The sequence below is a fragment of the Pseudomonas sp. LBUM1648 genome (assembly GCF_059716145.1).
Genome location: NZ_CP166808.1, coordinates 761,678 through 819,348, shown reverse-complemented (window position 1 = coordinate 819,348; position 57,671 = coordinate 761,678). Strand labels below are relative to the sequence as shown.

Annotated in this window: 45 protein-coding genes, 2 tRNA genes and 3 rRNA genes (2 of these 50 running past the window's edge); 22 read left to right on the top strand and 28 right to left on the bottom strand. The window is 59.4% G+C overall.

Going from position 1 to position 57,671, the window contains the following annotated elements; genetic code table 11:
* The 9 genes from recB to aptA all read right to left on the bottom strand — a co-directional run.
* Positions 1 to 1,733, bottom strand: the beginning of a protein-coding gene (gene recB / locus ACA043_RS03520) for an exodeoxyribonuclease V subunit beta (RefSeq protein ID WP_497658627.1). The gene continues 1,957 nt to the left of window position 1, outside the view; 1,733 of the gene's 3,690 nt are visible here — the first part of the coding sequence; the start codon lies at positions 1,731 to 1,733; its stop codon lies beyond the left edge, outside the window.
* The gene (gene recC / locus ACA043_RS03515; protein WP_497658626.1) at positions 1,730 to 5,182 is read right to left on the bottom strand and encodes an exodeoxyribonuclease V subunit gamma; all 3,453 of its coding nucleotides are present in this window, start codon (positions 5,180 to 5,182) and stop codon (positions 1,730 to 1,732) included. The genes recB and recC overlap by 4 nt, the downstream gene beginning before the upstream one ends.
* Positions 5,183 to 5,337: 155 nt before the next feature.
* Positions 5,338 to 5,453 (bottom strand): 5S ribosomal RNA (gene rrf / locus ACA043_RS03510).
* A gap of 151 nt (positions 5,454 to 5,604) precedes the next feature.
* Positions 5,605 to 8,498, bottom strand: a 23S ribosomal RNA gene (locus tag ACA043_RS03505).
* 250 nt (positions 8,499 to 8,748) lie between these two features.
* A tRNA-Ala gene (locus tag ACA043_RS03500) sits at positions 8,749 to 8,824 on the bottom strand.
* 31 nt (positions 8,825 to 8,855) lie between these two features.
* Positions 8,856 to 8,932, bottom strand: a tRNA-Ile gene (locus ACA043_RS03495).
* A gap of 82 nt (positions 8,933 to 9,014) precedes the next feature.
* Positions 9,015 to 10,551, bottom strand: a 16S ribosomal RNA gene (locus ACA043_RS03490).
* The 16S, 23S and 5S rRNA genes sit together here with 2 tRNA genes alongside, the layout of an rRNA operon.
* A gap of 626 nt (positions 10,552 to 11,177) precedes the next feature.
* On the bottom strand, positions 11,178 to 12,671 hold the full coding sequence (locus ACA043_RS03485; RefSeq protein ID WP_497658625.1) for a CoA-acylating methylmalonate-semialdehyde dehydrogenase: 1,494 nt from the start codon (positions 12,669 to 12,671) through the stop codon (positions 11,178 to 11,180).
* A gap of 75 nt (positions 12,672 to 12,746) precedes the next feature.
* Complete coding sequence (gene aptA / locus ACA043_RS03480; protein ID WP_497658624.1) at positions 12,747 to 14,096, bottom strand: omega-aminotransferase AptA; 1,350 nt, start codon at positions 14,094 to 14,096, stop codon at positions 12,747 to 12,749.
* A gap of 138 nt (positions 14,097 to 14,234) precedes the next feature.
* Between aptA and ACA043_RS03475 the strand changes: the two genes are divergently transcribed.
* From ACA043_RS03475 to ACA043_RS03445, 7 genes are all read left to right on the top strand, one after another.
* Positions 14,235 to 15,155, top strand: a complete 921-nt coding sequence (locus tag ACA043_RS03475) for a LysR family transcriptional regulator (protein WP_187681304.1) — start codon at positions 14,235 to 14,237, stop codon at positions 15,153 to 15,155.
* Between the two features lie 123 nt (positions 15,156 to 15,278).
* Positions 15,279 to 16,667: a uracil-xanthine permease family protein gene (locus ACA043_RS03470; protein WP_497658623.1), complete on the top strand. Its 1,389-nt coding sequence runs from the start codon at positions 15,279 to 15,281 to the stop codon at positions 16,665 to 16,667.
* Between the two features lie 89 nt (positions 16,668 to 16,756).
* Positions 16,757 to 17,407, top strand: a complete 651-nt coding sequence (locus ACA043_RS03465; protein WP_489880621.1) for a TetR/AcrR family transcriptional regulator — start codon at positions 16,757 to 16,759, stop codon at positions 17,405 to 17,407.
* Positions 17,408 to 17,414: 7 nt separating this feature from the next.
* Positions 17,415 to 17,996, top strand: coding sequence for an IMPACT family protein (locus ACA043_RS03460; RefSeq protein ID WP_401268713.1), 582 nt, complete (start codon positions 17,415 to 17,417; stop codon positions 17,994 to 17,996).
* A 537-nt stretch (positions 17,997 to 18,533) separates the two neighbouring features.
* Positions 18,534 to 20,081 (top strand): ABC transporter ATP-binding protein, encoded by a 1,548-nt coding sequence (locus ACA043_RS03455; protein WP_497658622.1) that lies wholly within the window; start codon positions 18,534 to 18,536, stop codon positions 20,079 to 20,081.
* 13 nt (positions 20,082 to 20,094) lie between these two features.
* Positions 20,095 to 21,201 (top strand): ABC transporter permease, encoded by a 1,107-nt coding sequence (locus ACA043_RS03450; protein ID WP_187681309.1) that lies wholly within the window; start codon positions 20,095 to 20,097, stop codon positions 21,199 to 21,201.
* Positions 21,201 to 22,127, top strand: a complete 927-nt coding sequence (locus ACA043_RS03445; protein WP_187681310.1) for an ABC transporter permease — start codon at positions 21,201 to 21,203, stop codon at positions 22,125 to 22,127. The genes ACA043_RS03450 and ACA043_RS03445 overlap by 1 nt, the downstream gene beginning before the upstream one ends.
* Positions 22,128 to 22,144: 17 nt before the next feature.
* Here ACA043_RS03445 and ACA043_RS03440 read toward each other — a convergent pair whose 3' ends face one another.
* Entirely contained in the window at positions 22,145 to 22,594 is a 450-nt protein-coding gene (locus ACA043_RS03440) for a hypothetical protein (protein WP_497658621.1), read from the bottom strand.
* Positions 22,595 to 22,677: 83 nt separating this feature from the next.
* Between ACA043_RS03440 and ACA043_RS03435 the strand changes: the two genes are divergently transcribed.
* The 3 genes from ACA043_RS03435 to ACA043_RS03425 all read left to right on the top strand — a co-directional run bounded on the left by ACA043_RS03435 (position 22,678) and on the right by ACA043_RS03425 (position 25,341).
* Positions 22,678 to 23,034: a MerR family transcriptional regulator gene (locus ACA043_RS03435; protein ID WP_187681311.1), complete on the top strand. Its 357-nt coding sequence runs from the start codon at positions 22,678 to 22,680 to the stop codon at positions 23,032 to 23,034.
* A gap of 17 nt (positions 23,035 to 23,051) precedes the next feature.
* Positions 23,052 to 23,738 (top strand): SDR family oxidoreductase, encoded by a 687-nt coding sequence (locus ACA043_RS03430; RefSeq protein ID WP_497616341.1) that lies wholly within the window; start codon positions 23,052 to 23,054, stop codon positions 23,736 to 23,738.
* A gap of 244 nt (positions 23,739 to 23,982) precedes the next feature.
* On the top strand, positions 23,983 to 25,341 hold the full coding sequence (locus ACA043_RS03425) for an 8-oxoguanine deaminase (protein ID WP_187681134.1): 1,359 nt from the start codon (positions 23,983 to 23,985) through the stop codon (positions 25,339 to 25,341).
* Positions 25,342 to 25,393: 52 nt separating this feature from the next.
* Here ACA043_RS03425 and ACA043_RS03420 read toward each other — a convergent pair whose 3' ends face one another.
* Positions 25,394 to 26,485: a calcium:cation antiporter gene (locus ACA043_RS03420; protein ID WP_497616339.1), complete on the bottom strand. Its 1,092-nt coding sequence runs from the start codon at positions 26,483 to 26,485 to the stop codon at positions 25,394 to 25,396.
* Positions 26,486 to 26,716: 231 nt separating this feature from the next.
* Here ACA043_RS03420 and ACA043_RS03415 point away from each other — a divergent pair, with 231 nt between their 5' ends.
* From ACA043_RS03415 to ACA043_RS03405, 3 genes are all read left to right on the top strand, one after another.
* On the top strand, positions 26,717 to 27,790 hold the full coding sequence (locus ACA043_RS03415) for a BMP family ABC transporter substrate-binding protein (protein WP_497658620.1): 1,074 nt from the start codon (positions 26,717 to 26,719) through the stop codon (positions 27,788 to 27,790).
* Between the two features lie 142 nt (positions 27,791 to 27,932).
* Positions 27,933 to 28,898 (top strand): 2-oxoglutarate and iron-dependent oxygenase domain-containing protein, encoded by a 966-nt coding sequence (locus ACA043_RS03410; protein ID WP_497658619.1) that lies wholly within the window; start codon positions 27,933 to 27,935, stop codon positions 28,896 to 28,898.
* An 80-nt stretch (positions 28,899 to 28,978) separates the two neighbouring features.
* Complete coding sequence (locus ACA043_RS03405; RefSeq protein WP_497658618.1) at positions 28,979 to 29,932, top strand: adenosine deaminase; 954 nt, start codon at positions 28,979 to 28,981, stop codon at positions 29,930 to 29,932.
* A 46-nt stretch (positions 29,933 to 29,978) separates the two neighbouring features.
* On the opposite strand, the gene ACA043_RS03400 is transcribed toward ACA043_RS03405, so the two are convergent.
* From ACA043_RS03400 to vimR, 3 genes are all read right to left on the bottom strand, one after another.
* Positions 29,979 to 31,358 (bottom strand): MFS transporter, encoded by a 1,380-nt coding sequence (locus ACA043_RS03400; protein WP_401268737.1) that lies wholly within the window; start codon positions 31,356 to 31,358, stop codon positions 29,979 to 29,981.
* Positions 31,359 to 31,484: 126 nt separating this feature from the next.
* Positions 31,485 to 32,219 carry an ArsR/SmtB family transcription factor gene (locus tag ACA043_RS03395; RefSeq protein ID WP_187681140.1) on the bottom strand — a complete coding sequence of 245 codons (735 nt, stop codon included), beginning with the start codon at positions 32,217 to 32,219 and terminating at the stop codon, positions 31,485 to 31,487.
* A gap of 317 nt (positions 32,220 to 32,536) precedes the next feature.
* Positions 32,537 to 33,466, bottom strand: coding sequence for a transcription regulator VimR (gene vimR, locus ACA043_RS03390; RefSeq protein ID WP_497658617.1), 930 nt, complete (start codon positions 33,464 to 33,466; stop codon positions 32,537 to 32,539).
* Positions 33,467 to 33,594: 128 nt separating this feature from the next.
* Here vimR and ACA043_RS03385 point away from each other — a divergent pair, with 128 nt between their 5' ends.
* Positions 33,595 to 34,608: a zinc-binding alcohol dehydrogenase family protein gene (locus ACA043_RS03385; RefSeq protein ID WP_497658616.1), complete on the top strand. Its 1,014-nt coding sequence runs from the start codon at positions 33,595 to 33,597 to the stop codon at positions 34,606 to 34,608.
* Positions 34,609 to 34,761: 153 nt separating this feature from the next.
* Entirely contained in the window at positions 34,762 to 34,935 is a 174-nt protein-coding gene (locus ACA043_RS03380) for a hypothetical protein (protein ID WP_163024159.1), read from the top strand.
* Positions 34,936 to 34,941: 6 nt separating this feature from the next.
* On the opposite strand, the gene ACA043_RS03375 is transcribed toward ACA043_RS03380, so the two are convergent.
* Both ACA043_RS03375 and ACA043_RS03370 read right to left on the bottom strand, forming a co-directional pair.
* The gene (locus tag ACA043_RS03375; RefSeq protein ID WP_497616329.1) at positions 34,942 to 36,138 is read right to left on the bottom strand and encodes a multidrug effflux MFS transporter; all 1,197 of its coding nucleotides are present in this window, start codon (positions 36,136 to 36,138) and stop codon (positions 34,942 to 34,944) included.
* 90 nt (positions 36,139 to 36,228) lie between these two features.
* Entirely contained in the window at positions 36,229 to 36,426 is a 198-nt protein-coding gene (locus ACA043_RS03370) for a heavy-metal-associated domain-containing protein (protein WP_401268749.1), read from the bottom strand.
* A 148-nt stretch (positions 36,427 to 36,574) separates the two neighbouring features.
* On the opposite strand from ACA043_RS03370, the gene ACA043_RS03365 reads away from it, so the two are divergent.
* The 3 genes from ACA043_RS03365 (at position 36,575) to cueR (ending at position 39,885) form a co-directional block, all read left to right on the top strand.
* Positions 36,575 to 36,958 carry a hypothetical protein gene (locus ACA043_RS03365; protein ID WP_401268751.1) on the top strand — a complete coding sequence of 128 codons (384 nt, stop codon included), beginning with the start codon at positions 36,575 to 36,577 and terminating at the stop codon, positions 36,956 to 36,958.
* Positions 36,959 to 37,081: 123 nt separating this feature from the next.
* Entirely contained in the window at positions 37,082 to 39,475 is a 2,394-nt protein-coding gene (gene cueA, locus ACA043_RS03360; RefSeq protein WP_497658615.1) for a copper resistance metal-translocating P1-type ATPase CueA, read from the top strand.
* Positions 39,472 to 39,885 carry a Cu(I)-responsive transcriptional regulator gene (gene cueR / locus ACA043_RS03355; RefSeq protein ID WP_401268755.1) on the top strand — a complete coding sequence of 138 codons (414 nt, stop codon included), beginning with the start codon at positions 39,472 to 39,474 and terminating at the stop codon, positions 39,883 to 39,885. The genes cueA and cueR overlap by 4 nt, the downstream gene beginning before the upstream one ends.
* On the opposite strand, the gene ACA043_RS03350 is transcribed toward cueR, so the two are convergent.
* The 3 genes from ACA043_RS03350 to ACA043_RS03340 all read right to left on the bottom strand — a co-directional run bounded on the left by ACA043_RS03350 (position 39,839) and on the right by ACA043_RS03340 (position 43,603).
* Positions 39,839 to 41,053, bottom strand: coding sequence for an MFS transporter (locus tag ACA043_RS03350; RefSeq protein WP_489880635.1), 1,215 nt, complete (start codon positions 41,051 to 41,053; stop codon positions 39,839 to 39,841). The genes cueR and ACA043_RS03350 overlap by 47 nt on opposite strands.
* Positions 41,054 to 41,197: 144 nt before the next feature.
* Positions 41,198 to 42,094 (bottom strand): PA4780 family RIO1-like protein kinase, encoded by an 897-nt coding sequence (locus ACA043_RS03345; protein WP_187681148.1) that lies wholly within the window; start codon positions 42,092 to 42,094, stop codon positions 41,198 to 41,200.
* Between the two features lie 231 nt (positions 42,095 to 42,325).
* Positions 42,326 to 43,603 (bottom strand): acetyl-CoA C-acetyltransferase, encoded by a 1,278-nt coding sequence (locus ACA043_RS03340; protein ID WP_497658614.1) that lies wholly within the window; start codon positions 43,601 to 43,603, stop codon positions 42,326 to 42,328.
* Between the two features lie 332 nt (positions 43,604 to 43,935).
* Between ACA043_RS03340 and ACA043_RS03335 the strand changes: the two genes are divergently transcribed.
* The 4 genes from ACA043_RS03335 (at position 43,936) to ACA043_RS03320 (ending at position 50,003) form a co-directional block, all read left to right on the top strand.
* On the top strand, positions 43,936 to 45,288 hold the full coding sequence (locus ACA043_RS03335; protein WP_497658613.1) for a 3-oxoacyl-ACP reductase: 1,353 nt from the start codon (positions 43,936 to 43,938) through the stop codon (positions 45,286 to 45,288).
* A 2-nt stretch (positions 45,289 to 45,290) separates the two neighbouring features.
* The gene (locus ACA043_RS03330; RefSeq protein ID WP_497616320.1) at positions 45,291 to 46,145 is read left to right on the top strand and encodes a MaoC family dehydratase; all 855 of its coding nucleotides are present in this window, start codon (positions 45,291 to 45,293) and stop codon (positions 46,143 to 46,145) included.
* Positions 46,146 to 46,651: 506 nt separating this feature from the next.
* Positions 46,652 to 48,199: a collagen-like triple helix repeat-containing protein gene (locus tag ACA043_RS03325; RefSeq protein WP_497658612.1), complete on the top strand. Its 1,548-nt coding sequence runs from the start codon at positions 46,652 to 46,654 to the stop codon at positions 48,197 to 48,199.
* Positions 48,200 to 48,332: 133 nt separating this feature from the next.
* A complete protein-coding gene (locus ACA043_RS03320; protein ID WP_497658611.1) occupies positions 48,333 to 50,003 on the top strand; it encodes a ShlB/FhaC/HecB family hemolysin secretion/activation protein in 1,671 nt (556 codons plus the stop codon).
* Positions 50,004 to 50,120: 117 nt separating this feature from the next.
* Here the strand turns inward: ACA043_RS03320 and ACA043_RS03315 are convergent, their stop codons facing one another.
* From ACA043_RS03315 to cpaB, 9 genes are all read right to left on the bottom strand, one after another.
* Entirely contained in the window at positions 50,121 to 50,480 is a 360-nt protein-coding gene (locus tag ACA043_RS03315; protein ID WP_187681155.1) for a DUF6124 family protein, read from the bottom strand.
* 515 nt (positions 50,481 to 50,995) lie between these two features.
* A complete protein-coding gene (locus ACA043_RS03310; RefSeq protein ID WP_187678492.1) occupies positions 50,996 to 51,268 on the bottom strand; it encodes a DUF3613 domain-containing protein in 273 nt (90 codons plus the stop codon).
* A gap of 11 nt (positions 51,269 to 51,279) precedes the next feature.
* Positions 51,280 to 51,969 carry a hypothetical protein gene (locus tag ACA043_RS03305; protein ID WP_497658610.1) on the bottom strand — a complete coding sequence of 230 codons (690 nt, stop codon included), beginning with the start codon at positions 51,967 to 51,969 and terminating at the stop codon, positions 51,280 to 51,282.
* Positions 51,970 to 51,979: 10 nt separating this feature from the next.
* A complete protein-coding gene (locus tag ACA043_RS03300; protein ID WP_187678494.1) occupies positions 51,980 to 52,870 on the bottom strand; it encodes a type II secretion system F family protein in 891 nt (296 codons plus the stop codon).
* Positions 52,867 to 53,751, bottom strand: coding sequence for a type II secretion system F family protein (locus ACA043_RS03295; RefSeq protein ID WP_187678495.1), 885 nt, complete (start codon positions 53,749 to 53,751; stop codon positions 52,867 to 52,869). Before ACA043_RS03295 ends, ACA043_RS03300 begins: the two co-directional genes overlap by 4 nt.
* A gap of 10 nt (positions 53,752 to 53,761) precedes the next feature.
* The gene (locus ACA043_RS03290; protein WP_187678496.1) at positions 53,762 to 55,033 is read right to left on the bottom strand and encodes a TadA family conjugal transfer-associated ATPase; all 1,272 of its coding nucleotides are present in this window, start codon (positions 55,031 to 55,033) and stop codon (positions 53,762 to 53,764) included.
* Positions 55,030 to 56,220, bottom strand: a complete 1,191-nt coding sequence (locus ACA043_RS03285) for a CpaE/TadZ family protein (protein ID WP_187678497.1) — start codon at positions 56,218 to 56,220, stop codon at positions 55,030 to 55,032. The genes ACA043_RS03290 and ACA043_RS03285 overlap by 4 nt, the downstream gene beginning before the upstream one ends.
* Complete coding sequence (locus ACA043_RS03280) at positions 56,217 to 57,488, bottom strand: type II and III secretion system protein family protein (RefSeq protein ID WP_489880641.1); 1,272 nt, start codon at positions 57,486 to 57,488, stop codon at positions 56,217 to 56,219. Before ACA043_RS03280 ends, ACA043_RS03285 begins: the two co-directional genes overlap by 4 nt.
* A gap of 21 nt (positions 57,489 to 57,509) precedes the next feature.
* A protein-coding gene (gene cpaB / locus ACA043_RS03275) for a Flp pilus assembly protein CpaB (RefSeq protein WP_497658609.1) crosses the window boundary here: on the bottom strand, positions 57,510 to 57,671 show its end. 786 nt of this gene lie beyond the right edge of the window; 162 of the gene's 948 nt are visible here — the last part of the coding sequence; the start codon falls outside the window, past its right edge; its stop codon occupies positions 57,510 to 57,512.

The following is a 57,671-nucleotide window of genomic DNA, read 5'->3' as shown; positions in this document are numbered from 1 at the left end:
GCAATGTCGGACGGTCGCAGGCCTCTGAAGGATTTGCCATCCTGAATGAACCCTGCGCTACCGGTTTGCCCGCCATTGAGCAGAGCGGTGATTTCGCTCGCGCAGGAAGCTGCCAACTGTTGACGGTAGACCGCGCCTGACAGGGGTTGATCGGTGGACAAGTGCCAGACATTCAGCGCCGCGACGTCCTGTCCGGCGATCTGCAGTTTTTCTTTACGACCCTGAGATTCCACCGGTTGAAACGGTACAGGGTTTTCACCACTTTTTTCCCGGAACAAAAACGCACCGCGTCCCTGCTCTCGGGACTCAGCGCGCTCGAATAGATGGTTGACCGCTGTCACCATGCCATGGCTGGAACGGAAGTTGGTGCCCAGCGTATGCAGACGACCGGTAGTGGCTTGGCGAGCGCGTAAATAGGTGTAGATGTCTGCGCCACGAAAAGCGTAAATCGCCTGCTTGGGATCGCCGATCAGAAACAGACCAGTATCGGGATTGTTTTCTTCGATGCGGTAGATGCTTTCGAAGATTCGGTATTGCACCGGGTCGGTGTCCTGAAACTCGTCGATCAGCGCGACCGGGAATTGCTCGCGGATCAGCGTTGCGAGACGTTCGCCGCCCTCCGATTGCAGCGCCGCATCCAGGCGCAGCAGCATGTCGTCGAAGCCCATCTCGGCGCGGCGACGTTTCTCTTCTTCGAAGCGCGCCCCTACCCATTTGGCGGCGTGCTGCAACACCGCCGCATCGGGGGTTGGCAAAGAATCGAGGCTAGACTTTAGCCCCGGCATCGCGTCGAGTCCCGGATGACTCGGGGCTTGGCCTTTCCAGGCTTCGGCCATCCCGTCGGGCGTCAGTCGCGTGAATCCGGTGCCAATGTCCAGTTGCTCCAATGACTCGTCTTCGGCCCAGGTCCTGAGCTTTTCGAACCACGGTTCAAAGTACCGTGCTTGCATCTTGCGACCGTCGACGGTTTTACTGGCAACGCCCTGATGACAGATCGCGAGCAACTCATCGGCCCATTGCCGCCATGGCATTTTCAGTTCGATCAAAGCTGCGCGGCGCTCTTGCAAGCACTCTTCGATCAACTCTGCCGGAGCTTTGCCTTCATCGCTGTCGCGCTCACTGGCGAACAAACCGCGCACCCGAGGTAACAACGCCGCAGGCCCACCCCAATTGCTGCGAACCCAATTCAAGGCGTCACCTTGCATCGGGTAACAGAACAGGCGCCAGTAGTCGCGCAGCACTTCGCCGAGCAAATCGCTGTGGTCGGTTTCCAGGGATTGGGTGAACAAGCTGCCGCTATCGAAAGCATGCTCGCGCAGCATGCGCTGACACCAACTGTGAATGGTGGAGACGGCTGCTTCGTCCATCCATTGCGCAGCGATATCCAGACGATTGGCGCAACCGGGCCATTGCTGAGGGTCGAATTGATCGCGTAGTTCGGCGATCAGTGCATCAGGGGCTGGCGTTTCGTCACGGAAGAATCGCGCGGCCTCGGCAAGGCGTGTGCGAATCCGCTCACGCAGTTCTTTGGTCGCTGCATCGGTGAACGTCACCACTAGAATCTGAGGCGGCAACAGTTCGCGGGCGAAGCCGTTTGACTCGCCACCATGGCCAAGGATCAGCCGCAGGTAGAGCGCAGAAATAGTGAAGGTTTTGCCAGTGCCGGCACTGGCTTCGATCAACTGGCTGCCCCGCAGAGGGAATGCCAGCGCAAGCGGTGTCTTCGTGCTCATGAGCGCGCCCCTTCACTGGGCAATGACTGCCAGGGCGCTTCAAACAGAGGACGATACAAGGCGTCGCACCAACCTGAAAAGGTCTCGTCCGAGAGTAATGCAACGAAGTCGGTGAATTGTCGGGACAGTGCAGGACTTTCGCGGCGCTCGCCTTCACTGGTCTGTCCATCGCCTTCGTAGGTTTTACGGGCAGCGGCCTCGGCCTTGACTGGGTCGGTCTGGGACAGCCAGGCAAAAGCGGTCTTCACTGCGATCGGCAGAGGCTGGCGCATGCCCGCTTGCCAGGCGAGTAGAAGATCCCCGAGGAAACGAATGGCTCTCCCCTGCTCCATGGGTTCAAGCAGCAACGTGTCGTCACTGGCCACCAACGCCGTGGTCAGCGAGAGACCGCTGGCGCAGGCCGCAAGGTGATTGACCCAGGGCTTTGTGAGTCGATGCCATTTGCGGCTTTTGATCGAGCCGATGCTGTTGGGAATGGTCGTGACCGACAACAGACCTCCGTCAGCGCGCTGATGCAAAGCCGAGAGCCAGCCTTCAAGACGCACGCCCTGCAACTCGAGGCTGATCGGGGTCGCACTGGTCAACGGCGTCGGCCACAGGGTCAGGAGTTGCTGATAGCGTTGCAGCAGGTCGGGTAACGGTTCGATCAGCTCCCGTTGAAGGCACTCGCCAAACCCTGCCATTGGCAATAACCCACTGTTTTGCAGACGTCGGGCCTGGGCTTCCAGTGCCTGATCAACATTGTCCGGTTGCCTGAGCGCCGCTTCGAGCAAGCTGTCGCTGAGCGTATATCGTTGCAGAGCGTCCAGTACAAAAGGCTCTTCATCGGCCTGCGGCGCTTGCGCGGCTTCAAAGTACACTTTGAGTCTCTGAGTGAAAAAGTGCCGAACCGGGTTACGCAAGAAGTCCTGCAACAGGGTGAGACTCAATGGCTCCTCCTGGACGTGGGGCGCGAGCAATTCCGCCTCGTTTTGTTTCTCGTGGCTTTGATGCAAAACCTGCCATTCGCTGGCATAGCTGAACAACTGATCGCCTTCGTGGAAATAGCGCGCACTGAAGGGCTGCAGCGGGTGTTCTTCCGTCATGGCGCTTAACAGATCCTGGCTTTCGTCGATTGATCGCCAGCCGCTGGCGAGATGATCGCGTAACTGGCCGATCAGCACCGAAGCAGGTCGCTCGCTATTGTCACGAATGCTGCGGCCAACCCAACTGATGTAGAGCTGGTTACGTGCAGACAGGAGGGCTTCGAGCAAAAGATAGCGATCATCCTCGCGCCGTGAACGATCCCCCGGCCGGTAGTCGCTGCCCATCAGATCGAAGTCGAGTGGTGGTTGCGCGCGGGGATAATCGCCATCATTCATCCCCAGCAAACAGACAAGCTTGAATGGAATGGCACGCATGGGCATCAGCGTACAAAAGTTCACCGCGCCGGCAAGAAAGCGCTGAGACAAACGGCCCTGATCCAGTCCGGCGAGCCAGGCTTCACGAACGACGGTAAGCGGAAGATCATCTTCAAGCCCTACAGCCTCACAGGTCTCCAGCCAGGTTTCGCGAAGCTCTTCAAGCTGAGTGAGCAAGTAATCGTCGTGCTCGTTGCTGGCTTTGAAGAACAGCTGCATCAACGCCTGCAAGCGATGCCCCCACTCTTTGGGTTGAGCCGGTTGTGTGAGTTCCTGATGGGCGAGTTCCAGCGCATCGAGCAAAGCTACCAAGGGCCCAATCAACGCGGCATCCAGCCCCCCGATTTCATCGTAGGGCTCGATACCCGCGCAGTCTGTTGAGCTACCGACCGCGTAACCAAGGAGCATTCGACGCAGGCCGAAGTGCCAGCTGTTCTGCTCCAACTCGTCCGGCAAACCTAGCCCGGCACGTTGCTGGGCGTTCATGCCCCAGCGCACACCGGCGCCTTCAATCCAGCGGTGTAGCGTCGGCAAGTCGCGCTCTTCCACTCCAAAACGGGCGCGCAATGCGGGAACGTCAAGCAGGTCGAGGATTTCACTGACGGGGAAACGACTGTCCGGCAGTTTGAGCAAGTGCTCGACCGCAATCAGTAATGGATCACGCCCGCGCTGTCCCTGATCCGCCAAGGTGAATGGGATGAAGCGTGGGTCATAGCGATCAAGTTGACCAAAAACCGCACGGATATGAGGTGCATAGCTGTCGATGTCCGGCACCATCACAATCACGTCGCGAGGGCGTAGATCCGGATTGGCACTGAACCGCGCCAGTAGTTGGTCGTGAAGGATTTCCACCTCGCGTTGAGCGCTGTGGGCAATATGAAAACGGATCGACTTGTCGTGTGCCAGATCCACCGCAGGCCAATGCTCGCGAGTCTCATCGAGTGGGCGCAGTTCCAGGATGTCGTCCTGAAGTTGATTGAGCAGATTATGTGGCTGGGTTTCGCTGAACAGGTCGATGCGTCCGTCGCGAAATGCCGATCGATAGCTGTTGGGATCGTCATAGCTGTCGAGCAGGTTGATGTAATCGCGACCTTGTTTTCCCCATGCCGCAAGGAGAGGGTGAGCATGTTGATGCAGGGTCTCGGGATCAAGTACTACGGGCATACCGCTCTTGCGCGATTGGCGCTTGTACTGGTGACGCAGCAAATCCTTGTCAGCGACGATGTCGGCCCAGTGATGGCGGCATGGGTTATGGACACACAGCAGAACCTGACTGAAACGCGCGAGTCCGGCCAACGCTTCAAGCACTTGGGCCGGCAATGAGGAAATCCCGAAAACGATCACTCGTGAAGGCAGCCCCGCTGGCGCTTCTGCGAGGTTACCGATGCGCTCGATAAAACGCTGATGAACACCGGCGCGGCTCTGAGCCATACCTTGGGCACCCACATCTTCCAACAACGCACGCCAGAGCTCAGCCTGCCAGCAACTGGTGGGCGATAGTGGCTTTACTTCGCCTCTGACGTTACGCAGTTGATGTCGACCTTCAGCCCAATCTTCAAGCCAGTCAGCTCTATACACCTGGTATTGGTCGAACAGATCCGCCAGGCGCTCGGATAATTGATATCGCTTGCGCAGGTCAGTGTCGTGAGTCAGGAAACGTTGCAAAGGTTCGAAATGCGCGCGGTCGATAACCTGAGGTAGCAGCCTCATGAGGCGCCAGGTCAGCGGGGCTTTATCGAGCAGGGATTTGGCCGGAATTTCATCTCGGCCCAAAACCATGCGGTAGAGCTGCCACATGAAACTACCGGGCAATTGCACATCAATCGCCGCAGCGATACCGCAACCCCCAAGGTCGTCTTCTTCAGGGTCCTCGGCCAAGGCCAATTTAAGCCACTGGGCGATGCCGTTACTCTGTACCAGGGCAATTTCATTCTCCAAGGGAGCCAGTGGATAGCGCCGCATGATGCTGACCACCAGGCTGCGCAGTTCGTCCAGGCTATTGCTCTGAACCACCATGAATGCAGCGTTGAGGGACTGGGCGTCCGGCATAAGACTTCCTTGGAGAAAAGTACAAAAGCTAGGTCAGAACCTTAGCATTGTCGGCAGATGATGACAGCCGGACGGCGTCTGTGATTGCTGTACGAACTTTCCTGCGGGCAAAACAAAACCCCAACTGCTTTCGCAATTGGGGTTTCGGAATTTAATCTTGACGATGACCTACTCTCACATGGGGAAACCCCACACTACCATCGGCGATGCATCGTTTCACTGCTGAGTTCGGGATGGGATCAGGTGGTTCCAACGCTCTATGGTCGTCAAGAAATTCGGGTACTGAGTCGTGACCTGTTGGCCTCGCTTCAGCAAATTGGGTATGTGACAGCTTTCGGTGTTTTGTGAACATCGAACTTTCGGTTCGTTTCGTCTTCACACACCGCAACTTGGCCTTTCGACGCAAATTGCTTGGGTGTTATATGGTCAAGCCTCACGGGCAATTAGTATTGGTTAGCTCAACGCCTCACAGCGCTTACACACCCAACCTATCAACGTCGTAGTCTTCGACGGCCCTTCAGGGAACTCAAGGTTCCAGTGAGATCTCATCTTGAGGCAAGTTTCCCGCTTAGATGCTTTCAGCGGTTATCTTTCCCGAACATAGCTACCCGGCAATGCCACTGGCGTGACAACCGGAACACCAGAGGTTCGTCCACTCCGGTCCTCTCGTACTAGGAGCAGCCCCTCTCAAATCTCAAACGTCCACGGCAGATAGGGACCGAACTGTCTCACGACGTTCTAAACCCAGCTCGCGTACCACTTTAAATGGCGAACAGCCATACCCTTGGGACCGGCTTCAGCCCCAGGATGTGATGAGCCGACATCGAGGTGCCAAACACCGCCGTCGATATGAACTCTTGGGCGGTATCAGCCTGTTATCCCCGGAGTACCTTTTATCCGTTGAGCGATGGCCCTTCCATACAGAACCACCGGATCACTAAGACCTACTTTCGTACCTGCTCGACGTGTCTGTCTCGCAGTCAAGCGCGCTTTTGCCTTTATACTCTACGACCGATTTCCGACCGGTCTGAGCGCACCTTCGTACTCCTCCGTTACTCTTTAGGAGGAGACCGCCCCAGTCAAACTACCCACCATACACTGTCCTCGATCCGGATAACGGACCTGAGTTAGAACCTCAAAGTTGCCAGGGTGGTATTTCAAGGTTGGCTCCACGCGAACTGGCGTCCACGCTTCAAAGCCTCCCACCTATCCTACACAAGCAAATTCAAAGTCCAGTGCAAAGCTATAGTAAAGGTTCACGGGGTCTTTCCGTCTAGCCGCGGATACACTGCATCTTCACAGCGATTTCAATTTCACTGAGTCTCGGGTGGAGACAGCGCCGCCATCGTTACGCCATTCGTGCAGGTCGGAACTTACCCGACAAGGAATTTCGCTACCTTAGGACCGTTATAGTTACGGCCGCCGTTTACCGGGGCTTCGATCAAGAGCTTCGCGTTAGCTAACCCCATCAATTAACCTTCCGGCACCGGGCAGGCGTCACACCCTATACGTCCACTTTCGTGTTTGCAGAGTGCTGTGTTTTTAATAAACAGTCGCAGCGGCCTGGTATCTTCGACCGGCATGAGCTTACGGAGCAAGTCCTTCACCCTCACCGGCGCACCTTCTCCCGAAGTTACGGTGCCATTTTGCCTAGTTCCTTCACCCGAGTTCTCTCAAGCGCCTTGGTATTCTCTACCCAACCACCTGTGTCGGTTTGGGGTACGGTTCCTGGTTACCTGAAGCTTAGAAGCTTTTCTTGGAAGCATGGCATCAACCACTTCGTCATCTAAAAGATGACTCGTCATCAGCTCTCGGCCTTAGAATCCCGGATTTACCTAAGATTCCAGCCTACCACCTTAAACTTGGACAACCAACGCCAAGCTGGCCTAGCCTTCTCCGTCCCTCCATCGCAATAACCAGAAGTACAGGAATATTAACCTGTTTTCCATCGACTACGCTTTTCAGCCTCGCCTTAGGGACCGACTAACCCTGCGTCGATTAACGTTGCGCAGGAAACCTTGGTCTTTCGGCGTGGGTGTTTTTCACACCCATTGTCGTTACTCATGTCAGCATTCGCACTTCTGATACCTCCAGCAAGCTTCTCAACTCACCTTCACAGGCTTACAGAACGCTCCTCTACCGCATCATCCTAAGATGATACCCGTAGCTTCGGTGTATGGTTTGAGCCCCGTTACATCTTCCGCGCAGGCCGACTCGACTAGTGAGCTATTACGCTTTCTTTAAAGGGTGGCTGCTTCTAAGCCAACCTCCTAGCTGTCTAAGCCTTCCCACATCGTTTCCCACTTAACCATAACTTTGGGACCTTAGCTGACGGTCTGGGTTGTTTCCCTTTTCACGACGGACGTTAGCACCCGCCGTGTGTCTCCCATGCTCGGCACTTGTAGGTATTCGGAGTTTGCATCGGTTTGGTAAGTCGGGATGACCCCCTAGCCGAAACAGTGCTCTACCCCCTACAGTGATACATGAGGCGCTACCTAAATAGCTTTCGAGGAGAACCAGCTATCTCCGAGCTTGATTAGCCTTTCACTCCGATCCACAGGTCATCCGCTAACTTTTCAACGGTAGTCGGTTCGGTCCTCCAGTTAGTGTTACCCAACCTTCAACCTGCCCATGGATAGATCGCCCGGTTTCGGGTCTATTCCCAGCGACTAGACGCCCTATTAAGACTCGCTTTCGCTACGCCTCCCCTATTCGGTTAAGCTCGCCACTGAAAATAAGTCGCTGACCCATTATACAAAAGGTACGCAGTCACCCAACAAAGTGGGCTCCCACTGCTTGTACGCATACGGTTTCAGGATCTATTTCACTCCCCTCTCCGGGGTTCTTTTCGCCTTTCCCTCACGGTACTAGTTCACTATCGGTCAGTCAGTAGTATTTAGCCTTGGAGGATGGTCCCCCCATATTCAGACAAAGTTTCTCGTGCTCCGTCCTACTCGATTTCATGACTAAGAGATTTTCGCGTACAGGGCTATCACCCACTATGGCCGCACTTTCCAGAGCGTTCCGCTAATCTCAAAGCCACTTAAGGGCTAGTCCCCGTTCGCTCGCCACTACTAAGGGAATCTCGGTTGATTTCTTTTCCTCAGGGTACTTAGATGTTTCAGTTCCCCTGGTTCGCCTCTTGCACCTATGTATTCAGTACAAGATAACCATCTTATGATGGCTGGGTTCCCCCATTCAGACATCTCCGGATCAAAGTCTGTTTGCCGACTCCCCGAAGCTTTTCGCAGGCTACCACGTCTTTCATCGCCTCTGACTGCCAAGGCATCCACCGTATGCGCTTCTTCACTTGACCATATAACCCCAAGCAATCTGGTTATACTGTGAAGACGACATTCGCCGAAAATTCGATAATACTCAATTCAGAGTAACTCACAAATTTTACCTTAGCCTGATCCGTTACCAGTGAAAGTAACGTTCAGTCTATCTTTCTATCACATACCCAAATTTTTAAAGAACGATCTAATCAAAGACTAGAAATCAACATTCATCATCACATCGATGGAATGCTCATTTCTAAGCTTTCAAAACTTCAGAAGCAGTAGTGGTGGAGCCAAGCGGGATCGAACCGCTGACCTCCTGCGTGCAAGGCAGGCGCTCTCCCAGCTGAGCTATGGCCCCGTATTCTCTACAGGCGTTTCCCACACAAAATTGGTGGGTCTGGGCAGATTCGAACTGCCGACCTCACCCTTATCAGGGGTGCGCTCTAACCAACTGAGCTACAGACCCAATTTCGGGCTGCTTCTTATCGTCTTCTTCAATGAATCAAGCAATTCGTGTGGGAACTTATGGAGCAGCTGATGTCGTCGATTAAGGAGGTGATCCAGCCGCAGGTTCCCCTACGGCTACCTTGTTACGACTTCACCCCAGTCATGAATCACACCGTGGTAACCGTCCTCCCGAAGGTTAGACTAGCTACTTCTGGTGCAACCCACTCCCATGGTGTGACGGGCGGTGTGTACAAGGCCCGGGAACGTATTCACCGTGACATTCTGATTCACGATTACTAGCGATTCCGACTTCACGCAGTCGAGTTGCAGACTGCGATCCGGACTACGATCGGTTTTATGGGATTAGCTCCACCTCGCGGCTTGGCAACCCTTTGTACCGACCATTGTAGCACGTGTGTAGCCCAGGCCGTAAGGGCCATGATGACTTGACGTCATCCCCACCTTCCTCCGGTTTGTCACCGGCAGTCTCCTTAGAGTGCCCACCATTACGTGCTGGTAACTAAGGACAAGGGTTGCGCTCGTTACGGGACTTAACCCAACATCTCACGACACGAGCTGACGACAGCCATGCAGCACCTGTCTCAATGTTCCCGAAGGCACCAATCCATCTCTGGAAAGTTCATTGGATGTCAAGGCCTGGTAAGGTTCTTCGCGTTGCTTCGAATTAAACCACATGCTCCACCGCTTGTGCGGGCCCCCGTCAATTCATTTGAGTTTTAACCTTGCGGCCGTACTCCCCAGGCGGTCAACTTAATGCGTTAGCTGCGCCACTAAGAGCTCAAGGCTCCCAACGGCTAGTTGACATCGTTTACGGCGTGGACTACCAGGGTATCTAATCCTGTTTGCTCCCCACGCTTTCGCACCTCAGTGTCAGTATCAGTCCAGGTGGTCGCCTTCGCCACTGGTGTTCCTTCCTATATCTACGCATTTCACCGCTACACAGGAAATTCCACCACCCTCTACCATACTCTAGCTTGTCAGTTTTGAATGCAGTTCCCAGGTTGAGCCCGGGGATTTCACATCCAACTTAACAAACCACCTACGCGCGCTTTACGCCCAGTAATTCCGATTAACGCTTGCACCCTCTGTATTACCGCGGCTGCTGGCACAGAGTTAGCCGGTGCTTATTCTGTCGGTAACGTCAAAACACTAACGTATTAGGTTAATGCCCTTCCTCCCAACTTAAAGTGCTTTACAATCCGAAGACCTTCTTCACACACGCGGCATGGCTGGATCAGGCTTTCGCCCATTGTCCAATATTCCCCACTGCTGCCTCCCGTAGGAGTCTGGACCGTGTCTCAGTTCCAGTGTGACTGATCATCCTCTCAGACCAGTTACGGATCGTCGCCTTGGTGAGCCATTACCTCACCAACTAGCTAATCCGACCTAGGCTCATCTGATAGCGCAAGGCCCGAAGGTCCCCTGCTTTCTCCCGTAGGACGTATGCGGTATTAGCGTTCCTTTCGAAACGTTGTCCCCCACTACCAGGCAGATTCCTAGGCATTACTCACCCGTCCGCCGCTGAATCCAGGAGCAAGCTCCTCTCATCCGCTCGACTTGCATGTGTTAGGCCTGCCGCCAGCGTTCAATCTGAGCCATGATCAAACTCTTCAGTTCAAACATCTTTGGGTTTTTAAGAAACCCTAAACTTGGCTCAGCAATCGTTGGTTACATCTTTGATTTCTCGCGGAGTAACTTGTGATGCTGATAATCTTGTTGACTATCAGTCTGACTCCACAAGCACCCACACGAATTGCTTGATTCAGTTGTTAAAGAGCGGTTGGTTAAGATCTTTCGTCTCAACCGAGGCGCGCATTCTACAGCAGCCTCATTTGCTGTCAAGTGATTATTTTCAGAAGTTTTCGAAGAATTCTTCAACAACTTCAACCACTTGCGCTTCCGATCTCTCGTTAGCGGGAGGCGAATTCTACAGCGTTACTCGCTGTTGTCAACACCTCTTTTTCTCCGCTTTCGACCGAGAAGATCGAACCGTTAAAAGAGCCAAACATCACCGCCCTTTCAACTCCTTCCAGGCTTCGATGAACTGAAGCAACCCGCTGTCGAAAACCGTATAACTCATTGAATCTCAAGGAGTTTTCCGTTTCGACTGCGCCGGAAGTGGGGCGAATTATAGACTTCCAGAATCTGCCGTCAACACCTATTTTCATAATTCTGTCATATCGGTCAAAAAAGCCCGAAAACACGAAGGCCGACCCTGAGGTCGGCCTTCTCATCCCCTCTACTTACAAGCTAGGGAAGGCGAATTGCGATGCTTCATGGCTTGCACGCTGCGGCCAGCGCTGGGTGATGGCCTTGCGAAGGGTATAGAAGCGCACGCCATCCGGACCATAAGCATGAAGGTCGCCGAACAGCGAACGCTTCCAGCCGCCGAAGCTGTGATAAGCCACCGGTACCGGCAGCGGCACGTTGACGCCAACCATGCCGACTTCGATCTCGTCACAGAACAGACGTGCCGCTTCACCGTCACGGGTGAAGATGCAGGTGCCATTACCGTATTCGTGATCGTTGATCAGTTGCATCGCCTCTTCCAGGCTGTTGACGCGAACAACACACAACACCGGCCCGAAGATCTCTTCTTTATAGATGCGCATCTCAGGGGTGACGTTGTCGAACAGGCAGCCACCGAGGAAGAAGCCTTCTTCATGACCGGCGACGCTCAGACCACGACCGTCAACCACCAGGGTCGCGCCCGCCGCCACGCCGTCATCGACATAACCGCTGACCTTGTCACGCGCCTGACCGGTGACCAGCGGCCCCATATCCAGACCACACGAAGTACCGGCACCGATTTTCAGCGCCTTGATCTGCGGCACCAGTTTGGCCACCAACGCATCCGCCACCTGGTCACCGACGCACACCGCCACCGAGATCGCCATGCAACGCTCGCCGCAGGAACCGTAAGCCGCGCCCATCAGTGCGCTGACCGCGTTGTCCAGATCGGCATCTGGCATCAGCACCGCGTGGTTCTTCGCCCCGCCCAAGGCCTGAACGCGTTTGCCGCGCTTGGTGCCTTCGGCGTAGATGTATTCGGCAATCGGCGTCGAACCGACGAAGCTCAGTGCTTTGACTTCCGGTGCTTCGATCAGCGCGTCGACCGCAGTCTTGTCGCCATGCACCACGTTCATCACGCCTTTCGGCAGACCGGCTTCCAGCAGCAACTGAGCAATCAGCAGCGTGGAGCTTGGATCACGCTCGGACGGCTTGAGGATGAAGCAGTTGCCGCAGACGATCGCCAGTGGATACATCCACAGCGGCACCATGGCCGGGAAGTTGAATGGCGTAATACCAGCCACCACGCCCAGCGGCTGGAAGTCCGACCAGGCATCGATATTCGGGCCGACGTTGCGGCTGTACTCGCCCTTGAGGATTTCCGGGGCGGCGCAGGCGAACTCGACGTTCTCGATACCGCGCTTCAGCTCACCAGCTGCGTCTTCGAGCGTCTTGCCGTGCTCTTCGCTGATCAATTGCGAGATGCGCGCTTCGTTCTGCTCCAGCAGTTGCTTGAAGCGGAACATCACTTGGGCACGTTTGGCCGGCGGTGTGTTGCGCCACGCTGGAAAAGCAGCCTTGGCGGCATCGATGGCTTTCTGAATGGTTGCCTGGCTGGCCAGTGGCAACTTGTGGATCGCCTGACCCGTGGACGGGTTGAACACATCTACCGCGCGACCGTTCTCGGTCACCAGTTCGCCATTGATCAAATGCGGGATAACGCTCATCGAAAACTCCTGAATTCTTGTCAACGGATGCCCACCGGGGGCACCCGCAATTTGTAGGTATATATAGAAGGAAAATCAGTCGAGCTTGTTCAGCACTTCGCCGACCGCGTCGAACAGACGATCAAGGTCTTGCGGCTTGCTGTTGAAAGTTGGGCCGAACTGCAGGGTGTCGCCGCCGAAGCGCACGTAGAACCCGGCTTTCCAAAGGGCCATGCCCGCTTCGAACGGACGCACGATCGCGTCGCCGTCACGATGGGCAATCTGGATCGCACCGGCCAGACCGTAGTTACGAATGTCGACGACGTTCTTCGAACCTTTCAAGCCATGCAGCGCGTTCTCAAAGTGCGGCGCGACTTCGGCCACGCTCTGCACCAGATTTTCCTTTTGCAGCAGGTCGAGTGCCGCCAGGCCAGCGGCGCAAGCCACCGGGTGCGCCGAATAGGTGTAACCGTGGGGGAATTCCACAGCGTATTCCGGGGTCGGCTGATTCATGAAGGTCTGGTAGATCTCGGAGCTGGCAATCACCGCGCCCATCGGGATCGCACCGTTGGTGATTTGCTTGGCGATGCACATCAGGTCCGGGGTGACGCCAAAGCTGTCGGCGCCGAACATCGAACCGGTGCGGCCAAAGCCGGTGATCACTTCGTCGAACACCAGCAGGATGTTGTGCTGATCGCAGATTTCGCGCAGACGCTTCAGATACCCCTGAGGCGGAACCAACACGCCAGCGGAACCGGCCATTGGTTCAACGAACACGGCTGCGATGTTCGACGCATCATGCAGTTCGATCAGCTTCAACAGCTCATCAGCCAAAACAATGCCACCCTGCTCCGGCATGCCACGGGAGAACGCATTGCTCGCCAGCAAAGTGTGCGGCAGGTGATCGACGTCCATCATCGCCTGACCGAACATTTTGCGGTTGCCGTTAACGCCACCGAGGCTGGTGCCGGCGATGTTCACACCGTGGTAGCCACGGGCACGGCCGATCATTTTGGTTTTGGTCGCCTGACCTTTCAGGCGCCAGTAGGCACGCACCATTTTCACCGCAGTATCGGCGCACTCGGAGCCGGAGTCGGTGAAGAACACGTGGTTCAGGTTACCCGGGGTCAGGTCGGTGATTTTCTCGGCCAGCTGGAACGATAGCGGATGGCCGTACTGGAAGCCCGGCGAATAGTCGAGAGTACCCAGTTGTTTGGAGACTGCTTCCTGGATTTCCTTGCGGGTGTGCCCGGCGCCGCAGGTCCACAGACCGGACAGCGAATCGTAGATCTTGCGGCCCTTGTCATCGAACAGCCAGCTGCCTTCGGCCCCAACAATCAAACGCGGATCGCGCTGGAAGTTGCGGTTGGCGGTGTACGGCATCCAGTGCGCGTCCAGCTTCAGTTGGCTGGCCAGTGGCGACGGAGCGGTTTCAGGCATGTTCATCGGGCAAAACCTCGCAGGGCATAAGCGTCAGGGAGATAGAAAGCGTTGTTGCAGCTAAATTGCCACGCGGATAAAGTCGGTGAAATCCAACACTTCTAACCTTCAGTTAGAACATCACTAAACTTTGAGCGATCAAGCATGAGCAGCCGCCGTCCCGATCCGCTGGCCCAGGTCAGTGACTTTGATATTCGCCTGCTGCGGATTTTTCGCAGCGTTGTGGAATGTGGGGGGTTTTCAGCGGCGGAAACCGTGCTCGGCATTGGTCGATCGGCAATCAGCCAGCAGATGAGCGATCTGGAACAACGCCTCGGCCTGCGCCTGTGCCAACGCGGCCGCGCCGGATTCTCGCTGACCGAAGAAGGTCGCGAGGTCTACCAGTCAGCCCTACAGCTATTGAGTGCGCTGGAAAGTTTCCGCACTGAGGTCAACGGTCTGCACCAGCACTTGCGCGGTGAGTTGATCATCGGTCTGACCGACAACCTCGTCACCCTGCCCCACATGCGCATCACCCACGCCCTCGCCCAGTTGAAGGAACGCGGGCCGGACGTGCAGATTCAAATCCGCATGATCGCCCCCAATGAAGTCGAACAAGGCGTGCTCGATGGTCGGTTACATGTCGGTGTGGTGCCGCAGGCCAGTGCGCTTTCCGGCCTGGAATACCAACCGCTGTACAGCGAACGCTCGCTGCTTTACTGCGCGGTCGGTCATCCGCTGTTTTATGTCGATGACAAGCAACTGGATGACGAGCGCCTGAATAGTCAGGATGCGATTGCCCCGACGTTCCGGTTGCCGGCGGACATTCAGGCGCATTACCAGGCGCTCAATTGCACCGCCAGCGCCTCCGACCGCGAAGGCATGGCGTTTCTGATTCTGACCGGGCGCTACATCGGTTACCTGCCGGATCACTACGCCAGCCTTTGGGTGCAACAGGGCCGCTTGCGTGCACTCAAGGCGCAGACGCGTTTTTATGACTTGAGCCTCGCATCGGTCACGCGCAAGGGCCGGCGCCCCCATTTGGTGCTGGAAAGCTTTCTGGAGAGTCTGGCGGCGACGCGTTGAAAATCCTGCAAGGCCCAGCCACGTTGGGCCTCACAGATTAATCAGGCGAATAACCTGAGCAAGTGGACAGCTTTTTGCAAAGCAGGATCAACCTCGATCCTCCAAACAAGAAGCGCCCCACCCATGCAGCCAGATACCGAACCGAACAGCGATCTGATCTACGGCCTCAACGACCGTCCGAAACCACCCGGCGCGATCCTCGCCGCCCTGCAACATGTGCTCGCCAGTTTCGTCGGCATCATCACCCCGCCACTGGTGATCGGCTCGGCACTCGGGCTGACCGCACATTTGCCTTATCTGATCAGCATGGCGCTGATGGTTTCCGGTGTCGGCACGTTTATTCAGGCGCGTCGGCCGTTCGGCATCGGTGCCGGGATGATCTGTTTACAAGGCACCAGTTTCGCCTTTCTCGGCGCGGTGCTGTCGGCGGGTTTTCTGGTCAAACAGCGTGGCGGCAGCCCGGAGGACATTCTGGCGATGATCTTCGGCGTGTGCTTTTTCGGCGCGATTGTGCAGATCGTCCTCAGCCGCTTCATTGGCCAGTTGCGCCGCGTCGTTACGCCTCTGGTGACGGGGATTGTCATTACGCTGATCGGTATCAGCCTGATCAAGGTCGGCATCACCGATCTGGGCGGCGGCTTCAATGCGCCGGACTTTGGCGCGCCGGGTAATCTGGCGCTGGGTGTATTTGTTTTATTGACGATCATTCTGCTCAACCGCTCAAACACACCTTGGGTGCGGCTTTCGGCGATCATCATCGGCCTGGTGCTCGGCAGTCTGGCGGCGTGGTTCAGTGGGAAACTGGTGCCGCAGCCATTGCCTGACCTGCCACTGGTGAGTTTTCCCACACCATTCAAGTTCGGATTCAGCTTCGACTGGACGGCTTTCCTGCCGGTCGCGCTGATTTATCTGATCAGCACCATCGAAACCGTCGGCGACCTCACCGCCAATTGCATGCTCGCTCGCCAGCCAATCAGCGGTCCTTCTTATATAAGCCGCTTGCGTGGCGGCGTGCTCGGTGATGGCGTGAGCTGCATGATCGCCGCGACATTCAGCGCATTCCCCAACACCACGTTTGCGCAGAACAATGGCGTGATCCAGTTGACCGGGGTTGCCAGTCGCTATGTCGGGTTGTACATCGGCGCCATTCTGTTTTGCCTCGGTCTGTTTCCAATGATCGGCGCGGTACTGCAACAGATTCCGAAACCGGTGCTCGGCGGTGCGACGCTGGTGATGTTCGGTGCGGTCGCCGCTGCTGGCGTGCGCATCCTCGCGCAGTCGCCGCTGGATCGGCGCAGCATGTTGATCATCGCCACCTCGTTCGGCGTCGGCCTGGGCATCGCCGCGCAACCGAACCTTTTGCACCTGCTGCCGAAACTGGTGCAAAACCTGTTCGACTCGGCGATCACCAGCGGTGGGCTGACAGCGATCATCCTTTGCCTGCTGCTCCCGGAAGCCAAACCGGAGGCCGCAGAAGCGCATGCACCGCTGAACAAGATCGAACAGGCGTAACGGTTTTATCGCTTGAGGACTTGTCGGATGCCTGTGGGTGCGCTATCAACGCAACTGGTTGCACCCACAGACAAATCCCGGAAGTGCCTATGACCTTTGAAGTCCCAGCTCACGGCGGCAAGCCCGCCAGCCGCATTCGTCAGAAGAACGAAGAGACCATCCTCAAAGCCGCCGAAGACGAGTTCGCCCGTCACGGGTACAAAGGCACCAGCATGAACACCATCGCCCAGAATGCCGGGTTGCCCAAGGCGAATCTGCATTACTACTTCACCAACAAACTCGGTTTGTATGTGGCGGTGCTGAGCAACATCATCGAGCTGTGGGACAGCACCTTCAACACCCTCACGGCCGAGGACGATCCGGCCGAAGCGCTGACCCGTTATATCCGCGCCAAGATGGAATTCTCCCGCCGTCAGCCGCAAGCCTCGCGCATTTTCGCGATGGAAGTGATCAGTGGTGGCGAATGCCTGACTGAATATTTCAATCAGGACTACCGCGCCTGGTTCACCGGACGGGCCGCCGTGTTCCAGGCGTGGATCGATGCCGGCAAGATGGACCCGGTGGACCCCGTACACCTGATCTTCCTGCTGTGGGGCAGCACCCAGCATTACGCCGACTTCGCCACGCAGATCTGCCGGGTCAGCGGTCGCAGCAAGTTGACCAGGCAGGACATGGAAGACGCCGGTAACAACCTGATCCGTATCATCCTCAAAGGCTGCGGCCTCACTCCTTCTATATAAGACGTTTATGCCTTTCACCCTCAGCGGTCTTTGCGAGTACCGCGAAGAGATTCGCAAAAGCCGCTTCATCACCTTCGCCGCACCGATCGGCAGCCCCGCCGACGCGCAGGCATTCTTCGAACAACACAGCGACTTGAACGCCTCGCACAATTGTTGGGCGTGGAAACTCGGCGATCAGTACCGCAGCAATGACGACGGCGAACCCGGCGGCACGGCCGGGCGACCGATTCTGGCGGCGATCGAAGCGCAGGATTGCGATCAGGTCGCGGTGCTGGTGATCCGTTGGTATGGCGGCATTCAACTGGGTACTGGTGGGTTGGCCCGGGCCTATGGCGGCGGCGCGAACAAGTGCCTGCAAACGGCGGCGAAGGTCGAGTTGATCAGTCGCGTGCCGTTGAGTTGCGCCTGTGGGTTTGCCGAGTTGGCGTTGGTGAAGTTGCGGGTGGCGGATCTCGGCGGGTTGGTGGTGGAAGAGAATTTCACCGCCAATGGCGTTGAATTGCAGTTGGCGGTAGGTGAGGCGCAGATCGACATCCTGCAAACCCAGCTCGCCGATTTGAGCCGTGGGCGAATTCTGCTCCAGCGTTAGAAGGCTGCGATCTTTTAGGGCATCCACCCAATCTGTTATTCCAATGAGTTGCCCACACCTGCTGTGCACCCGACTGTGGATAACCTGAGCACATAACGCTGTAACCCTTCTGTCACGTGGCTTTGCGCGGTTTGTTCACTTTTCGCTCAATTCGTCCGACCAAGTATAAATTTCAAACAGAAACAATCAGTTAGCGTGGTTTATCACCATTAGAAGAAAGCACCGCAGTGCTTATGCCCGGGTTTGCGGCTTGCGCACAATAACTGTGGAACAACCTGTGGATAACCCGTTCATGGCTGGCGCAGTCGCAGGTTCTGCATAGGCCCGACTCTTTTGCTCGTTTTTTGATCAACTGACCACGGGCAAAACTGGAGCCTGATCAACGGCTTTGCTCTCAATTGGTGCCGGCCACTACTACGATTCAGGCCGGGATGCTCTGCAATCGAGGCGCTGGAACAACGGTTGCGCGAGTTCCTGACTCAATGGCCAGGAAATTGCTTTATCCACAGGCACAACTCCAAGCCAGTCGAGCCTGTCATGCCCTCCCCAGATACAACGCCGCGCCTGCATCTGCGCCAAATCAGCAAACGCTATCCCGGTTGCCTGGCCAACGACGCCATCGACCTGAACATCGCACCGGGTGAAATCCACGCGCTGCTCGGTGAAAACGGCGCGGGCAAAAGTACGCTGATGAAGATCATCTACGGCGTGACCCAGGCCGATTCGGGCGAAATGCTCTGGCAAGGTCAGCGGGTGAATATTCGCAACCCGGCGCAGGCGCGGCAGTTGGGGATCGGCATGGTGTTCCAGCATTTCTCGCTGTTCGACACCCTCAGCGTGGCGCAAAACATTGCACTGGCCATGGGTGTCAAGGCCGGCACGCCGAAACAACTTGAGCCGAAGATTCGCGAAGTTTCGCGTCGTTACGGCATGGCGCTGGAGCCGGAACGACTTGTCCACAGCCTGTCGATTGGCGAGCGGCAACGGGTAGAAATCATTCGCTGCCTGATGCAGGACATTCGTCTATTGATCCTCGATGAACCGACTTCGGTGCTGACACCGCAAGAGGCCGACGAACTGTTCATCACTTTGCGTCGCCTCGCCGCCGAGGGCTGCAGCATTCTGTTTATCAGCCACAAACTCGGTGAAGTCCGCGCGTTGTGCCACAGCGCGACGGTGCTGCGCGGTGGACGCGTAGCCGGGCATTGCGTTCCGGCAGAGTGCTCGGATCAGCAACTGGCGCAGTTGATGGTCGGCGAAGCGGCGGCGTTGATCGGTGATTATCCAAAGGTCAGCGGCGGCGCGGCGTTTTTGCAAGTCAGTGGCTTGAACTGGCACAACCCGGATCCGTTTGGTTGCTCGCTGGCGGATATCGACTTGCAAGTGCGCAGCGGTGAAATCGTCGGCATCGCCGGGGTTGCGGGCAATGGTCAGGATGAGTTGCTCGCCCTGCTCAGCGGCGAACAAACGCTGCCGCGCGCCGAGGCGGCGACGATTCGCTTCGGTGAACAATCTGTCGCCGATTTACGCCCTGATGCACGGCGCAAACTCGGTCTGGCGTTCGTGCCCGCCGAGCGCCTCGGCCATGGCGCGGTGCCGGAGTTGAGTCTGGCGGACAACGCCCTGCTCACGGCCTTCCAACAAGGATTGGTCAGTAACGGCCTGATCCAGCGCGGCAAGGTCGAAGCCCTCGCGCAACAAATCATTCAACGCTTTGGCGTAAAAACCCCGGACACGCAAACCGCTGCGCGCAGTCTGTCGGGCGGCAATTTGCAGAAATTCATTCTGGGCCGGGAAATCCTCCAGCAACCGAAACTGTTGATCGCCGCGCACCCGACCTGGGGCGTGGACGTCGGCGCTGCCGCCACCATTCACCGCGCACTGATTGCGTTGCGCGATGCCGGTGCGGCGATTCTGGTGATTTCCGAAGACCTCGACGAACTGTTCCAGATCAGCGACCGCCTCGGCGCGTTGTGCGGCGGGAAGATATCTGCACTGCACAACACGGCGGACACCCAACTGAGCGATGTCGGCGGCTGGATGGCCGGCCAGTTCGATGCCCCTCAACAACACGCCACGGTTTAACGGAGTTTTCAACATGCTGCTTTCCCTCGAACCCCGTGGCCAGCAATCGCGCCTGATGCTCTGGTGCTCGCCGTTGTTGGCGGCTGCGCTGACGCTCGGTTGCGGCTCGCTGCTGTTTATCGCGCTCGGCCACGACCCGCTGCAAACCTTGCACACCTTGTTGATCGCGCCGGTGAGCGACTTGTACGGCGTGTCGGAATTGCTGGTCAAAGCCCTGCCGATTCTGCTCTGCGCACTGGGGTTGGCGGTGGCGTATCAGGCGCGGATCTGGAACATCGGCGCCGAAGGTCAACTGCTGCTCGGCGCATTGGCCGGCAGTGCCTTGGCGGTGAACATCATCGATATGCAAAGCCGTTGGGCGCTGGTGCTGATTCTGCTCACCGGCACCCTCGCCGGCGCTGCGTGGGCCGGGCTGACGGCGTGGCTGCGCACGCGCTTCAACGCCAACGAAATCCTCACCAGCATCATGCTCAATTACATCGCACTGAACCTGCTGTTGTTCTGCGTCCACGGGCCGTTGAAAGACCCGGCTGGCTTCAACTTTCCCGAGTCGGCGATGTTCGGCGATGCCAGTCGATTACCGCTGTTGATGGAGGATGGCCGCGTGCATGCCGGGGTGTATTTCGCCCTGCTCGCACTGGTTGCGGTGTGGGTGTTGTTGCAGAAAAGCTTTGTCGGTTTCCAGATCAAAGTGCTCGGGCTGGATAAGCGCGCGGCGGGGTTTGTCGGCTTTCGCGAGAAGCGCTTGATCTGGCTGGCGCTGTTGATCAGCGGTGGGTTGGCGGGGCTGGCCGGGGTCTGCGAAGTCACGGGGCCGATCGGCCAACTCGTGCCGCAAGTGTCGCCGGGTTATGGCTATGCGGCGATCACCGTGGCGTTTCTCGGGCGGCTCAATCCGCTCGGGATTCTGTTTTCCAGTCTGCTGATGGCGCTGCTGTACATCGGTGGCGAGAGTGCGCAGATGAGCCTGAATCTGCCGCAAGCGATTACCCAACTGTTCCAGGGAATGATGCTGTTTTTTCTGCTGGCCTGTGACGTGCTGATTCTCTATCGGCCACGGCTGAAACTGCGCTGGACGCGGCGCACCTCGACCACCGCCGTAACCGCCGGAGCGCTGTGATGGATATCGATCTGCTGAGCAATATTTTCTACGCCATGGTGCGTTGCGGTACACCGCTGCTGTTGGTGGCGTTGGGTGAACTGATCTGCGAGAAGAGCGGCGTGCTCAACCTTGGGCAGGAAGGGATGATGCTGTTCGGCGCGGTCATCGGTTTTATTGTCGCGCTGAACAGCGGCAACCTGTGGCTCGGCGTGTTATTGGCGATGCTCGCGGGGATGTTGTTGTCGTCGCTGTTTGCTCTGGTGGCGCTGGTGTTCAACGCCAATCAGGTGGCGACCGGTCTGGCGCTGACCATTTTTGGCGTGGGCCTGTCGACGTTTGTCGGGGCGGCGTGGGTCGGTAAACCGCTGGCGGGATTTGAGCCAATGGCGATTCCGTATCTGAGTGACATTCCGCTGATCGGGCGGATGCTGTTTGCGCAGGATCTGCTGGTGTATCTGTCGTTCGCGCTGTTTGCGCTGGTGGCGTGGGTGATCATCAAAAGCCGTGTCGGGCTGATCATTCAAGCGGTTGGCGAGAACCCGGATGCGGCCAGTGCGATGGGCTTGCCGGTGTTGACCGTGCGCACGTTGGCGGTGCTGTTTGGCGGGGCGATGGCGGGGTTGGCCGGGGCTTATCTGTCGCTGGCGTATACGCCGATGTGGGCCGAGAACATGACCGCCGGGCGGGGCTGGATCGCGCTGGCACTGGTGGTGTTCGCCAGTTGGCGAGTGTGGCGGTTGTTGCTCGGGGCGTATCTGTTTGGCCTCGCCAGCATCCTGCACCTGGTGGCGCAGGGGTTGGGGCTGGCGATTCCGTCGAGTTTGCTGGCGATGCTGCCGTATGTCGCGACGATTGTGGTGCTGGTGTTGTTGTCGCGTGATGCGGTGAGGACACGGTTGTATGCACCGGTGTCGCTGGGGCAGCCTTGGCAGGCAGGGCATTAATTGTTTTCTGAGCGGGCCTATTCGCGAGCCGGCTCGCTCCCACAGTAAACCGCATTCCCCTGTGGGAGCGAGCCTGCTCGCGAAAGCGTACTGACAGGCAATACCTGAGTAATGCCCCACGCCAGTTCGAAGACCAGAAAAACAATCAAAATTGAACTGGCGCCCTGCAGCAAGGCATATCCCTGCCAAGCCGCAAACAGAAATCGCGCCACCGCGTCATACCGTCCATAAAGCGCCTGCGGATCCCGAATCCGCAGCACTGCCCACACACAAACCACCGAGCCCAACAGATTCGCCATCAACATGTGCACCGGTTGGAATGCCGGCAGTTCGCCAGGGAAATCCAGCGCGGTTAACAGCTCATGTAAAACAGCAAAACTCCACGGCGTAACAAACGCCGCCGTGACGATCAGGTCATACCAGGCACTGCCGCGCACCACGTTTCGATACTGGGTTGCCGTCCACATCATCCATGCTCCAGAAATTTGAGGAGCAACCACGGTAAAGCCTGGAGTATGCTCCAGGGTCAAGCCCTATTGAGTGCAGCACAATGCGCATCGGTGAGTTAGCCCAAGCCAGCGCCGTCAGCCGCGACACGCTGCGTTTCTACGAGCAGCGCGGATTGATCGCGGCGCAACGCAGTGCCAACGGTTATCGCGACTACCCGTCGGAGATGGTGCAACTGGTGCTCTACATCAAGACTGCGCAACGACTGGGCTTTACCCTCGGCGAGATCGGCGCCAGCGTTGCCGCGTTGTGGAACGCTCCCGATCCGGAAAACGCCGTGGCGCAATTGCTGCGCGACAAACTGCAACTGATCGAAACCCGCATGAGTGAACTCGACGCCTTGCGTCAGGAGTTGCAACTACGGCTCGGTCAGGCGTGTCCATTGAATCCTGAACTCTGACTTTCAAGGAACCCATCATGTCCCAGGCAAAAAACGCACTGATCATCGGCGCCTCCCGTGGCTTGGGTCTCGGTTTGGTGAAAACCCTGCTGGCCGATGGCTGGCAAGTGACGGCCACGGTGCGCAATCCGCAAAAAGCCGAGGCGTTGCAAGCGCTGGGCAAGGTGCGCATCGAGAAGCTCGACATGGATGACCAGCAAGCAGTGATCGCCCTGAGTCAACAACTCAAAGGTGAAACCTTCGACCTGCTGTTCGTCAACGCCGGAGTCAAAGGCCCGGACGTGCAAACCCCGGGCGGCGCGACACTGGCTGAAGTCGGGAAATTGTTTTTCACCAACGCCGTGGCACCGATCAATCTGGCCCAGCGCTTTGTCGGGCAGATTCGCGACGGCAGCGGCGTGCTGGCGTTCATGAGTTCGAGGCTGGGCAGCGTGACTACGCCTGACGAGCCGGAACTGGCGCTGTATAAAGCGAGCAAGGCTGCGCTGAACTCGATGACCAACACCTTTGTGAGCCAACTGGGCGAGCAGAAACTGACCGTGCTGTCGCTGCATCCGGGTTGGGTGAAGACGGACATGGGCGGCGAAGGCGCCAACGTTGATGTCGAGACCAGCACGCGCGGCCTGGTTGATCAGGTGAATGCGTATACCGGCAAGGGCGGGCATCACTTTGTGAACTACAAGGGTGAAACCATTCCCTGGTAAGCACACAAATCTCCCTGTAGGAGCTGCCGAAGGCTGCGATCTTTTGATTTTAAAAAACAGGATCAAAAGATCGCAGCCTTCGGCAGCTCCTACAGGGGATCGTGGTGTCCTGTCGGGTGGGGGTTGCCCATAAAGCGGTTTTGTTTGAAACTCCGCACCTCGTCCCCGCGACGACCCTGGATCAGCAGACAGGGCAACACTGAGCTGGCAACCCTGAACCCCATTTTCAGAGGAGCCGGCCACAATGCCTGCCATCCGTACCTGGTTAAAAAATCCCCTCGCCATTTTCACGTCCAACGAGCTCGATGCCCGTGGCGGTCTGGTGCTGCAAGACGGTGTGATCGTCGAAGTCCTCGCTGCCGGTCAGCAGCCGTCCGCGCCATGCAATGAAGTGTTCGACGCCCGCGAACACGTGATCCTGCCGGGCCTGATCAACACGCATCACCACTTCTACCAAACCCTCACTCGCGCTTGGGCGCCCGTGGTCAATCAGCCGTTGTTTCCGTGGCTGAAAACCCTGTACCCGGTGTGGGCGCGCCTGACCCCGGAAAAACTCGCCCTCGCGACGAAAGTGGCTTTGGCTGAATTGCTGCTGTCGGGCTGCACCACCGCCGCCGACCACCATTACCTATTCCCGGACGGTCTGGAAAACGCCATCGACGTGCAAGTCGAAACCGTGCGTGAACTGGGCATGCGCGCCATGCTCACCCGTGGTTCGATGAGCCTCGGCGAGAAGGACGGTGGCCTGCCGCCGCAGCAGACCGTGCAGGAAGGTCAGGTGATTCTCGACGACAGCCAGCGCCTGATTCACGAGTACCACGAGCGCGGTGACGGCGCGCAGATCCAGATCGCTTTGGCGCCGTGCTCGCCGTTTTCGGTGACGCCGGAAATCATGTCGGCCAGCGCCGAACTGGCGAACAAACTCGACGTGCGCCTGCACACGCACCTGGCCGAAACCCTCGATGAAGAAGATTTCTGCCTGCAGCGTTTCGGCCTGCGCACCGTGGATTATCTGGACAGCGTCGGCTGGCTCGGCCCGCGCACCTGGCTGGCCCACGGCATCCACTTCAACCCGGACGAAATCGCCCGCCTCGGTCAGGCGGGCACCGGCATTTGCCACTGCCCGAGTTCGAACATGCGCCTGGCTTCCGGCATTTGCCCGAGTATCGACCTGACCGACGCTGGTGCGCTGTTTGGCCTGGGCGTCGACGGTTCGGCGTCCAACGATGCGTCGAACATGATCCTTGAAGCGCGTCAGGCGCTGTACATCCAGCGCCTGCGTTACGGCGCCGAAAAGATTACTCCGGAACGTGTTTTGGGCTGGGCAACCAAGGGTTCGGCGAGCCTGTTGGGGCGTACCGACATTGGCGAACTGGCGGTGGGCAAGCAAGCGGATCTGGCGTTGTTCAAGCTCGATGAACTGCGTTTCTCGGGTAGCCATGATCCGATTTCGGCGTTGCTGTTGTGCGGCGCAGATCGGGCGGATCGGGTGATGATTGGTGGTAAGTGGCGTGTCATCGATGGTCAGGTTGAAGGGCTGGATCTGAAAGGCCTGATTGCCGATCACAGCCAAGCTGCTCGCCAGTTGATTGCTGGTACCTGATCTTTCCCAATCTGATCGTTCCCACGCTCTGCGTGGGAACGATCATCCGTCGTTAGAGGCCCAGCAAGGACAACATGATAAACGTCGCAAACAACACGAAGTGCGTCATGCCCTCAATGGCATTGGTCTCGCCGTCATTGAGGTTGATCGCGCTGACGATCAGCGTCAGGAAAATCATCACCGTCTGCACCGGTGTCATCGCCATCTGAAACGGCTGGCCGGTATACAGCGCCATCGCCTCCATCACCGGCACAGTCAGGATCACCGTCGACAGTGACGCGCCCATCGCAATATTGACCACCGACTGCATGCGGTTGGCCAATGCGGCGCGCAACGCGGTCAAAATTTCCGGCGCGGCCGAGATCGCCGCCACCAGAATCGCCGTGATCACCGGCGGCGCCCCCGTGCCTTCCAGGCCCAGATCGAGGGTCTTGGACATCACCTCGGCCAGTGCGCCGATCACCACTACACCCGCGACCAGAATGCCGATAGACAGCGCCAGGCTGACCGGTTTCGGCTCCTGTTCCGCCGGCTCTTTTTTGCGGCGTTTGTCCGGGTAGCTGTAGCTGAAAAAGTAGCTGTGCGGGCCGACCTGCATGCGCAGGAACAACGCGTAAAGCACCACCATCGCGCCGATGGTGAACGCCGAATAAATCTTCCAGTTGGCCTCGGGAATGAACTCCGGCACCACCATCGACACGCCCATGGCGGTGAGGATCATCACGCTGTAGCTGCGCGCCGAATCATCGTTGTAGGACTGCTCGCCGTGCTTGATCCCGCCCATCAGCGCGGCGAGGCCGAGGATGCCGTTGATGTCGAGCATCACTGCGGAATAGATGGTGTCGCGCACCAGGGTCGCCGAGGCTTCGTTGCTCATCATGATCGCCAGGATCACCACTTCCACCAGCACGGCGGCCAGGGTGAGGATCATCGTGCCGTAAGGATCGCCGACTTTTTCCGCCAACAGTTCAGCTTGATGGGCGACACGCATCGAGGCGGCGACGATGAAAGCGATCAGTACCAGACCTGAAATCAGCGCGACCATCTGGCCGCTGTGCAGCATCCAGTGTTCCAGTGGATAAGCGACGAGTGCGGCGAGCAGGGCCAGCACAAGAAAGCTTTCTTGCTTGAGGATTGAGAGCATTGCGGGCCTTTTTACCGAAGAGTGCGAATGAGCTACTGACTGCGGGGCGGCGCTAACGTTTCGTTACACCTTAGCGCACCAGTGGATGGCAGCTGGTTTCAGGCATGCACTTTTATTGGCCTTGCCGGCCTGCTCGCGAAGGCCGTTATGCGGTTTCGTGACGTTTGTTGTCCTGTTGGTCAGCAATTTGCATTGGTGCTGACCACACACAACAAAATGGAGCTCCAATTCATGCAAATACGTCCGCTGCACAAACTGCTGTGCGCCGCTATCGGTCTGGGGATCAGCCTGAGCGCCAGCGCTGCCGATCCGCTGAAGGTCGGTTTCGTCTACATCGGCCCGATCGGCGACCACGGCTGGACGTATCAGCATGAACAGGGGCGCAAGGCGCTGGCGGAGAAGCTCGGCTCAAAGATCACCACCAGCTACGTGGAGAACGTTGCCGAAGGCGCCGACGCCGAGCGGGTGATCCGCAACATGGCCAAGGACAAGTACGACCTGATCTTCACCACATCTTTCGGCTACATGAACCCGACGCTGAAAGTCGCCAAGCAATTTCCCAAAGTGACCTTCGAACACGCCACCGGTTACAAGCAGGACAAGAACCTCGGCACCTATCTGGCGCGCACTTACGAGGGCCGCTACGTCGGCGGTTTCCTCGCGGCAAAGATGACCAAGACCAAGAAGATCGGCTATGTCGCCTCGTTCCCGATTCCGGAAGTGATCCGCGACATCAACGCGATTCAACTGGCCCTGAACAAGTACAACCCCGGCACCGAGATCAAAGTGGTGTGGGTCAACTCGTGGTTCGATCCAGGCAAGGAAGCCGATGCTGCCAACGCATTGATCGACCAGGGTGTCGACGTGGTGTTCCAGCACACCGACAGCCCGGCACCGATTCAGGCGGCCGAACGCCGTGGGGTGTACGCGGTGGGGTATGCCTCGGACATGGCGCACTTCGGCCCGAAAGCGGTGCTGACCTCGATCGTCAACGACTGGGCGCCGCACTACATTCAGGCGACACAAAGCGTCATCGACCATACCTGGAAGTCTCAGGATTACTGGGGCGGGCTGAAAGAAGGCACGGTTGAATTGCCGATCAGCGATCTGGTGCCGGCGCCGGTAAAAGCCGAGGCCGAGCAGATCATTGCCGACATCAAGAGCGGCGCGTTGCAACCGTTTACCGGGCCGATCAAGGATCAGGCCGGGGTCGAGAAAATTCCGGCGGGTGTGAGTGCGACCACGGCGGAACTGGCGTCGATGAACTATTACGTGGAAGGGATGAAGGCCGAGATGCCGAAGTAATTTTTACTCACTACACAAAACCCTGTGGGAGCGAGCCTGCTCGCGAAAGCGGTGTGTCATTGAACAAAGATGTTGCCTGACACGCCCTCTTTGCGAGCAGGCTCGCTCCCACATTGGAAACTCACCGCCCCAAGGATTGTGTATGGATCAGCTTCCCATCATCGACATCAGCCCGCTCTACAGCGACAACCAGAACGCCTGGCCCGCCGTGGCCGAACAGATCGACCTCGCCTGCCGCGAATGGGGCTTTTTCTACATCAAGGGCCATCCGATTGCCCCTCAACGCATCGACGAGTTGCTCGACCACGCGCAGCGCTTCTTCGCCCTGCCCGCCACCGAAAAACTTCAGATCGATATCACCCAGACCCGCCACCATCGCGGCTACGGCGCCATCGCCACCGAACAACTCGACCCGGATAAACCCAGCGACCTGAAAGAAACCTTCGACATGGGCCTGCACCTGCCGGCGAACCATCCTGAGGTGCTGGCAGAAAAACCCTTGCGCGGGCCGAACCGCCATCCTGCGCAAGCGGGATGGGAAACCTTGATGGAGCAGCATTACCTCGACATGCAGGCCCTCGCGCAAACGTTGCTGCGCGCCATGACCATTGCCCTCGGCATTGAACGTGATTTCTTCGACAGCCGTTTCAATGAGCCTGTCAGTGTGTTGCGGATGATCCATTACCCGCCACGCCACACCGCCAGTTCCGCCGAACAGCAAGGTGCCGGCGCGCACACCGATTACGGCTGCATCACCCTGCTCTATCAGGACAGCGCCGGTGGCCTGCAAGTGAAGAACGTCAACGGTGAATGGATCGATGCGCCGCCGATTGACGGCACCTTCGTGGTCAACCTCGGCGACATGATGGCGCGCTGGAGCAACGACCGTTATCGCTCGACGCCACATCGGGTGAACAGCCCGCTCGGGGTGGATCGCTATTCGATGCCGTTCTTCGCCGAACCGCACCCGGACACTCGCATCGAATGCCTGCCCGGTTGCCAGGACGCACAGCACCCGGCGAAATATCCGACCACCACTTGCGCCGAATTCCTGCTGTCGCGCTTCGCCGATACCTACGCCTATCGGCGGGAACAGGAAGCGGTGTGACGGATCGGTTGGTCAGGTTTTGCCAATTGTTTCGGCGAGCATCTGTAGAATGCCGCCATTGCACCTGATGAGAAAAGAATATGTACGACTGGCTCAACGCCCTGCCCAAGGCTGAACTGCACCTGCATCTGGAAGGCTCGCTGGAGCCCGAACTGCTGTTCGCCCTGGCCGAACGCAACAAGATCGCCCTGCCGTGGAATGACGTCGAAACCCTGCGCAAGGCTTACGCTTTCAACAATCTGCAGGAATTTCTCGACCTGTATTACCAGGGCGCCGACGTGCTGCGCACCTCCCAGGATTTCTACGACCTGACCTGGGCCTACCTGCTGCGCTGCAAAGCGCAGAACGTGATTCACACCGAACCGTTCTTCGATCCGCAGACCCACACCGACCGGGGTATCCCGTTCGAAGTGGTGCTCAACGGCATCGCCGCCGCATTGAAAGATGGTGAGCAGCAACTGGGTATCACCAGCGGTTTGATCCTGAGCTTCCTGCGCCACTTGAGCGAAGAAGAAGCACAGAAAACCCTCGATCAGGCGCTGCCGTTCCGTGACGCATTTGTCGCGGTCGGTCTGGACAGTTCCGAGATGGGCCATCCGCCGAGCAAGTTCCAGCGCGTGTTCGACCGCGCCCGTCACGAAGGCTTCCTGACCGTCGCCCACGCCGGTGAAGAAGGCCCGCCGGAATACATCTGGGAAGCCATTGATCTGCTGAAAATCCAGCGTATCGACCATGGCGTGCGCGCCATCGAAGACGAGCGCCTGATGCAACGGATCATCGAAGAGCAGATCCCGCTGACCGTGTGCCCGCTGTCGAACACCAAGCTCTGCGTGTTCGATCACATGTCGCAGCACAACATCCTCGACATGCTCGAACGTGGCGTGAAAGTCACGGTGAACTCCGATGACCCGGCGTACTTCGGCGGTTATGTCACCGAGAACTTCCATGCGCTGTACGAGCATTTGGGCATGACCCAGGATCAGGCCAAGCGCCTGGCCCAGAACAGCCTGGATGCGCGGTTGGTAAAACCGTAATAACGCTGAAGATCCAATGTGGGAGCGAGCTTGCTCGCGCCCACATTTATACCGATGTCGACTCTGTCAGCTCTTCCAGCGTCTTGCCTCGCGTCTCCATCCCGAACAGCCACACCACCCCCGCCGCAATCGCGAAGCACAACGCGCCTAACGCAAACACCCCACCCTGCCCGGTGATCGGGAACACCAGCCCGGTGATCAACGGCCCGAGCAAGGAACCCACACGGCCAATCGCCGAAGCAAACCCCGAGCCTGTCGCCCGGGCCGAGGTTGGATACAACTCCGGCGTGTAGGTGTAGAGCACCGCCCACATGCCAAACAGGAAAAACTGCATCAGCAATCCCGTGCTGATCAACAAGGCCACGTTGCCGCCAAACACCGCGCTCTGCCCGTAGAGAAACGCCATCACCCCGCCGCCGAGCAACGTGACGATGCACACCGGTTTGCGTCCCCAGCGCTCCACCAGCCACGCGGCCATCAGAAATCCGGGAATCCCGCCGAGGGAAATCAGCACGGTATAGTAAACCGACTGGGTTACAGCGAAACCCGACTGTTGCAGCAATGCACTGAGCCACGACGTCAGCCCGTAAAAACCCAGCAGCGCAAAGAACCACAGGCTCCAGATCATCGTTGTGCGCTGGCGGTATTGCGGCGACCAGATCTGCTTCAGCGCCGAGAAAAAGTTGCCCGGAGGCGTCACGGTTCGCGGCAGGCGCAGCGGTTGCGGCAATGTCGCAACGCCAAGGGACGATCGCACGCGCTCTTCGATCCCGTTCAAGACTTTATCGGCATCTCCATGCCGCCCGGCCTGTTCCAGCCAGCGCGGTGACTCGGGTATGAAAAACCGGATCGCCAGCACAAACACCGCCGGCACCGCCAACACCAGAAAGATGTCGCGCCAGCCAATCACCGGCAACAGGAAGTACGACAGCACCCCGGCTGCGACAAAACCCAGCGGCCAGAAGCCATCCATCAATGCGATGTAGCGACCGCGCCGTTGCGCCGGAATCAGCTCGGACAACATCGACTGCGCAATGGGAAACTCCATGCCCATGCCGATCCCCAGCAGGATGCGGAACAGCGTCAGCGTCTCGACCGTTTGCGCCGTCGAGCACAGGTAACTGGCCACTCCCCAGAGAACGATGCTCCACTGAAACACCGGTTTGCGCCCGAAGCGGTCGGCGAGCATGCCGGAAAGCGACGCGCCCAGCACCATGCCGAAGAAGCTCGAACTGGCGAGCAGCCCCGCCTGCGCACTACTCAGACCAAACTCGGCTTTGATCGAACCGAGCAGGAACGTCATCATCGCCAGATCCATGGAGTCGAAGAAAAACGCCAAGGCGATGATGATGAAAATAATCCGGTGATAACCGCTGATCGGCAGCCGTTCCAAACGTTCTGCCGCGCTGAAGCCTTGAGTGTCCATGCCGCCTCCCCCATCCGAAAAGTCCCCGGATCGAGTGTGCGCGATGGTGATTCAGAGTTAGTACTGGATGCGACCTGCTCGCAGTCGTAGACGACGCCGTAACGCCCGACGTCCTTCTCAATCGCTCTACAACGCCATTTCCAGCTCGGTTTCCCGGGCGAAACGGTGCAACTCGCGCTGTCCGGTGGCCGTCAACTGCAGGGCTCTTGAGTCATTGGGCAACGTCAGCCAACCGGACTGCATGAACAACTGCAGCAACGCCGCGCCGAGTGAACCGCCCATGTGCGGACGGCGCTCGCTCCAGTCCGGGCAGGCACAGGCTACCTGTACATTGCGATGGGCGAGTGCCTGGATGAATACCCCGCGAAGGGCCAATTGTTTCGCGCCTTTTTGCGTCACCACCACGCGCTGTTCAAGCTGTTCGATCCAGCCGGCGTCGAGCAGGCGCTGGTACAGATCGGCAGCCAGCGTGCCGCCCAGGTGGTCATCGCAAAAGCGTGCGCGCAGCAGCGAAGAAGGCGCTGCCTGAGGTTTGGCCATGGGTGTGGCGCGCTTGAATACTTCGGGTATTTCCCGCGGGGCACTGGCGATGGTGGCGCTGGCCAGGGCTTCTATCGCCGCCCCGACCTCCGGCGCCGAGAGACGGAAAAACCGTTTGCGACCACGGACTTCGACCTTCAACAGACCGCCGGTGGCCAGCCGTGCCAGATGCGCACTGGCCGACGACGGCGACAGCCCTGCCAGTAGCGCAAGCTCCTCGGTGTGCCGGGCCGAGCCGTCCATCAACGCCCACATCATCGCGCTGCGCTTGGGGTCGGCCAGCAACGTGGCGATCTGGCTGATGCAAGGTGCATGTTCCATGTATTCACTCCCTGTGGAATCGTATCGTCTACTGCTCGCAGACATCTTGACCAGTAATGGGTCGGCGGCCAAGACGCGAAAATCGCCCTGAACCGGGGCAAGGCAGGCCGTTGACATAACATGTTCCGGCACAGAACCCGGCGACGAAATGCAGCCCTGATCCAAACAGTGGCAGTTCGGCATTGACGGCGTTCGGGCCATGTTTCGGTACCGGCATGAGGCGGGCGCTAGTATAAGCGGGATGCAAGCCCCGTCCCGCGCCTAAGCCTGCACGGGTGGTGATTGTTCCTGACAGAAATTTCTCTATTTAGCTGCGACTAATGATCAAGTTTCTGGAAAGCGGGAAATTGACTACTCAATTCAGCGCATCGGCTGGCGAGCATTTCCCTCAGAAGGTTCACCGGCTTACTCAATTGTGCGCGATGGGCGCACAGCAAATTCAGCGGAGCGCGTTCGCACAGCAGCTCTGGCAGCAGCACTTTGAGGCGCCCGGCAAGGACATCGGCGCCCACATCCAGCCATGACTTGTAGGCAATTCCCGCTCCTGCCACCGCCCATAGACGCACGACGTCGGCGTCATCACTGAATCGGTCGCCACTGACCGTCAGGCCGACCTCGCGTTTACCGTCGTGAAAACTCCAGTGGTCATGAACCCGACTGCCGAGCATGTACAACAGGCAATTGTGCTGAGCCAGTTGTTCGAGCTGGCGCGGTTCGCCGTGCCGCGCCAGATAGGCCGGTGATGCGCAGAGCACGCGACGGTTGTCCGGGGCGACAGGCAGGGCAACCAGGCTGGAGTCTTCCGGCTCGCCATAGCGCAGAGCGATGTCCACGGGCTGGCGAAAAAGATCGGCGATACGGTCGCCGAGCAGCAGGCGTACGGTGAGTTTCGGGTGCTCGCGCTGGAACTCGTCGAGCCATGGCAATAACAAGTTGCGGCCGAAGTCCGAGGGCGCCGACAGCTGCAAAATCCCGCTGACTTGTTCCTGTCCACTGGCCAGTAACCGCCGGCCCTCATCGAGATTACTCAATGCCGCACGGGCGTATTCGAGAAAACCTTCGCCCTCGGCGGTCAGGCGCAGGCTGCGCGTCGAACGGGCCAGCAGGCGCGCACCGAGTTGCTGTTCGATACGCTTGAGCGCCGCACTGGCCACGGCGGCGGACATGTCCATCACCCGCGCCGCCGCCGACAGACTGCCCAGATCCGCCGCCCGGACAAACAACTGCAAATCATCGAAACGCAGCATCCACAGCCCCGATTATCAAAAAAATATTGAAAGAGACTGCGGTTTTAGCCGGTTTTATCTTGTGAAGAAATAGCCAATCATCTGTCCCATCGAATTTGCCCTGCATTACTTACTGTTCGGAGCCACTCATGAAAGCCATTGCCTATTACGCTTCCTTGCCCATCAGCGACGCAAAAGCCCTGCAAGACATCGAACTGCCAGAGCCGATGGCCGGCCCGCGCGACCTGTTGGTGGAAGTCAAAGCCATCTCGGTCAACCCGGTGGACACCAAGGTACGGCAGAACGTAGCCCCTGAAGGTGGCGCCGCGAAAGTGCTGGGCTGGGACGTGGCCGGTGTGGTCAAGGCGGTTGGCAGTGAAGTGACGCTGTTCAAGGCTGGCGACAAAGTGTTCTACGCCGGCTCCATTGCCCGCGCGGGCGGCAATAGCGAATTGCACGTGGTCGATGAGCGGATTGTCGGCCATATGCCCAAGTCCCTCGGTTTCGCCGAAGCCGCCGCCCTGCCCCTGACTGCGATCACCGCGTGGGAGTTGTTGTTCGAACGCCTGCAAATCGGCGAAGGCCAAACCGATGAAGGCCAGAGCCTGCTGATCGTCGGCGCGGCGGGCGGGGTCGGTTCGATCCTCACTCAATTGGCCAAGCAACTGACCGGTCTTAAGGTGATCGGTACTGCATCGCGCGAGCAGACCCGTGATTGGGTCACGGAGCTGGGCGCGGATCTGGTGATCGACCATAGCCAGCCGTTGAGCGAGGAACTGAAACGCGCCGGCATTAACAACGTGACTCACGTCGCCAGCCTGACCCAGACCGATCAACATCTGGATCAATTGGTCGAAGCACTGGCGCCGCAAGGCAAACTGGCATTGATCGATGATCCGAAGTCGCTGGACGTGACCAAGCTCAAACGCAAGAGCCTGTCGCTGCACTGGGAGTTCATGTACACCCGCTCGCTGTTCGAGACACCAGACATGATCGAGCAGCACAACCTGCTCAACCGCGTGGCCAAGCTGATTGATGCGGGAACGTTGAAGACGACGGTCGGCGAGCACTTCGGCACGATCAACGCGGCCAATCTGCGCCGGGCACATGAGCTGCTGGAGAGCGGCAAAGCCAAGGGGAAAATTGTTTTAGAAGGTTTCTGAAGAGCAGAAGATCGCAGCCTGCGGCAGCGCCTGCATGGGCTGCGGTCTTTTTTTGCCGTCAGTCAGATGCTTGACCGTTGTCACAATTGCGATCGTATTCGGGTCTACAATCGAAACCTCTGCGGTACATCTTTTACGTAAGGGAGGTCAGCAATGAAGATCCTGATAAAAGAAGTGGCAAAGTCTCAATGGCAGGTTCGACTCGACCAGCACGCCGTGACATTCCGCAGTGAAGCCGAAGCCTTGGCCTTCACCCGCACCCTAGAAGCGCGAATTTGCGCGCCGCACCAGTTTCCCGACCGCAGCCAGCAGCGCGCCGCCGGCTGAGTCACCTTACGCAGCGGCTTGCGCTACCGCCCGGGCATTCTGCAAACGCCGGGTGAGCATCGCGACGCTCACTACCAACAACCCGCACAGGCTGATGACCATGGCCATCGGCATGGCGCTGCCGTCGTGCAGGATTGCCACCAGCGAAGCGGCGCCGGATGCAACGCTGAATTGCAAGCAGCCCATCAGCGCCGACGCACTGCCGGCCCGCGCTCCTTGGCCGTTCATCGCACATGCCGAAGCGTTGGGCAGGATGCAACCGAGGCTGGCGATGCAGATGAACAACGGAATCAAAAGCGGCCACAGCGCTTCGGTGTGCAGCGCACTGACCGCCAGCAATGCCACACCCGCCAACAGGTACACCCACACTGCACGCGCCAGCAGAAAGGCCGGGCCGCGTTTGGCCAATAGCCGCGCATTGACCTGAGCCACCAGAATGAAACCCGCCGCGTTGGTGCCGAACAACCAGCCGAAATGCTCGGCCGGCACGCCGTAAAGTTTGATGAACACGAACGGCGAACCGGCGATGTAGGAAAACATCCCGGCGACGGCGATACCCCCGGTCAGGGCGTGGCCGAGAAATACCCGATCCTTGAACAGCCGCCCGTACTGACGCAGCGCACCGGACAACGGCTGGCGCGGCACATGGTCAGGCAGACTTTCCGGCAGACCGAGGGCCACGGCCAAGCCCGCCAATGCACTGAACCCGGTCAACACCAGGAAGATCGACTGCCAGCCTGTGGTGTTGACCAGCAGCCCGCCCAGCATCGGCGCCAGAATCGGTGCCAGGCCCATCACCAGCATCAATTGCGAGAACACCTTCGCCGAGCCCACCGCATCGCATTTGTCGCTGACCACCGCCCGGGCAATCACCATCCCCGCGCAACCGCCCAGCGCCTGGACAAAACGCGCGCCGATGAGCCATTCGAGATTCGGTGCATAAGCACAGGCCAGTGACGCGACGGTGAATAACCCAACGCCGCTGAGCAGCGGAATCCGCCGACCGAAACGATCTGCCACCGGGCCGTATAAAAGTTGACCAATCGACAGGCCGAGGAAATACGCAGCCAGCGTCAGTTGAACGTGTTTTTCATCGGTGCCAAAGGCCAGCGCCATCGACGGGAATGCCGGCAGATAGAAGTCGATCGCTAAAGGACCGAAGGCGCTCAAGGCGCCAAGGATCAGAATGGTACGGAGGTTCATCAGGCATCCAGGTTGGCAAGTCGGCAGCCCGACAGTCTAGCCGCGCCCGGACGCCTTGAACATTCCGATAGCTCGCTAACTATAAAAACCTCAGGCCAGTTTTGCCGGATAGCCTTCTTCGCTGATGATCGCGATGACCTGTTCTGCGCTCAGCGCACTTTCGACGCCGACTTCTTTGGCAGCCAGATCGACGTGCACACTGGCCGCCGGATCCTTGGACTGCAGGGCTTGAGTGACGGCTTTGACGCAGTGACCGCAGGACATGCCTTGAACATTGAACACTTGCATGGAGTGACTCCTTTGAGTGAGGTTGCCGGCAGTTTCGAGCTTGCCACGATGGTAAGGTCAAGTTCTTGAATAAACTGCCGGGCTGGCAATCGGCGCCGCGCTCGGCCAAGCTGCATGCATCTATGACATGAACTCAGGAGATTCAGCCATGCGCTGGTCAGCTTTCAGCCTGTTTGGCTTTCTCAGTCTTTTTGCCGCTTTCCCTTCGGCGCACGCCGCCGGAGAGGACTACGGGGTGCTGATCATTTCCCGCGAGCGCCTGGAAGTGGCGACCTCCTGCGAGATCGGCGTGTATATCCAGGATCAATTGTCGGCGCGGCTGTTTCAGGAACAGAGCACCTCGTTCAACCTGCCGCCGGGCACTGTGTCGCTGCGTCTGAAACTGTTGCCGGGGCAAGTGCCGGGCTGCAATCCGGGATTGCTGGCGCCAGGTTCACAGGAGATCAAACTGCATGCTGGTGATGTGCAGAAGTACCGAATCGCGATGACCCAGGAAGGCATGTACCTCAAGCGCGCCGATCTCGGGTACTAAGTCGCTCCCACATGATCGTTCCCACGCTCCGCTTGGGAACGATCAACGGTAGAAGATTGGCGCTTGACCTTGCCCGCGTGGCAAGGTTGATCCTGTAGGCAACTTCTACAGGGAGCGTGACCGATGTCCGAATCCATCACTTTCGATCTGCCGATTGCCGGCATGACCTGCGCCAGTTGCGCCGGGCGTGTCGAGCGCGCCTTGAGCAAAGTCATCGGCGCCAGTGCCGTCAGCGTCAACCTCGCCACCGAACAGGCGCGAGTCCACGCGCCCGGTGACAGTTTGCCGGCGTTGATGGCAGCCGTTGAGCGCGCCGGTTACAGCGTGCCGCAACAAACCATCGAGTTAAGCATCGACGGCATGACCTGCGCTTCCTGCGTGGGTCGCGTCGAGCGCGCCCTGAACAAAGTCCCGGGCGTTAAAAGCGTCAGCGTCAATCTGGCCAACGAACGCGCCCACCTCGAACTGCTCGGCCAGGTCGACTCACAAACCCTGCTCGACGCCTTGAGCAAGGCCGGTTACTCGGCCAGCATCTGGCAAGCCGAACATCCGCAAACCGATAACCAGCAACAGCGCCTGCAACATGAACGCTGGGCGCTGATCTGCGCCATCGCCCTCGCGCTCCCATTGGTGTTGCCGATGTTGCTGCAACCATTCGGCATCCATTGGATGCTGCCGGCCTGGGTGCAATTCGCCCTCGCCACACCTGTGCAATTCATCTTCGGTGCGCGCTTTTACGTGGCCGCGTGGAAAGCCGTGCGCGCCGGCGCAGGCAACATGGACTTGCTCGTCGCGCTCGGCACCAGCGCCGGGTATGGCTTGAGTCTTTACGAGTGGGCGACCGCCGCCGGGCGCATGCCGCATCTGTATTTCGAAGCTTCGGCCGTGGTGATTGCACTGGTACTGCTCGGTAAATATCTGGAGAGCCGCGCCAAACGTCAGACCGCCAGCGCCATTCGTGCCCTTGAAGCCTTGCGTCCAGAGCGGGCGATTCAAGTGATCGATGGCCGCGAGCAGGATGTCGCCATTAGCGCCCTGCGCCTGAACGATCAGGTACTGGTCAAACCCGGCGAGCGTTTCCCGGTCGATGGCGAAGTGCTGGAAGGCCAAAGCCACGCCGACGAAGCCTTGATCAGCGGCGAAAGCCTGCCGGTGCCGAAACAACCGGGGGATAAAGTCACCGGCGGCGCGATCAACGGTGAAGGCCGCTTGCTGGTGCGCACCACCGCCCTTGGCGCGGAAAGCGTGCTGGCGCGGATCATTCGTCTGGTCGAAGACGCTCAAGCGGCGAAAGCACCGATCCAGAAACTGGTGGATAAAGTCAGCCAGGTGTTCGTGCCGACAGTATTGGTGTTGGCCCTGGCGACGCTGATCGGCTGGTGGCTATACGGCGCGCCGCTGGAAACCGCGCTGATCAATGCTGTCGCGGTTTTGGTCATCGCTTGCCCCTGTGCGCTCGGCCTCGCCACGCCGACCGCGATCATGGCCGGCACTGGTGTGGCCGCGCGTCACGGCATTCTGATCAAGGACGCCGAAGCCCTGGAACGTGCCCATGAAGTCAGCAACGTGGTGTTCGACAAAACCGGCACGCTGACCTCTGGCACGCCGCGCATCGCCCATTTCAGCGCGGTCGATGGCGACGAAAACACACTGCTGAAACTGGCCGGCGCGCTGCAACGTGGCAGTGAACATCCGTTGGCCAAAGCTGTGCTGGATGCGGCCGCTGAACGTGATCTGAAGGTGCCCGACGTCAGCGATAGCCAATCCCTGACCGGTCGCGGCATCGCCGGCAGCCTTGACGGTCGGCGTCTGGCGCTGGGCAATCGGCGGATGCTCGAAGAAAGTGGTTTGAGCACCGGCAGTCTGGCTGACTCTGCGCAAGCCTGGGAAGCCGAGGGCCGCACCCTTTCATGGCTGATCGAACAAAGTCCGCAGCCGCGCGTGCTCGGTCTGTTCGCTTTCGGTGACACGTTGAAACCCGGCGCACTGGAAGCGGTGCAACAACTCGCCGCCCGAGATATCCAAAGCCATCTGCTGACCGGCGACAACCGTGGCAGCGCGCGCGTCGTGGCCGAGGCTCTGGGCATCAAAAATGTTCACGCCGAAGTGTTGCCGGCGGACAAAGCCGCCACCGTTGCCGAGCTGAAGAAAACCGGCGTGGTCGCCATGGTCGGCGACGGTATCAACGACGCCCCGGCACTCGCGGCGGCGGACATCGGCATCGCCATGGGCGGTGGCACCGACGTGGCCATGCATGCGGCCGGCATCACCCTGATGCGCGGTGATCCACGGCTGGTGCCGGCAGCGCTGGAAATCAGCCGCAAGACCTACGCGAAGATCCGCCAGAACCTGTTCTGGGCCTTCGTCTACAACCTGATCGGCATTCCGCTGGCGGCGTTCGGCTTCCTCAACCCGGTGCTGGCCGGTGCGGCGATGGCGCTGTCGAGCGTCAGCGTGGTGAGCAATGCGCTACTGTTGAAAACCTGGAAGCCCAAGGATCTGGAGGAGCACCGATGAACATCGGCCAAGCGGCCCGCCACAGTGGCCTGAGCGCGAAAATGATCCGTTATTACGAGTCGATCGGTTTGCTCAAAGCGGCCCATCGTACCGACAGCGGCTATCGGATTTACGGCGATGATGACTTGCACACATTGGCCTTCATCAAGCGTTCGCGGGACCTGGGGTTTTCTCTGGAGGAAGTCGGCAAGCTGCTGACGCTCTGGCAGGACCGGCAACGGGCCAGCGCCGATGTGAAGGCCTTGGCGCGGCAGCACATCGACGAGTTGAACCAGAAGATCCGCGAGCTCGGCCAGTTGCGCGACACCCTGCAGGATCTGGTCGAACACTGCCAGGGCGACCATCGCCCCGACTGCCCGATCCTCAAGGAGCTGGCGTCGGGCTGCTGCGCAACACCCGCCCGCGCCTGAGCGCCAATACTTTCACCGTGAGCAAGGTGCCCAGGGGAATGCCGTGGAACAGCATGACCACGGCACCGGGCGTCCACCATTGGTAGAACGGCGCGGCGATCAGCATGCCGATGCCGAACCCGGTCATTTGCAACAGCGTCAGGAAGCTGAAGATCGGCAGACGCAAATCCTCGGGCTCACGTTGTAGCCGCGAGAGCAGACCGACCTCGGAAAAGCCATCTCCCAGTCCCGCCGGCAACGAAAACAGCAACAACCCGAACAGACTGTGCTGCTGGAACATCAGGATAAAACCGCAAGACATCAGCGCCACGCCGAAGAAAAACCGCCGTTCCAGGTGAATGTTGTCCGAGCCTTTGAGGCGACTGGCGATGCGTGCGCCGAGCAGTTTGCCACTGGCCCACACCGCCAGCATCAAGCCCAATGTGGTACTTGCCGAATCCGGTGACAGCAGTTTTGAAATGATCGGAAAACCGACGTTGTGCGCGGCGCTGCCCAAGGTGTCGGCCATCGTCACGGCAAGCATTGCGGCAATCACCGGGGCACTGCGCAGACCTTGCCTGAGGGCTGACCACTCGCCGCGTGCGGATTTTTCATTGAGGGTCGGGGTGTCGAAACGCAGCGGCACAATCAACAACGCTGCCAGCAAGTAGGTCAGCGCGTTTAGCGCGAACACCACTTCAAAACCGAAACCGGCCACCAGCAATCCCGAAACCAGACTGCCGCCAACCATCGCCGCCGATGAGGCCGAGGTGATCCAGGCGTTGGTCTTGAGCAAATGCGCAGGCTCAATCAAGCGCGGCAACTGGCTATTGAGACCGATGGCGAACATCGAATTGCCCAGGCCCAGGCCGAAGGCGATAAACGGCAACAGCAGCGCTTGCTGGCTGACCGGCACAATCAACAGCAAACCGAGCACGCCGGCGCGCAGCAGATCGAACGCGATCAGCGGCAGACGACCGCTGAAGCGTCGGTAAAACCCCGTGCCGATCAGACTGGCGAAGATCCCGCCACCGACGCGGCTGGCCAGGAAGATGCCGACGCTCATTGCGCTGTTGCTCAGCAGATAGACGTAAGTGGCCAGCGCAACCATGTTGAGGAAGGCGCCGAAATCGGAAATCAGCCGGGCGGTGATGATCAGGTGGGCGTTGCGGGGGCTGGTCACATACATTCCTTGTAGGAGCTGCCGAAGGCTGCGATCTCTTGATCTTGCCCTTAAAAAACAGGATCGAAAGATCGCAGCCTTCGGCAGCTCCTACAAGGGGTAATGCAAATATAAAAAAACCCGGCCGAAGCCGGGTTTTTTGTTACGCAATCACTGCATCCACGGTGGCGGCGGTGGTTCATCCGACTTGCCCTTGGGCTCGTCGTCTGCCGCACGAATCGCTTGCTTGCGCTCTTCGTCCAGCCGCGCCGCTTCGATCTCACGCAGCACCCCGCCAACATCGGCCAGATCCTCCGGATCGTCGAACTCGCCGGTCAGCACGCTGGCCGGGTGCAAGGTGCCGGCTTCGTACAACGCCCACATTTCCTTGGCGTACTTGGTCTTCTTCAGTTCCGGCGCGAAACGGCCGAAATACGAAGCCATGTTGCCAACGTCACGTTCGAGCATGCTGAACGCGTGGTTGTTGCCCGCAGCATCCACCGCTTGCGGCAGGTCGATGATGACCGGACCGGTCGGTGTCAGCAGCACGTTGAACTCGGAGAGGTCACCGTGCACCAGACCGGTACACAACATCAGCACGATCTGCGAAATCAGGAACGCGTGATACTCGCGCGCCTGATCCGGCTCCAGCACCACGTCGTTCAGACGCGGTGCCGCCTCGCCGAATTCGTCGGCCACCAGTTCCATCAACAGCACGCCGTCGAGGAAATCGTAAGGCTTGGGTACGCGTACCCCGGCACTGGCCAGACGGAACAGCGCCGCAACCTCGGCGTTCTGCCAGGCATCCTCGGTCTCTTTGCGACCGAACTTTGAGCCCTTGGCCATCGCGCGAGCCTGTCGGCTGTTGCGAACCTTGCGGCCTTCCTGATACTCGGCCGCCTGGCGGAAACTACGTTTGTTCGCCTCCTTGTAGACCTTTGCGCAACGTAACTGATTGCCGCAGCGCACCACATAAACAGCTGCTTCTTTACCACTCATCAGTGGGCGCAGCACTTCGTCGACCAGACCGTCCTCGATCAGGGGTTCAATGCGTTTTGGAGTCTTCATCAGCTTTTATTGTGGGTCCTTTATTACCAAACACGCGAATGTCACTCGTTATACGGCAATCCTCGCATCACGGGGAGGGGTTGCCGACCTGTGAACCGTGAAGATGCACACACTGTGCCGGAAAATCGACCGCTGCGAATCATAGCTGAGCCTGTCGGGAATGTTGGCAAATGACGTTGAGGGCATTTGCGACAGAATCTGACACGGCTCACTCCTGCGATGGGATTGTGGTCAGCGTTCAAGAATTGCAGTTACCCCCTGCCCGCCCGCCGCACAAATCGAAATCAACCCACGCCCCTTGCCCGCCGCATCCAGCAACTTCGCCAAATTCGCGACAATCCGCCCACCGGTCGCAGCAAACGGATGCCCCGCCGCCAGCGAGCTGCCTTTCACGTTGAGTCGGCTGCGGTCGATCGAACCCAGCGGCGCATCCAACCCCAACCGGGTTTTGCAGTATTCGGGATCTTCCCAGGCCTTGAGCGTGCACAAAACCTGCGCGGCGAACGCTTCATGAATTTCGTAATAGTCAAAATCCTGCAGGGTCAGCCCATTACGCGCCAGCAGCCTTGGCACCGCATACACCGGCGCCATCAGCAGCCCCTCGGCGCCGTTGACGAAGTCCACCGCCGCCGCTTCGCCATCGCGCAGGTACGCGAGGATCGGCAAGCCGCGTTCCTTCGCCCATTCCTCACTGCCGAGCAGCACCACGGAAGCGCCGTCGGTGAGTGGCGTGGAGTTGCCCGCTGTCAGCGTGCCTTTGGCGCTTTTTTCGAAGGCCGGTTTCAGCGAGGCGAGTTTTTCCAGGGTCAGATCAGGGCGCAAATTGTTGTCGCGGGTCAGACCGAGGAACGGTGTCATCAGGTCGTTATGCCAACCCTCGCTGTAGGAAGCCGCGAGTTTGTGATGGCTTTCGAGGGCCAGTTGATCCTGATCCTCGCGAGGAATATTCCAGGTCTGCGCCATCAGCTCACAATGTTCGCCCATCGACAGGCCGGTGCGCGTTTCGCCGTTGCGCGGGAATTCCGGGATCAGGTGTTTGGGGCGCAGTTGCAGGAAAGTCTTCAGTTTGTCGCCGGTGGTCTTGGCGCGATTGGCTTGCAGAAGGATCTTGCGCAGACCTTCGCTGACGCTGATCGGCGCGTCCGACGTGGTGTCGACGCCGCCAGCGATGCCGCAATCGATCTGGCCAAGGGCGATTTTGTTGGCCACCAGCAACGCGGCTTCAAGGCCGGTGCCGCAGGCTTGCTGGATGTCGTAGGCCGGGGTGGCCGGTGACAGGCGCGAGCCGAGCACGCATTCGCGGGTCAGGTTCATATCCCGTGACAATTTAAGTACCGCACCCGCCACCACCTCGCCGATGCGCTGGCCGTGCAGGTTGTAGCGTTCGATCAGGCCTTCAAGGGCTGCGGTGAGCATCGCCTGATTGCTGGCAGCGGCGTACGGTCCGTTGGAACGGGCGAAAGGGATACGGTTACCGCCGATGATCGCGACGCGGCGCAGCTGACTCATGAAAAGCTCCTTGTTAAATGATCGAAATTTCACGCAGCCCCCCTGTGGGAGCGAGCCTGTGGTGAGGGGATTTATCCCCGATGGGACGCGCAGCGGCCCCAAATTCTGCAATCGCGGTTTATCAGGCAAATCGCGTCCGCAGGTCAGGGGCCGCTGCGCACCCCATCGGGGGTAAATCCCCTCGCCACATAAACTGCTCTCCCACAGCTTCCGCATTTATCTGCAAGACCTGCTAAACCTCAGTGTTCTAGCGTAGGCCTTATTGCGTGGATCGAACGATTGATTGCCGTGAGTAGTCCACACTTTGAACCCCAACTTTTGGAGAGCGTTCCATGTCTGACCGCTATATCGACTTCGCCAACTCGTCCATCGGCCATCGTCTGGTCGGGGCACTGGGCCTGCCGTCGCCGGTGCGACTGGAGCGCTGGCAGGCCGGACGCCTGCGGCCGGTGGAAGGTGCGCTGCTGATCGGCGGCGGGCCGCTGGCCGAGCGCGTCAGCGCGTTTGCCAACCGTTTGACCGAGGGGATTTATCGCTACGGCGAGCAACCGGCGACGGCCACCGAATGGATTCCCGGCCTCGGCCCGAAACTCAAAGCCGTAGTCTTCGACGCCAGTGATTTGCAGCACACCGACCAGCTCAAGCAACTGCGCGAGTTCTTTCAGCCCCTGATGAAGAATCTTGATCACAGTGCCCATCTGGTGATTCTCGGCCGTGCGCCGGAAACCCTGCGCGATCCGTTCGCCGCCAGTGCCCAACGGGCCCTGGAAGGTTTTTCCCGCTCGCTGGCCAAAGAGCTGCGCGGCGGCGGCACCCTGCAATTGATCTATGTTGGCGAAGGCGCCGAAGATCAACTGGAAGGCCCGCTGCGGTTTTTCCTCTCGCCGAAAAGTGCCTTCGTGTCCGGGCAAGTGATTCGCCTGACTGCGTGTGCCACGCCCGTGACGGACTGGACGCGACCATTGGCCGGGCGCAAGGCGCTGGTCACCGGCGCGGCGCGTGGTATCGGCGCATCGATTGCCGAAACCCTGGCACGCGATGGCGCTGAGGTGATTCTGCTCGATGTACCGCCGGCCAAGATCGATCTCGAAGCCCTCGCTGCACGCCTTGGCGGGCGCAGCATCACCCTCGATATCTGCGCCGAAGATGCCGCCGCGCAACTGATCGAACAATTGCCGGACGGTCTCGACATTCTCGTGCACAACGCCGGGATCACCCGCGACAAGACCTTGGCCAACATGACCCCGGAATTCTGGGACGCGGTGCTGGCGGTCAACCTCAACGCCCCGCAAGTGCTGACCAAAGCCCTGCTCGACAGCGGCACGTTGCACGACAACGCGCGGGTGGTTTTGCTCGCCTCGATCAGCGGGATCGCCGGCAATCGCGGGCAAACCAACTACGCCGCAAGCAAGGCCGGTTTGATCGGCCTTGCCCAAGCCTGGGCGCCGACGCTGCTGGAACGCGGCATCAGCATCAACGCCGTGGCCCCCGGTTTCATCGAAACCCAGATGACCGCGCACATCCCCTTTGGCCTGCGTGAAGCCGGGCGACGCATGAGTTCGCTGGGTCAGGGTGGCTTGCCGCAAGACGTCGCCGAAGCCGTCGCGTGGCTGGCGCAACCGGGCACCGGCGCGTTCACCGGGCAGGCGCTGCGGGTCTGTGGACAAAGTGTTCTGGGGGCTTAGGCATGAGCATCGAATGGCACACACTGGAACGTGAACCGAGTCTGCCCGGGCTGTATGCGCGGGCAGCGACGCGTCGCAAAATCACCGGCACGCAACTGCCCGACAGCGGCCTGCGCTGTTTAGTCGATGTCGATGGCAAACGCCTGGCGAACTACCGCAAAGTCTGCGGTTTTGCCGACGACGGCCTGCTGCCGCCGACTTATCCACACATCCTCGCGTTTGCCTTGCAGATGCAATTGCTCACGGCGAAGGATTTTCCGTTTCCGCTGCTGGGGCTCATTCATCTGAGCAACCGCATTCGCGTGCTGCGCCCGATGGGTGGGATCAGTCGTGCGCAAGTCAGCGTGCGCGTGCACAACCTGCAACCGCATCCCAAGGGCGCGACGTTCGATCTGCTGACCACGCTGGATGATCAACTCGGGCCGTTGTGGGAAGCCGAAAGTCAGATGCTCTGCCGCGGGGTGAAACTTGACGGTGAGCCTGTCGAGCAGAATTGGGAATCGACCCAGGCGCTGGTGGAAACAGCGAAGTGGCAAGCCCCGGCAGACATTGGCCGGCAATACGCCAAAGTGTCGGGCGACTACAACCCGATCCACTTGAGTGCGGCCAGCGCCAAGTTGTTCGGCTTTCCCACGGCCATCGCCCACGGTTTGTGGAACAAGGCGCGCACGCTGGCGGCGTTGGCGGATCACTTGCCCAAGGCCAATCTGGAGATCACTGTGCACTTTCGCAAACCGGTGCGATTGCCAAGCGAAGTGACGTTACTGGCGAGCGCGGCGGGGTCGAGTGGGGAGCTGCGGCTGGTGGGCGCTGGAGACCTGGAACATATGGTGGGGAATTGGCAGCCGATCGCCTGATCCACATAAAGCTCAATGAAAGCAGCCTATGTGTGAAGGCATCTGTGGCGAGGGGATTTATCCCCGATCGGCGGCGCAGCCGTCGCAAACCTGCGCACAGGGTATATCTGCCCCACCCCGCTCTCAGGTTTTTGGGGCGGCTGCGCCACCCATCGGGGATAAATCCCCTCGCCACAAGAGCCTCTTTCAACACAGAGCTCTGGCATCCTGGGAGAAGGACAGCCTGTTAATTGTGTATATATCACTTAAGTTTTTACGCGACCTGTCCCCTTCCCCGATAAATACCAAGCCTTGATTCTAAAGGCTTTTTTTGCCCTTCTATACCTTGGGTATTAGTCCTTAGGCGCTGTGCATCGCCTTATATATAAAGGCGTTAATACCAACTTGAGAATGGCGTGAATCCGCCCCCGGATCGAGATTGGCACCACGGACGAGGCATCACCGACAACAGATCGGTGAGCCATCGAAAACGACGAATGTTGTTACAGGTGCAAGGAATCTCGATCATGAAAACTCAAGACGTGTGGTGCAAATCGGCAATCGCTCTGGCATTGATCCTTTCCCTCGGCCTCACCGGTTGCAGCAGCGGCGGTGGCGGTCATAAGAGCAGTTCCGGCAGTTCCTCTCCGGCAACCAGCACCGATGGTACCGGAGGCACAGGCGGAACCGGAGGGACCGGGGATACTGCCGGTACAGGTGGAACCGGTGGGACAGGCGGTACAGGTGGAACTGGCGGTACCCCGACCGATCCAACCAACCCAACCAATCCGACAGACCCGACCAATCCGACCAATCCATCCACCCCGGCTGCACTGGTGACGACCACCCTTGTGCAGGATGTCGGCAAAACGGTCAGCGGCGTCGGCGACGGCGTCGGCCAGATTGGTGACTCCTTGAGCACCGTGCCTGTGGTCGGTGGCGTAGTGCAGAGCGCGGCCAACACCGCCGGCAACGTGGTCACGACTTTGGGCGATGGCGTGGCCAATGGCATCGGCAAGCTGGCCACTGATCCCAAAGGCCTGACCACCACCGTGGCCTCGGTCGGTGGCGTCGTAACGGATGTCGGCGATGGCGTGTCCGACCTCAGCGGCAAACTGGCCACCGCGACCAGCAGCGTTCCCGTGGTCGGCGGCGTGGTCACTAAAGTCGCACCGGTACTCGATGGCGTAGGGGAGAAAGTCACCATGCTCGGCGACACCCTCAACACCACCCTCAGCAACGGCCCGACCAGCCAATTGACCAATAAAGTCGGCAGCGGCCTGGTGCCGGTGATTGCCATGGTTGAAAGCACCACCGACAAAATCGGTGATGCCACCGGTCTGGGCGACCCGCTCAAAGGCGTGATCCAGAAAGTCGGCAGCACCGTTGATGGTGTCGGCGACAAAGTCACCGACGCGGGTAACGGCAATGCCCTGACCAACACCCTCGGCGGCGCACTGAGCAATGTCGGTACGGCGGCGGGCAAGGCTGGCGGCCTGGTGTCCAACGGCACCGGTTCAGGGAGTGGCGGTATCGGCGGTGGCCTCGGCGGCACTGGCTTGCTGCAAACCGTCGGCGGCGCAGTCGTCAACGTTGGCACAGGCTTGAACGCCGGTAATACCAACGGCGTGGTCAGTGCCGGTGGTGTCACTGCAGGCGGGCTGGGCAATACCATCGCCTCGCTGAACACCGTTCTCGGTGGCTCAGGCGCACCGATCACCTCCACCACTACGCCGTTGGCCGCACTCGGCAACAACGTCGGCGGCGCACTCAACCCGGTCACCAGCGCGGTCACCGGCCTGACGCAACAAGTCGGTGCTGCCACGGGCCTGGGCAGTCCTGTGGCCAGCCTCACCGGCCAGGCCGGTAGCGCGGTCAGCAACCTCGGTGGCGCGATTGCTGCCACCAACAACCCGGTCACTACAGCTGTCGGTGGCCTGGTCAATAACGTTGGCGGCACCGTCGCAGCGGTCGGCGGTCTGGTTAACGGTGGCACCACAACGGGCGGCACCACTGGCGGATTGGGCGGCGTACTCGGTGGTTTGACCGGCGCTCTGGGAGGCAACAAACGCTAAATTGCACCTGGCCGATTCGACGGCCTCACCTACAGCGCCTACGCTTGGTTGAAGGCGGAAGATTCCAACGAGTCTTCCGCTTTTTTCTTAGGAAAAAATCAGCCCTCGCTGTGATCTGACCATGGAGTGTCCTATGCGCGTTATGGCATCCCTGCTGTTCCTCAGTCTCAGTTCCACCGCCCTCGCCGACACCCTGCCCAGCTTTCTCAATAGCAACGAAACCATCCGCAACCTGCCCGTGCCGAATCTGCCGGCCGATGCCTATCGCCCGGCCGCCGCGCCGCTGCAAGTGCCTGACCCCGGCGCGACCGCCGCGCAACCGTTGTTGATGGAGACAAAAGTCAATCTCAAGACGGTGCAGATCGAAGGCGGGACAATCTATCCACTCAACGAACTGGCCGATATCTACAAGCCACTGATCGGCCGCGAGGCCAGCCTCGCCGACCTGATCGAAGCCACACGTACCATCACCCGCCGCTACCAACAGGACGGCTACCTGTTGTCTTACGCCTTCCTGCCGCAACAGAGTTTCGATGACGGCGTGGCGCGGGTGGTGCTGGTTGAAGGCTATGTGCGCGACGTGCAGATGCAGGGCGATGTCGGCCGAGTCAAAGGCCTGCTCGACAAACTGGCGGCGAAAATCCAGGCCGAACGGCCGCTGACCCGCAAGACCTTCGAGCGCTACACCACGTTGATGACGCGCATTCCCGGCGTGACCCTCCAGGCCCAGGTGCCACCGCCGGGCACCACCGACGGCGCCACGACACTCGTCGCCCAGGCCAGCCGCAAACCGTTCACCAGCACACTGAGCACCACCGAAGACAACCGCAACGGCCCCCAGGCCTTGCTCGGCGTCAGCAGTAACTCGCAGACCTCCATGGGTGAACAACTGAGCCTCAGCGGTCTGTTCCCGCCCGGTGACGACCACGAACGTTACTACCGCCTCGACTACAGCCAGTTCCTCGACGCCGAAGGCACGCAACTGAATCTGTCGGCCTCACGTTATCGCGCCGACCCCGGAACCGAAGTGTTGATCAACGGTGGCGGACGCCTGGATACCCATCGCGAAAACGACCGATATTCCATCGGCTTCAACGTGCCGTTGATTGCCGCATCCAACGAACTGCTGACCGCCGGCTCGCGCCTGTATGCGGTCAATGACAAGACTCGCTACGACGGCATCAACTTCCCGTTCAGCACGGAGTTCCGCACCGACATCCGCGCCCTCGCCTTCGAAGGCGACTGGCGCAAGGCCGATGCACGGCAACTGCGAATCCTCAGCGCCGGGGTTTATCAGGGCTTCGACAGCTTGGGCGCGAAGACCAATTCCAGCGATATCGACCTGGATTTCTTCCGTGTGCGGCTCTCTGGCGTACAGAGCGACAAGTTCCTCGACAACTGGCAAGGCGTGCTGTCGGCGGCGTTGTACTGGAGCGACGACACCTTGCCCGACAGCGAACGGGCGGTGTTCGGCGGGCAGAATTTCGGTCGCGGCTATCCCGATGATCAGGCGTCCGGCGACAAGGGTTGGGGGGTGGCTTACGAGGTCAACTACAGCTTCAACCGTGACGGCAACTGGGTGCGAATCCTCCAGCCGTACGTCGTGCTCGATCGTTCGCGCAGTTGGTTCAATGAACTGCCGGTGCAAGCCAACAACCTGTCATCGGCGGCGATCGGTCTGAGGTTTGGCGATGCCAAGTACTACAACATTGCACTGGAGGCGGCGAAGGCGATGTCGGATGAAGCGCTGGATACGTTCAATCGCAAGCCGAGGTACAGCATCAGTTTCAGTTATCAGTTGTAGAAAAAGCGGCGCTTGTCATACCGCTTTCGCGAGCAGGCTCACTCCTACAGGGGAACGCATTCCAAATGTAGGAGTGAGCCTGCTCGCGATGAACGATAACGCGGTTTTTTCTGCGGATCAGGTTTGCGGGTCGACCCGATCCAGCGCCCGGTTCACCGCCAGTTCGGCGAGCATGACAATTTGCTGGATGCCCAACACGGTGCTGCGTTGCGCGCCGCTCAGTTCATTGGCGAAGTTGCTGGCCGCTGTGCTGGCGCTGGCCAGTGATTCGCAGGCGTGGGCGAGCAGGCTTTCGGTGTCGACACTCGGATTGACGAGGAACATCGTGCTCGGCTGGCGCGGTTTTTTCGGTTCGGGGCAGAGATAGAAATCGAGCGCGCGCTTGATCGCTTCGCGGTTTTTCGCCTGGTCATCGGCGCGGATGGCGTCGGCGAGTGGGGTGGTTTCGAGGGGTGGATCGGGAATCAGTTTGTCCATGAAAAACTCCTACTTGGCTGAAGGAGCCACCTGTTGTCGTTTCCACACGACAAAAAGGTGGCAGCTGTACGCGGGGTGGAAATACCGATAAGTAGGCAACCGGCCAGACCGAAGTCTGCCCACGCACAGCCGCCGCGACGCAGTTTGCAGACGAACGAAGACGTCGGCAACCATTACGGTGCTGGTGCAATGCATCTACTTAACATTCAGGTTTCCACACCCGATCGCTGAGGTGTCAGCGACAGCCCAAGACTAGTGAGCGCACGTCCGACGGACAACCTGAAAACCTTGTGGGATGCTTCTGAGATTTCGATACACGATTAAACATCCCGACTTGAAATCCACTCCCTGTAGGAGCTGCCGCAGGCTGCGATCTTTTGATCTTGACCTTCAAAAATCAAAGTCAAAAGATCGCTGCCTGCGGCAGCTCCTACAAAGGTATGCGCGATTTTCAAGCCCATGTAGAACCTGTGGGAGCGAGCCTGCTCGCGATGAACGATAACGCGGTGAACCTGCTAGCCCCCCGAACCGCTATCGACCTCGCCACCCTGATCCTGATCAAAAAACTGCGGTATCTGATGCTCGTAGCTTTTCAGCCAGCGCTGCATCGCCAATTCCCGTTCAGTCGGCGTCACCGTCTGTACTTTCGGCGAGGCCACTTTGTTGCGGCTTTGCAGTTGCAGCCAGCCCTCGGTTTCCTGTTGCTGGGCCGAGGCCGGGCCGGCGTCGATGGCATGACCGGTGAGCGGCAGAGCCAACAGAGCAAGACAAAAAATCGCGGTTTTCATCGCGGCTCTCCTTACTTGAGCATCGCTGTGACGGCGGCAGTGGCAGGGTTCGGGACTTTGAGTTTTTCCGCGCGGCTCTGAGCTTCGCTGAATTGCGTGGGGCTCAACCCGAAGCGGCTGACCAGTTCGGCGGCGCGGTTCCAATCGTCCTGATACAGCAAAAGCGTCACCAGATTCAGCGCGGCCAATTTGTCGCTTTGCTTGAGCTCCATGGCAGTGAGGAACTCAAAACGCGCGTCCTCGATGCGCAGTTGATTGAGGTAAACCACGCCCAGATCGTTGCGGATTTTTTCGTCGGTGGGCGCCAATCGTGCGGCGCGTTGCAGGTGCGCCTGTGCCTGACCGTAATCGGATCTGGCCGCCGCGAGCTGGCCCAGACCATGTTCGGCCTCGGCCGCCAGGCACGTACCGAGCAGGCTGCGATACAACGGTTCGGCCTCGCTGCGTCCGAGCAAACGGTAAACCTTGGCCTTGCGCAACCGCACATCGGCGAGGTTGTCCGGCAGGCTTTGCAGGTTGGCCAGGCTGGCGTGGAGCTTGCCGTCTTTGGCCATGTCATCGGCCAGGTTCAACGACAGTTGCTGATCTGAACTGAGCTTGCCGCAACTGGCGCTGTTGGTCAGCGCTTCCCAGGGGTTCTGCCCGGTGCTGACACAGCCACCGAGCAACAACAGACATGCACCGGCAATCATTGCTTTCATCACCACTCCTTCAAGCCCCCAAGGCCTTGGCCAGGGCGGTAAAGCCCGGGCCGGCGAGGACGATCAATAACGCCGGGAAGAGAAACAGCATCATCACGACGGACATTTTTGCGGACATCTTCGAGATGTATTCCTGCAGGCGCGTGAGGCGCCGGTCATCAAGCAGTTGCTTGAGCGAGAGCAGCGACTTCATCGCCCCGCCGCCCTGGTGCAGCAACTGTTGAAGGATCACGCAGGTGTCGGTGAACTCGTCCACCGCCAGCAATTGCGTGGCTTTGTTCAGTTCCTCTCCCAGCTCAAGACCGGAGTCGACCCGCGCCAGCACCAGACGTAATTCCTGAGTCAGCACTGGCAGCAACGCCTGACTTTCGTGGCTCAACACGCGCAGCGCCTGCTCCACGGCCATGCCGGATTCGAAGAGGATGCGCAGCAGCGGCAGGAAGGTGCCGATCTCGGTCGACAGTTGTTTTTGCCGCCGCGCCACCGCCATCACCAGCAACCGCTTGGGCAACAAGTAGCCGACACCGAGGGCAAACAACGGCGCGATCCATTGTTTTTCTACGGTCGGAAAGAACACCGATTGCAGCAACACCGTCAGCGCCAGCAGCAACAACGGCGTACCGATCTGGCAGGCGGCGAACAGCGAGCGCTGACGAGCGCTGCGCCAGCCGAGACGGTTGAGTAACGTCTGGGTTTCGTTGTCGAGCTTGACGCTGCGCTGGCCGACCTGGCTCTCGCCGAGCACGTGCAACAGGTTGCCGAAACGGTTTTCGCGGATCAGGTCACCGTCCAGTCGCCGACTGATCTGCCGCGCGCGGCGGCGTTGCTCCAGCAGGCTGGCGATCAGTAACAGGGCGGCGCCGAGCAACAACACGGCGCTGATCATCAGGGGTGTGGTCATAGGCTGCGCAACATCCGCCAGAGCAACAGACTGCCAATCACCTGCATGCCGAACGCCGTGGCCAGCATTCGCTGCCCGGACGGGTCGTGCCACATGGCGACCAGATAAATCGGATTGGCCATCAGGAAATACCCGGCCATGGCAATCGGCAGCAAGCCCAGCACCCACGCGGTCAGGCGGGTTTCGCCAGTCATGGCGCGCAACTGGCGCGAGGCCTGATCGCGCTCGCGGATCATCTTGATCAGGTTTTCCAGCAGTTCGCTGGCGTTGCCGCCATAGCGGTGATTGACCTTGAGGCCGAGGGCGAACAGGCGAAATTCGTCCTTCTCGTAAAGCTCGGCCATGTCCGACATCGCGTCCGGCAAACTCACGCCCAACTGGACGTTGCGCTGCACACGGCCCATGGCGTTTTTCAGTGGATCTTCGCTGGCCTCGATGCCGCCGAGCACCGCATCGGCCAAGGTGCGACCAGACTTAAGACTGCGCACAGTGTGGTCGAGCAGTTGCGGCAATTGTTCGATCATCCGCCGCAAGCGCCGTTGATAGCGCCAACTGACATACAGGCGCAGCATCACTGGCGGCAACACCAGCAAAACCAGCAAACCGACCCATCCGGCCAAGGCAAAACCGATCAGGATCGCAAAGGCCCAGAGCAGCAGCCAGATACCGATGCGCTCGGTCGGACGGCCCAGTCCTGCGCGCAAAAAGGCCCGCTCAAGACTGGCCCAACGGGGCGAATCCACCGTCAGTTGCGGCTGGCCCTGATTCAGTCGATCCAGTACCCGTTCGGCGCCACTCTGGCGCCAGCCGTTGTAGAACAGGCGCAGCGACAAACCGAGCAGGCCCAGGCAAATCACGATGAGCAATAGCGGTTTGAGCATGCCGTGGCCCTCAGTGCGCCAGCGTCGGTTCGCGGCGCAACTTGTCGCCGGCCGGGTTCACTGCTTCGCGCAGGAAACCGAAACCTGTGCGGCGGTCGAGGCGGAACAAGGTGTTGGTGACGTAAACGTCATCACGCACGCCAACCACTTCCACCACTTCACTGACGCAGCGGCGGCCATCGGGCATGCGGGTCAGTTGAATCACCACATCCAGTGCCGCGCAGATCATCTGGCGCAGGGTGCGTTCGGCGATGGTGCGCCCGGTCAGGCCGACCAGAGTTTCCAGGCGCAACAAGGCGTCCTGGGCGTTGTTGGCGTGCACGGTGCTCATCGAACCGTCGTGGCCGGTGTTCATGGCGGTGAGTACGTCGACCACTTCAACACCGCGAATCTCGCCGAGGATGATTCGGTCGGGGCGCATGCGCAGGGCGTTGCGGATCAGGTCACTGGCCTTGACCTCACCGTGGCCCTCGGCATTCGGCGGACGGGTTTCCAGGCGCACGACGTGCGGGTGGCCGAGTTGCAACTCGGCGACGTCTTCGATGGTGACGAGGCGTTCGTGGGGGTTGATCAACTGGCTGAGGATGTTCAGCAGCGTGGTCTTGCCGGTACCGGTACCGCCGCTGACAAGAATGTTGCAGCGCTTGCCGACCGCTTCTTTTATGAAGTCGTAGATCGCCTGATCGATGGTTTGCATGGCCATCAGGTCAGTGCTCTTGAGCATGTCCTTGCGAAACTTACGGATCGACAGGCACGGGCCATCGAGGGCAATCGGCGGGATGATCGCGTTGACCCGACTGCCATCGGGCAGGCGCGCATCGACCATCGGCGAGGACTCGTCGAGACGTCGACCCAGCGGTGCAAGGATGCGCTGCATGACCCGTTCGACGTGGTGGGCATCGATGAAGCGCAAGTCGCTCAGGTGCAATACGCCGTCGCGTTCGATAAACACCCGGTGCGGGCCGTTGACCAGAATCTCGGTGACCGCTGTGTCGCGCAGCAGCACTTCCAGCGGGCCGAAACCGGTCAGTTCATCGACGATCTCTTCGGCCAGACGCTCCATTTCATAACGGGAAATCGCCAGGTGCAGGCGTGCGATGTATTCGGCGACCTTGTCGATGACGAATTGCGAAAGCACCTGCCGCGAACCCTCCAGCAGGTTTTTCCCGGACTCTTCGATGGCATCGATGATGTAGCGGTGCAGCACCAGTTTCAGGCCATCGTGATCGGTGTTGCCGGTGGCGTGGCGCTGAGGGCCGCCGAACAATTGCTCGCCGTTCATGAGGTGCCTCGCAAGCGGTCGAACCAGGTGACTTTCGGTTTGGCCAGACTTTCCGAGCGTTTCGCCAAGCGTTCGCCAAGGGTGCGCAGACTTTGGCTGAGGGCTTCACGCGGGGCCAGTTCGAACAGGGTCACGCCCTGATTCTTGGCGTTGAGTCGAACTTCCGGGCTGTAGGCGAGTACGGCAATCACCTCCAGACCGAAGGTCTTGCCGAGGGTGTCGGAATCAGGCGCAACGTTGCGTAGATAGCGATCCACCAGCAGGCGACCGTGATCGAGTTTCATGCCCTTCTCGCGCCACAGATTGAGCACGGCAAGGTTGCGGCGACAGTCGAGCACGTTCTGATCGGTGTACCACAGGAGTTTGTCGCAGTGACTGACGAAGGTGCGCAGCGCTTCGCTGTCGGGTTGCCCGGTGAGGTTGACCACGATGTGCTGGAAGTGTTGGCGCAGGGCGCTGAGCAACATGTACAACTCGGCGGCGCTGGTGCGTTCCAGTGGCTCGTCGGAACCGGCGTAGGCGAGGATGCGCAGCCCTGCTTCGGCGCTGGTGAAGGCGCTGTCGATGAGGGTCGCGTCGAGGCGCCGCAGGTGGCGCAACGCATCGCCGAAATGAAACGAGCTCTCCAGCCCCAACAGCGCCAGACTGTCACCGCGTGGCAGGCCCAGGTCGAGCAACAGGGTTTGCTGCCCGCTCTTCTGCACCACCAGCGCCATGTGGTTGGCGAGTAGCGCGCCGTCGGCGTCGCTCTGTACCCCGTAAAGCACGGTCAAACCGCCGAGTTGGGTGTTTGGTGTGACCGCCGGCAGGCGTTTACTCAGGCGTCGCACCAGCCCGGCGACTTCGCTGGAGCGCGAACCGTAGGCGACAAAATCCCGTGCCCCGGCGCGCATTGCATTCAGCACAAGTTGATTGTCCATACCGTCACCGAGGGCGACGATGGCGAGCATCGGTTTGGCTTCCAGCACGCCTTCGATCAGTGCGCTCTGGGCCACCAGATGCTCGCGGTCGAGACCGACGAAAACCAGGCTGGCAAAGGTCACGTCTACCAGCGCCAGCAGCTCGTCAAGACTGCCGCCGCCAGCGCTGACCACTTGCCCCAGCGGCGCCAGCGACCCTTGCAACCACTCAAGATCCGTGTCGTTGCGGGTGATGGCGAGGAAGGTCTGACTCAGGTTCTGGCTCATTGCGATAATCCGCTGCGTTTATCGAAGTTGCCGTTTTCGAGGAAGTACAGGCGATACCAGTTCGGGTCGTAGTTGCGCAGTTTTTCGCCGGGCAGCGACGGCAGCGGCGCATTGGCGGCCAGCGGCTGGACCAGGTGCGGCGTAACGATCATCAGCAACTCGCGCTCTTCACGGTTGATCGAGGAGTTGCGAAAGAACGCGCCGATGACCGGTATGTCGCCCAGCCCGGGAAATTTGTTCACCTGAGAAGCGTTCTGCGTGCTGATCAAACCGCTGATCACGAAACTCTCGCCATCGGCCAGGGAGATGCTGGTGTCGGTGCGGCGGATGGTGAACGCCGGCACCGTGGTGCCGCCGATGGTCACGCCGTTGTTGTAGTCGAGCTCGCTGACTTCCGGGGCGACCTTGAGGGCGATGCGATCACGGCTGACCACGGTCGGGGTCAGTGTCAGGCGGATACCGAATTCCTTGTATTCGATGGAGTAGCTGTTGCTGTTGGCGCTCGGCACCGGGATCGGGATTTCGCCGCCGGCGAGAAAACTTGCGCTCTGCCCGCTCAACGCCACCAGGCTCGGCCGCGCCAGGGTGTAGGCAAAACCGCTGCCCTCCAGCGCATTGACGATGCCGAGGAATTTACTGCTGCCGCCGCCCCAGACGATGTTGAACATGTCGTTGGCCAACGGGATGCCGGGCACTGCGATACGCGGGTCGATGTTGGCCAACGGCACAACGCCGGGAGTGACGCCGGTGTTGGGCACGGTACCCGGTGCGCCGAACAGAAAGTTGTTCGAGCCTTTGCCGTAAATCGACGTGCCGGCCTCTTTGAGTTTGGTGCGGCTGACTTCGACGAAGCGGATGTCGGTCTGTACTTGCGACGGCAAGTTCGGGTCTTCGGAGGCCGGCAGCGAGACAGTAGTCATGGCCGCACTGGCCTTGCCCTGCACGAACACCATACTTTGGCGCGGGGCGCTGGAACAGGTGCTCCAGATCATCAGCGTGGTGGCGCCGGGGCCGACACCCGTGAGCAACACCGCGTTATCGCCGGTCACCCGCACGTCGGCGATTTTCGGATCGCCCACTGCCACCCGGGTGATCGCGACCGGTGATTGCAACGCCTGTTGCAAACCTTCGCCGACCTCCAGCACCGAAGGCAACGGGCCGAGCGCGGCGCAATTGCCGGCGGCGGCGACGGCACTGCCGATCGAGGCAACACTCAGCAGCGAGGCCCGAAACAAGCCGTTGAACAGGGGCGTGAAGCATGTGCGCATGTAAAGGCGTCCTTGCTCGATTCAGGGAGTGGGTTGTGCGGTTTCAGCACCGCGGATAACTTCCACGGTCGGTTTGCGCGCCGCCGGTTGACCGGCCACGGCCATGGGTTTGGGTGGAGCGGTGAGGGACAATTGACTGAACTCGACCAACTCGCGCCGAGGCGTGTCGAGTTGAGTGGCGAC

Bases quoted from the DNA above. Each gene is read 5' to 3' on its own strand.
- recC (WP_497658626.1), bottom strand. From the start codon at position 5,182: ATGCCGGACGCCCAGTCCCTCAACGCTGCATTCATGGTGGTTCAGAGC.
- ACA043_RS03485 (WP_497658625.1), bottom strand. From the start codon at position 12,671: ATGAGCGTTATCCCGCATTTGATCAATGGCGAACTGGTGACCGAGAAC.
- aptA (WP_497658624.1), bottom strand. From the start codon at position 14,096: ATGAACATGCCTGAAACCGCTCCGTCGCCACTGGCCAGCCAACTGAAG.
- ACA043_RS03475 (WP_187681304.1), top strand. From the start codon at position 14,235: ATGAGCAGCCGCCGTCCCGATCCGCTGGCCCAGGTCAGTGACTTTGAT.
- ACA043_RS03470 (WP_497658623.1), top strand. From the start codon at position 15,279: ATGCAGCCAGATACCGAACCGAACAGCGATCTGATCTACGGCCTCAAC.
- ACA043_RS03465 (WP_489880621.1), top strand. From the start codon at position 16,757: ATGACCTTTGAAGTCCCAGCTCACGGCGGCAAGCCCGCCAGCCGCATT.
- ACA043_RS03460 (WP_401268713.1), top strand. From the start codon at position 17,415: ATGCCTTTCACCCTCAGCGGTCTTTGCGAGTACCGCGAAGAGATTCGC.
- ACA043_RS03455 (WP_497658622.1), top strand. From the start codon at position 18,534: ATGCCCTCCCCAGATACAACGCCGCGCCTGCATCTGCGCCAAATCAGC.
- ACA043_RS03450 (WP_187681309.1), top strand. From the start codon at position 20,095: ATGCTGCTTTCCCTCGAACCCCGTGGCCAGCAATCGCGCCTGATGCTC.
- ACA043_RS03445 (WP_187681310.1), top strand. From the start codon at position 21,201: ATGGATATCGATCTGCTGAGCAATATTTTCTACGCCATGGTGCGTTGC.
- ACA043_RS03440 (WP_497658621.1), bottom strand. From the start codon at position 22,594: ATGTGGACGGCAACCCAGTATCGAAACGTGGTGCGCGGCAGTGCCTGG.
- ACA043_RS03435 (WP_187681311.1), top strand. From the start codon at position 22,678: ATGCGCATCGGTGAGTTAGCCCAAGCCAGCGCCGTCAGCCGCGACACG.
- ACA043_RS03430 (WP_497616341.1), top strand. From the start codon at position 23,052: ATGTCCCAGGCAAAAAACGCACTGATCATCGGCGCCTCCCGTGGCTTG.
- ACA043_RS03425 (WP_187681134.1), top strand. From the start codon at position 23,983: ATGCCTGCCATCCGTACCTGGTTAAAAAATCCCCTCGCCATTTTCACG.
- ACA043_RS03420 (WP_497616339.1), bottom strand. From the start codon at position 26,485: ATGCTCTCAATCCTCAAGCAAGAAAGCTTTCTTGTGCTGGCCCTGCTC.
- ACA043_RS03415 (WP_497658620.1), top strand. From the start codon at position 26,717: ATGCAAATACGTCCGCTGCACAAACTGCTGTGCGCCGCTATCGGTCTG.
- ACA043_RS03410 (WP_497658619.1), top strand. From the start codon at position 27,933: ATGGATCAGCTTCCCATCATCGACATCAGCCCGCTCTACAGCGACAAC.
- ACA043_RS03405 (WP_497658618.1), top strand. From the start codon at position 28,979: ATGTACGACTGGCTCAACGCCCTGCCCAAGGCTGAACTGCACCTGCAT.
- ACA043_RS03400 (WP_401268737.1), bottom strand. From the start codon at position 31,358: ATGGACACTCAAGGCTTCAGCGCGGCAGAACGTTTGGAACGGCTGCCG.
- ACA043_RS03395 (WP_187681140.1), bottom strand. From the start codon at position 32,219: ATGGAACATGCACCTTGCATCAGCCAGATCGCCACGTTGCTGGCCGAC.
- vimR (WP_497658617.1), bottom strand. From the start codon at position 33,466: ATGCTGCGTTTCGATGATTTGCAGTTGTTTGTCCGGGCGGCGGATCTG.
- ACA043_RS03385 (WP_497658616.1), top strand. From the start codon at position 33,595: ATGAAAGCCATTGCCTATTACGCTTCCTTGCCCATCAGCGACGCAAAA.
- ACA043_RS03380 (WP_163024159.1), top strand. From the start codon at position 34,762: ATGAAGATCCTGATAAAAGAAGTGGCAAAGTCTCAATGGCAGGTTCGA.
- ACA043_RS03375 (WP_497616329.1), bottom strand. From the start codon at position 36,138: ATGAACCTCCGTACCATTCTGATCCTTGGCGCCTTGAGCGCCTTCGGT.
- ACA043_RS03370 (WP_401268749.1), bottom strand. From the start codon at position 36,426: ATGCAAGTGTTCAATGTTCAAGGCATGTCCTGCGGTCACTGCGTCAAA.
- ACA043_RS03365 (WP_401268751.1), top strand. From the start codon at position 36,575: ATGCGCTGGTCAGCTTTCAGCCTGTTTGGCTTTCTCAGTCTTTTTGCC.
- cueA (WP_497658615.1), top strand. From the start codon at position 37,082: ATGTCCGAATCCATCACTTTCGATCTGCCGATTGCCGGCATGACCTGC.
- cueR (WP_401268755.1), top strand. From the start codon at position 39,472: ATGAACATCGGCCAAGCGGCCCGCCACAGTGGCCTGAGCGCGAAAATG.
- ACA043_RS03350 (WP_489880635.1), bottom strand. From the start codon at position 41,053: ATGTATGTGACCAGCCCCCGCAACGCCCACCTGATCATCACCGCCCGG.
- ACA043_RS03345 (WP_187681148.1), bottom strand. From the start codon at position 42,094: ATGAAGACTCCAAAACGCATTGAACCCCTGATCGAGGACGGTCTGGTC.
- ACA043_RS03340 (WP_497658614.1), bottom strand. From the start codon at position 43,603: ATGAGTCAGCTGCGCCGCGTCGCGATCATCGGCGGTAACCGTATCCCT.
- ACA043_RS03335 (WP_497658613.1), top strand. From the start codon at position 43,936: ATGTCTGACCGCTATATCGACTTCGCCAACTCGTCCATCGGCCATCGT.
- ACA043_RS03330 (WP_497616320.1), top strand. From the start codon at position 45,291: ATGAGCATCGAATGGCACACACTGGAACGTGAACCGAGTCTGCCCGGG.
- ACA043_RS03325 (WP_497658612.1), top strand. From the start codon at position 46,652: ATGAAAACTCAAGACGTGTGGTGCAAATCGGCAATCGCTCTGGCATTG.
- ACA043_RS03320 (WP_497658611.1), top strand. From the start codon at position 48,333: ATGCGCGTTATGGCATCCCTGCTGTTCCTCAGTCTCAGTTCCACCGCC.
- ACA043_RS03315 (WP_187681155.1), bottom strand. From the start codon at position 50,480: ATGGACAAACTGATTCCCGATCCACCCCTCGAAACCACCCCACTCGCC.
- ACA043_RS03310 (WP_187678492.1), bottom strand. From the start codon at position 51,268: ATGAAAACCGCGATTTTTTGTCTTGCTCTGTTGGCTCTGCCGCTCACC.
- ACA043_RS03305 (WP_497658610.1), bottom strand. From the start codon at position 51,969: ATGAAAGCAATGATTGCCGGTGCATGTCTGTTGTTGCTCGGTGGCTGT.
- ACA043_RS03300 (WP_187678494.1), bottom strand. From the start codon at position 52,870: ATGACCACACCCCTGATGATCAGCGCCGTGTTGTTGCTCGGCGCCGCC.
- ACA043_RS03295 (WP_187678495.1), bottom strand. From the start codon at position 53,751: ATGCTCAAACCGCTATTGCTCATCGTGATTTGCCTGGGCCTGCTCGGT.
- ACA043_RS03290 (WP_187678496.1), bottom strand. From the start codon at position 55,033: ATGAACGGCGAGCAATTGTTCGGCGGCCCTCAGCGCCACGCCACCGGC.
- ACA043_RS03285 (WP_187678497.1), bottom strand. From the start codon at position 56,220: ATGAGCCAGAACCTGAGTCAGACCTTCCTCGCCATCACCCGCAACGAC.
- ACA043_RS03280 (WP_489880641.1), bottom strand. From the start codon at position 57,488: ATGCGCACATGCTTCACGCCCCTGTTCAACGGCTTGTTTCGGGCCTCG.